This window comes from Cytobacillus sp. T106 (assembly GCF_040492155.1).
Lineage (GTDB): Bacteria > Bacillota > Bacilli > Bacillales > Cytobacillaceae > Bacillus_AB > Bacillus_AB infantis.
Genome location: NZ_JBEUMK010000009.1, coordinates 114,342 through 170,990 on the forward strand (window position 1 = coordinate 114,342; position 56,649 = coordinate 170,990).

Annotated in this window: 63 protein-coding genes and 2 pseudogenes (2 of these 65 running past the window's edge); 27 read left to right on the plus strand and 38 right to left on the minus strand. The window is 43.6% G+C overall.

Annotated features, from left to right (window positions below; translation table 11 throughout):
* From ABU165_RS16450 to ABU165_RS16465, 4 genes are all read left to right on the plus strand, one after another.
* On the plus strand, positions 1–785 hold the end of the coding sequence (locus ABU165_RS16450) for a DNA topoisomerase III (protein WP_022543364.1). It extends 1,312 nt beyond the left edge of the window; the window shows 785 of its 2,097 coding nt (coding positions 1,313–2,097); its start codon lies beyond the left edge, outside the window; it ends in the stop codon at positions 783–785.
* Between the two features lie 472 nt (positions 786–1,257).
* Positions 1,258–2,574 (plus strand): short-chain fatty acid transporter, encoded by a 1,317-nt coding sequence (locus ABU165_RS16455; protein ID WP_318060488.1) that lies wholly within the window; start codon positions 1,258–1,260, stop codon positions 2,572–2,574.
* Positions 2,575–2,680: 106 nt separating this feature from the next.
* Positions 2,681–3,961 (plus strand): MDR family MFS transporter, encoded by a 1,281-nt coding sequence (locus tag ABU165_RS16460; protein ID WP_318060489.1) that lies wholly within the window; start codon positions 2,681–2,683, stop codon positions 3,959–3,961.
* A 189-nt stretch (positions 3,962–4,150) separates the two neighbouring features.
* On the plus strand, positions 4,151–5,383 hold the full coding sequence (locus ABU165_RS16465) for an aminopeptidase (RefSeq protein WP_009792177.1): 1,233 nt from the start codon (positions 4,151–4,153) through the stop codon (positions 5,381–5,383).
* Positions 5,384–5,539: 156 nt separating this feature from the next.
* On the opposite strand, the gene ABU165_RS16470 is transcribed toward ABU165_RS16465, so the two are convergent.
* The gene (locus tag ABU165_RS16470) at positions 5,540–6,721 is read right to left on the minus strand and encodes a DUF4309 domain-containing protein (RefSeq protein ID WP_094769793.1); all 1,182 of its coding nucleotides are present in this window, start codon (positions 6,719–6,721) and stop codon (positions 5,540–5,542) included.
* A gap of 351 nt (positions 6,722–7,072) precedes the next feature.
* On the opposite strand from ABU165_RS16470, the gene ABU165_RS16475 reads away from it, so the two are divergent.
* Positions 7,073–7,348, plus strand: a complete 276-nt coding sequence (locus ABU165_RS16475; RefSeq protein ID WP_129613995.1) for an acylphosphatase — start codon at positions 7,073–7,075, stop codon at positions 7,346–7,348.
* A 46-nt stretch (positions 7,349–7,394) separates the two neighbouring features.
* On the opposite strand, the gene panF is transcribed toward ABU165_RS16475, so the two are convergent.
* The 4 genes from panF to queF all read right to left on the minus strand — a co-directional run bounded on the left by panF (position 7,395) and on the right by queF (position 10,597).
* Positions 7,395–8,843 (minus strand): sodium/pantothenate symporter, encoded by a 1,449-nt coding sequence (gene panF, locus ABU165_RS16480; protein ID WP_009792182.1) that lies wholly within the window; start codon positions 8,841–8,843, stop codon positions 7,395–7,397.
* Positions 8,840–9,130: a YhdT family protein gene (locus ABU165_RS16485; RefSeq protein WP_094769790.1), complete on the minus strand. Its 291-nt coding sequence runs from the start codon at positions 9,128–9,130 to the stop codon at positions 8,840–8,842. Before ABU165_RS16485 ends, panF begins: the two co-directional genes overlap by 4 nt.
* A gap of 324 nt (positions 9,131–9,454) precedes the next feature.
* Entirely contained in the window at positions 9,455–10,084 is a 630-nt protein-coding gene (locus tag ABU165_RS16490) for a queuosine precursor transporter (RefSeq protein ID WP_224950961.1), read from the minus strand.
* Positions 10,085–10,099: 15 nt separating this feature from the next.
* Complete coding sequence (gene queF / locus ABU165_RS16495) at positions 10,100–10,597, minus strand: preQ(1) synthase (protein WP_009792185.1); 498 nt, start codon at positions 10,595–10,597, stop codon at positions 10,100–10,102.
* Between the two features lie 335 nt (positions 10,598–10,932).
* On the opposite strand from queF, the gene mscL reads away from it, so the two are divergent.
* The 3 genes from mscL to ABU165_RS16510 all read left to right on the plus strand — a co-directional run bounded on the left by mscL (position 10,933) and on the right by ABU165_RS16510 (position 12,762).
* Positions 10,933–11,322, plus strand: a complete 390-nt coding sequence (gene mscL / locus ABU165_RS16500; RefSeq protein WP_009792187.1) for a large conductance mechanosensitive channel protein MscL — start codon at positions 10,933–10,935, stop codon at positions 11,320–11,322.
* Positions 11,323–11,378: 56 nt separating this feature from the next.
* Entirely contained in the window at positions 11,379–12,017 is a 639-nt protein-coding gene (locus tag ABU165_RS16505) for a Bax inhibitor-1/YccA family protein (protein WP_009792188.1), read from the plus strand.
* A 325-nt stretch (positions 12,018–12,342) separates the two neighbouring features.
* Positions 12,343–12,762: an AhpC/TSA family protein gene (locus ABU165_RS16510; RefSeq protein WP_318060490.1), complete on the plus strand. Its 420-nt coding sequence runs from the start codon at positions 12,343–12,345 to the stop codon at positions 12,760–12,762.
* A 221-nt stretch (positions 12,763–12,983) separates the two neighbouring features.
* Here the strand turns inward: ABU165_RS16510 and ABU165_RS16515 are convergent, their stop codons facing one another.
* From ABU165_RS16515 to ABU165_RS16535, 5 genes and pseudogenes are all read right to left on the minus strand, one after another.
* Positions 12,984–13,109, minus strand: a complete 126-nt coding sequence (locus ABU165_RS16515; protein WP_262380675.1) for a hypothetical protein — start codon at positions 13,107–13,109, stop codon at positions 12,984–12,986.
* Between the two features lie 258 nt (positions 13,110–13,367).
* Positions 13,368–13,967 (minus strand): cupin domain-containing protein, encoded by a 600-nt coding sequence (locus tag ABU165_RS16520; RefSeq protein WP_353762673.1) that lies wholly within the window; start codon positions 13,965–13,967, stop codon positions 13,368–13,370.
* 110 nt (positions 13,968–14,077) lie between these two features.
* Positions 14,078–14,480 (minus strand): annotated as a pseudogene (locus ABU165_RS16525) (GNAT family N-acetyltransferase).
* Positions 14,481–14,814: 334 nt separating this feature from the next.
* On the minus strand, positions 14,815–15,102 hold the full coding sequence (locus ABU165_RS16530) for a TIGR04104 family putative zinc finger protein (protein WP_353762674.1): 288 nt from the start codon (positions 15,100–15,102) through the stop codon (positions 14,815–14,817).
* 467 nt (positions 15,103–15,569) lie between these two features.
* Entirely contained in the window at positions 15,570–16,517 is a 948-nt protein-coding gene (locus ABU165_RS16535) for an ABC transporter permease (protein ID WP_353762675.1), read from the minus strand.
* A gap of 242 nt (positions 16,518–16,759) precedes the next feature.
* Between ABU165_RS16535 and ABU165_RS16540 the strand changes: the two genes are divergently transcribed.
* Together ABU165_RS16540 and ABU165_RS16545 are read left to right on the plus strand one after the other, a co-directional pair.
* Positions 16,760–17,311 carry a recombinase family protein gene (locus ABU165_RS16540; protein WP_318060546.1) on the plus strand — a complete coding sequence of 184 codons (552 nt, stop codon included), beginning with the start codon at positions 16,760–16,762 and terminating at the stop codon, positions 17,309–17,311.
* A gap of 36 nt (positions 17,312–17,347) precedes the next feature.
* Positions 17,348–20,292, plus strand: a pseudogene (locus ABU165_RS16545) (Tn3 family transposase).
* Positions 20,293–20,471: 179 nt separating this feature from the next.
* Here the strand turns inward: ABU165_RS16545 and ABU165_RS16550 are convergent.
* The 3 genes from ABU165_RS16550 to ABU165_RS16560 all read right to left on the minus strand — a co-directional run bounded on the left by ABU165_RS16550 (position 20,472) and on the right by ABU165_RS16560 (position 22,743).
* Positions 20,472–21,011, minus strand: a complete 540-nt coding sequence (locus ABU165_RS16550; protein ID WP_318060492.1) for a nucleotidyltransferase domain-containing protein — start codon at positions 21,009–21,011, stop codon at positions 20,472–20,474.
* A 149-nt stretch (positions 21,012–21,160) separates the two neighbouring features.
* Positions 21,161–21,646, minus strand: coding sequence for a CDI toxin immunity protein (locus tag ABU165_RS16555; protein WP_318060493.1), 486 nt, complete (start codon positions 21,644–21,646; stop codon positions 21,161–21,163).
* A gap of 158 nt (positions 21,647–21,804) precedes the next feature.
* A complete protein-coding gene (locus tag ABU165_RS16560; RefSeq protein WP_318060494.1) occupies positions 21,805–22,743 on the minus strand; it encodes an MBL fold metallo-hydrolase in 939 nt (312 codons plus the stop codon).
* Between the two features lie 714 nt (positions 22,744–23,457).
* On the opposite strand from ABU165_RS16560, the gene ABU165_RS16565 reads away from it, so the two are divergent.
* Together ABU165_RS16565 and ABU165_RS16570 are read left to right on the plus strand one after the other, a co-directional pair.
* Positions 23,458–24,006: a helix-turn-helix domain-containing protein gene (locus tag ABU165_RS16565; protein WP_318060495.1), complete on the plus strand. Its 549-nt coding sequence runs from the start codon at positions 23,458–23,460 to the stop codon at positions 24,004–24,006.
* Positions 24,007–24,055: 49 nt separating this feature from the next.
* A complete protein-coding gene (locus tag ABU165_RS16570) occupies positions 24,056–24,709 on the plus strand; it encodes a cysteine hydrolase family protein (protein WP_318060496.1) in 654 nt (217 codons plus the stop codon).
* A 198-nt stretch (positions 24,710–24,907) separates the two neighbouring features.
* On the opposite strand, the gene ABU165_RS16575 is transcribed toward ABU165_RS16570, so the two are convergent.
* The 7 genes from ABU165_RS16575 to ABU165_RS16605 all read right to left on the minus strand — a co-directional run bounded on the left by ABU165_RS16575 (position 24,908) and on the right by ABU165_RS16605 (position 29,090).
* Complete coding sequence (locus ABU165_RS16575) at positions 24,908–25,288, minus strand: nuclear transport factor 2 family protein (RefSeq protein ID WP_318060497.1); 381 nt, start codon at positions 25,286–25,288, stop codon at positions 24,908–24,910.
* A 130-nt stretch (positions 25,289–25,418) separates the two neighbouring features.
* Complete coding sequence (locus ABU165_RS16580) at positions 25,419–26,201, minus strand: MBL fold metallo-hydrolase (protein WP_318060498.1); 783 nt, start codon at positions 26,199–26,201, stop codon at positions 25,419–25,421.
* A 150-nt stretch (positions 26,202–26,351) separates the two neighbouring features.
* On the minus strand, positions 26,352–26,915 hold the full coding sequence (locus tag ABU165_RS16585; RefSeq protein ID WP_318060499.1) for a hypothetical protein: 564 nt from the start codon (positions 26,913–26,915) through the stop codon (positions 26,352–26,354).
* Positions 26,916–27,091: 176 nt separating this feature from the next.
* Positions 27,092–27,325, minus strand: a complete 234-nt coding sequence (locus ABU165_RS16590) for a DUF3951 domain-containing protein (RefSeq protein ID WP_101553031.1) — start codon at positions 27,323–27,325, stop codon at positions 27,092–27,094.
* A 254-nt stretch (positions 27,326–27,579) separates the two neighbouring features.
* Entirely contained in the window at positions 27,580–28,002 is a 423-nt protein-coding gene (locus tag ABU165_RS16595) for a hypothetical protein (RefSeq protein WP_101553029.1), read from the minus strand.
* Positions 28,003–28,159: 157 nt separating this feature from the next.
* On the minus strand, positions 28,160–28,723 hold the full coding sequence (locus ABU165_RS16600) for a DMP19 family protein (RefSeq protein WP_318060500.1): 564 nt from the start codon (positions 28,721–28,723) through the stop codon (positions 28,160–28,162).
* A 112-nt stretch (positions 28,724–28,835) separates the two neighbouring features.
* Positions 28,836–29,090 (minus strand): DUF7660 family protein, encoded by a 255-nt coding sequence (locus ABU165_RS16605; protein WP_318060501.1) that lies wholly within the window; start codon positions 29,088–29,090, stop codon positions 28,836–28,838.
* Between the two features lie 924 nt (positions 29,091–30,014).
* On the opposite strand from ABU165_RS16605, the gene ABU165_RS16610 reads away from it, so the two are divergent.
* Positions 30,015–30,749: a ZIP family metal transporter gene (locus ABU165_RS16610; protein WP_094768163.1), complete on the plus strand. Its 735-nt coding sequence runs from the start codon at positions 30,015–30,017 to the stop codon at positions 30,747–30,749.
* A 342-nt stretch (positions 30,750–31,091) separates the two neighbouring features.
* Here the strand turns inward: ABU165_RS16610 and cccB are convergent, their stop codons facing one another.
* The gene (gene cccB, locus ABU165_RS16615; protein WP_022543358.1) at positions 31,092–31,421 is read right to left on the minus strand and encodes a cytochrome c551; all 330 of its coding nucleotides are present in this window, start codon (positions 31,419–31,421) and stop codon (positions 31,092–31,094) included.
* Positions 31,422–31,692: 271 nt separating this feature from the next.
* Here cccB and ABU165_RS16620 point away from each other — a divergent pair, with 271 nt between their 5' ends.
* The 5 genes from ABU165_RS16620 (at position 31,693) to ABU165_RS16640 (ending at position 35,581) form a co-directional block, all read left to right on the plus strand.
* Positions 31,693–32,448 carry a gluconate 2-dehydrogenase subunit 3 family protein gene (locus ABU165_RS16620; protein WP_101551766.1) on the plus strand — a complete coding sequence of 252 codons (756 nt, stop codon included), beginning with the start codon at positions 31,693–31,695 and terminating at the stop codon, positions 32,446–32,448.
* 19 nt (positions 32,449–32,467) lie between these two features.
* Entirely contained in the window at positions 32,468–34,177 is a 1,710-nt protein-coding gene (locus ABU165_RS16625) for a GMC family oxidoreductase (RefSeq protein ID WP_009792200.1), read from the plus strand.
* Between the two features lie 20 nt (positions 34,178–34,197).
* Positions 34,198–34,413 carry a twin-arginine translocase TatA/TatE family subunit gene (gene tatA / locus ABU165_RS16630; RefSeq protein WP_009792201.1) on the plus strand — a complete coding sequence of 72 codons (216 nt, stop codon included), beginning with the start codon at positions 34,198–34,200 and terminating at the stop codon, positions 34,411–34,413.
* 18 nt (positions 34,414–34,431) lie between these two features.
* Positions 34,432–35,163 carry a twin-arginine translocase subunit TatC gene (tatC, locus tag ABU165_RS16635; protein ID WP_318060502.1) on the plus strand — a complete coding sequence of 244 codons (732 nt, stop codon included), beginning with the start codon at positions 34,432–34,434 and terminating at the stop codon, positions 35,161–35,163.
* 73 nt (positions 35,164–35,236) lie between these two features.
* On the plus strand, positions 35,237–35,581 hold the full coding sequence (locus ABU165_RS16640) for a DUF3243 domain-containing protein (protein ID WP_101551771.1): 345 nt from the start codon (positions 35,237–35,239) through the stop codon (positions 35,579–35,581).
* Between the two features lie 401 nt (positions 35,582–35,982).
* Here the strand turns inward: ABU165_RS16640 and ABU165_RS16645 are convergent, their stop codons facing one another.
* From ABU165_RS16645 to ABU165_RS16660, 4 genes are all read right to left on the minus strand, one after another.
* On the minus strand, positions 35,983–36,855 hold the full coding sequence (locus ABU165_RS16645) for a cation diffusion facilitator family transporter (protein WP_318060503.1): 873 nt from the start codon (positions 36,853–36,855) through the stop codon (positions 35,983–35,985).
* A 252-nt stretch (positions 36,856–37,107) separates the two neighbouring features.
* A complete protein-coding gene (locus tag ABU165_RS16650; protein ID WP_101551773.1) occupies positions 37,108–37,569 on the minus strand; it encodes a GNAT family N-acetyltransferase in 462 nt (153 codons plus the stop codon).
* 36 nt (positions 37,570–37,605) lie between these two features.
* Complete coding sequence (locus ABU165_RS16655) at positions 37,606–38,085, minus strand: DUF4367 domain-containing protein (RefSeq protein WP_129613986.1); 480 nt, start codon at positions 38,083–38,085, stop codon at positions 37,606–37,608.
* A gap of 119 nt (positions 38,086–38,204) precedes the next feature.
* A complete protein-coding gene (locus ABU165_RS16660; protein WP_318060504.1) occupies positions 38,205–38,732 on the minus strand; it encodes an acyl-CoA thioesterase in 528 nt (175 codons plus the stop codon).
* A 199-nt stretch (positions 38,733–38,931) separates the two neighbouring features.
* On the opposite strand from ABU165_RS16660, the gene ABU165_RS16665 reads away from it, so the two are divergent.
* On the plus strand, positions 38,932–39,519 hold the full coding sequence (locus ABU165_RS16665) for a TetR/AcrR family transcriptional regulator (RefSeq protein ID WP_318060505.1): 588 nt from the start codon (positions 38,932–38,934) through the stop codon (positions 39,517–39,519).
* A 76-nt stretch (positions 39,520–39,595) separates the two neighbouring features.
* Positions 39,596–40,537 (plus strand): SDR family NAD(P)-dependent oxidoreductase, encoded by a 942-nt coding sequence (locus ABU165_RS16670; RefSeq protein WP_318060506.1) that lies wholly within the window; start codon positions 39,596–39,598, stop codon positions 40,535–40,537.
* A 780-nt stretch (positions 40,538–41,317) separates the two neighbouring features.
* Here the strand turns inward: ABU165_RS16670 and ABU165_RS16675 are convergent.
* Positions 41,318–42,259 carry a magnesium transporter CorA family protein gene (locus ABU165_RS16675; RefSeq protein ID WP_262383058.1) on the minus strand — a complete coding sequence of 314 codons (942 nt, stop codon included), beginning with the start codon at positions 42,257–42,259 and terminating at the stop codon, positions 41,318–41,320.
* A 191-nt stretch (positions 42,260–42,450) separates the two neighbouring features.
* Between ABU165_RS16675 and ABU165_RS16680 the strand changes: the two genes are divergently transcribed.
* Positions 42,451–42,717, plus strand: coding sequence for a hypothetical protein (locus ABU165_RS16680; protein ID WP_022543355.1), 267 nt, complete (start codon positions 42,451–42,453; stop codon positions 42,715–42,717).
* A gap of 54 nt (positions 42,718–42,771) precedes the next feature.
* A complete protein-coding gene (locus ABU165_RS16685) occupies positions 42,772–43,464 on the plus strand; it encodes a TrkA C-terminal domain-containing protein (RefSeq protein WP_094768153.1) in 693 nt (230 codons plus the stop codon).
* A gap of 3 nt (positions 43,465–43,467) precedes the next feature.
* On the opposite strand, the gene ABU165_RS16690 is transcribed toward ABU165_RS16685, so the two are convergent.
* The 3 genes from ABU165_RS16690 to ABU165_RS16700 all read right to left on the minus strand — a co-directional run bounded on the left by ABU165_RS16690 (position 43,468) and on the right by ABU165_RS16700 (position 45,898).
* Positions 43,468–44,001: an RNA polymerase sigma factor gene (locus ABU165_RS16690; protein WP_224950953.1), complete on the minus strand. Its 534-nt coding sequence runs from the start codon at positions 43,999–44,001 to the stop codon at positions 43,468–43,470.
* A gap of 82 nt (positions 44,002–44,083) precedes the next feature.
* Positions 44,084–44,521 (minus strand): DUF1284 domain-containing protein, encoded by a 438-nt coding sequence (locus ABU165_RS16695; RefSeq protein ID WP_094768151.1) that lies wholly within the window; start codon positions 44,519–44,521, stop codon positions 44,084–44,086.
* Between the two features lie 51 nt (positions 44,522–44,572).
* Positions 44,573–45,898 (minus strand): polysaccharide biosynthesis protein, encoded by a 1,326-nt coding sequence (locus ABU165_RS16700; protein ID WP_224950951.1) that lies wholly within the window; start codon positions 45,896–45,898, stop codon positions 44,573–44,575.
* A gap of 247 nt (positions 45,899–46,145) precedes the next feature.
* On the opposite strand from ABU165_RS16700, the gene ABU165_RS16705 reads away from it, so the two are divergent.
* Genes ABU165_RS16705 through cotJC form a run of 3 tightly spaced genes read left to right on the plus strand, consistent with a single transcriptional unit; the run spans position 46,146 to position 47,202 of the window.
* On the plus strand, positions 46,146–46,361 hold the full coding sequence (locus ABU165_RS16705) for a spore coat associated protein CotJA (RefSeq protein ID WP_035401830.1): 216 nt from the start codon (positions 46,146–46,148) through the stop codon (positions 46,359–46,361).
* Positions 46,354–46,620, plus strand: a complete 267-nt coding sequence (locus ABU165_RS16710) for a spore coat protein CotJB (protein WP_318060507.1) — start codon at positions 46,354–46,356, stop codon at positions 46,618–46,620. The genes ABU165_RS16705 and ABU165_RS16710 overlap by 8 nt, the downstream gene beginning before the upstream one ends.
* A 12-nt stretch (positions 46,621–46,632) precedes the next feature.
* Positions 46,633–47,202 (plus strand): spore coat protein CotJC, encoded by a 570-nt coding sequence (cotJC, locus tag ABU165_RS16715; RefSeq protein WP_009792220.1) that lies wholly within the window; start codon positions 46,633–46,635, stop codon positions 47,200–47,202.
* A gap of 45 nt (positions 47,203–47,247) precedes the next feature.
* Here the strand turns inward: cotJC and abc-f are convergent, their stop codons facing one another.
* The 3 genes from abc-f to ABU165_RS16730 all read right to left on the minus strand — a co-directional run bounded on the left by abc-f (position 47,248) and on the right by ABU165_RS16730 (position 49,609).
* Positions 47,248–49,131: a ribosomal protection-like ABC-F family protein gene (gene abc-f / locus ABU165_RS16720; RefSeq protein WP_318060508.1), complete on the minus strand. Its 1,884-nt coding sequence runs from the start codon at positions 49,129–49,131 to the stop codon at positions 47,248–47,250.
* Positions 49,132–49,313: 182 nt separating this feature from the next.
* Positions 49,314–49,448 (minus strand): RAxF-45 family protein, encoded by a 135-nt coding sequence (locus tag ABU165_RS16725; protein ID WP_009792223.1) that lies wholly within the window; start codon positions 49,446–49,448, stop codon positions 49,314–49,316.
* Positions 49,449–49,474: 26 nt separating this feature from the next.
* Positions 49,475–49,609 carry a hypothetical protein gene (locus ABU165_RS16730; protein ID WP_318060509.1) on the minus strand — a complete coding sequence of 45 codons (135 nt, stop codon included), beginning with the start codon at positions 49,607–49,609 and terminating at the stop codon, positions 49,475–49,477.
* A 108-nt stretch (positions 49,610–49,717) separates the two neighbouring features.
* Between ABU165_RS16730 and ABU165_RS16735 the strand changes: the two genes are divergently transcribed.
* On the plus strand, positions 49,718–50,437 hold the full coding sequence (locus ABU165_RS16735; RefSeq protein ID WP_318060510.1) for a tryptophan-rich sensory protein: 720 nt from the start codon (positions 49,718–49,720) through the stop codon (positions 50,435–50,437).
* Between the two features lie 575 nt (positions 50,438–51,012).
* Here the strand turns inward: ABU165_RS16735 and ABU165_RS16740 are convergent.
* The 5 genes from ABU165_RS16740 to ABU165_RS16760 all read right to left on the minus strand — a co-directional run bounded on the left by ABU165_RS16740 (position 51,013) and on the right by ABU165_RS16760 (position 54,559).
* A complete protein-coding gene (locus ABU165_RS16740; protein WP_009792227.1) occupies positions 51,013–51,645 on the minus strand; it encodes a response regulator transcription factor in 633 nt (210 codons plus the stop codon).
* Positions 51,638–52,681 (minus strand): sensor histidine kinase, encoded by a 1,044-nt coding sequence (locus tag ABU165_RS16745; RefSeq protein WP_009792228.1) that lies wholly within the window; start codon positions 52,679–52,681, stop codon positions 51,638–51,640. The genes ABU165_RS16740 and ABU165_RS16745 overlap by 8 nt, the downstream gene beginning before the upstream one ends.
* On the minus strand, positions 52,678–53,418 hold the full coding sequence (liaF, locus tag ABU165_RS16750) for a cell wall-active antibiotics response protein LiaF (RefSeq protein ID WP_009792229.1): 741 nt from the start codon (positions 53,416–53,418) through the stop codon (positions 52,678–52,680). Before liaF ends, ABU165_RS16745 begins: the two co-directional genes overlap by 4 nt.
* Before the next feature lie 124 nt (positions 53,419–53,542).
* The gene (locus ABU165_RS16755) at positions 53,543–54,190 is read right to left on the minus strand and encodes a PspA/IM30 family protein (RefSeq protein WP_009792230.1); all 648 of its coding nucleotides are present in this window, start codon (positions 54,188–54,190) and stop codon (positions 53,543–53,545) included.
* Between the two features lie 24 nt (positions 54,191–54,214).
* Positions 54,215–54,559, minus strand: a complete 345-nt coding sequence (locus tag ABU165_RS16760) for a lmo0954 family membrane protein (RefSeq protein ID WP_009792231.1) — start codon at positions 54,557–54,559, stop codon at positions 54,215–54,217.
* A gap of 211 nt (positions 54,560–54,770) precedes the next feature.
* Between ABU165_RS16760 and ABU165_RS16765 the strand changes: the two genes are divergently transcribed.
* Positions 54,771–55,271: a hypothetical protein gene (locus ABU165_RS16765; protein WP_009792232.1), complete on the plus strand. Its 501-nt coding sequence runs from the start codon at positions 54,771–54,773 to the stop codon at positions 55,269–55,271.
* A 15-nt stretch (positions 55,272–55,286) separates the two neighbouring features.
* Here the strand turns inward: ABU165_RS16765 and shc are convergent, their stop codons facing one another.
* Positions 55,287–56,649 carry the 3' portion of a squalene--hopene cyclase gene (shc, locus tag ABU165_RS16770; protein WP_318060511.1) on the minus strand. 524 nt of this gene lie beyond the right edge of the window, so only the last 1,363 of its 1,887 coding nucleotides appear in the window; the start codon falls outside the window, past its right edge — the gene reads right to left on this strand; the stop codon is at positions 55,287–55,289.

The following is a 56,649-nucleotide window of genomic DNA, read 5'->3' on the forward strand; positions in this document are numbered from 1 at the left end:
AGGAATTGAAGCTGAATCTCTCTTCCCTCTCAAAAGGCCAGACCCTGACGGTAAAATCAGTTTCTTCCGAGCAAAAACTGACTGAGCCGCCTGGTCGCTATACCGAGGCCGATATTTTATCCCAAATGGAGAAATACAGCCTCGGGACACCGGCAACAAGGGCAGAGATCATTGAACGCCTGCTTACGACCGAAGCAGTTGAACGCCAGAACGGCGGACGCCTCCACCCTACAGGGAAGGGCAAGCAGCTGATGGACCTTGTGAACGAGGATCTTAAATCACCTGAGCTCACAGCCAAATGGGAGCAGGAGCTTGAAGCGATCGCGCGCGGAAAAGCGAGCCCGAAGGAATTCCTGAAAAAGATCCGCCAGCAGACACAGCAGCTGGTATCCGAAATCAAGACGAGCGATAAATCGTACAGAGCCCATAATCTGACCGGCTCAAAATGCCCGGAATGCGGCTCCTTCCTGAAAGAGCGCAATACGAAAGACGGCAAAGTGCTCGTCTGCTCTGACATGGAATGCAGCTACCGGAAGCGCAAGGATCCGAAGCTATCCAACCGCCGCTGCCCGCAGTGCCATAAAAAAATGGAGATCCACAACGGCAAGGCCGGCACCTACTTCCAGTGCCGCCCGTGCAATGTTGTAGAGAAGGCGCAGGATAAAAAGAAAGCTGTCAACAAGCGGGAAGAACGCAAGCTTGTGCAGAAATACAGCAAAAACGAAGAATCCTTCGGAACCAGCCTCGGCGATCTGCTGAAAGCGGCCATGAAGGACGAAGATTGATAACAGGACCCCGGCCGGCAGCGGCTGGGGTCTTTTTATAGGCTGAAGGCTGAGACTGCAGGCACGTTCCCGACTCCCCTTGCTTCCCGGAACAGGCAGTTTTGGCGTCACATAAGAATTTATCATGCCCCTCCGAAGCTTTCGGAGGGGGGTTCCGAGAGATTTATAAATAAGCGGACAGGTTCCGAAAGAGGTTCCGAATGCCTCGGAAGGCTTTTGCCCGAAAGGCCATTCGTTCAGAGGGAGGCTGCGAAACTTTCGGAAGGCGCCATAGCACTAGAGAGTGCCTGGCACCTTCAAAAGACACTTTCCCTCTATTTGTCCATTTGCCGTGCCTGACATACTCTTCGCACCATCTGTTGCCTGATAAGACTTTGTTATCTCTCCCTCTCCTTCCCCCGTTCAAGACTTTTAACGAATATTTCCATCTCTTCGTCCATAGTCATCTACTAATTATGGAAGGAGTGATGAGATGCTGACAAAACTGGCAGATCGTTTTTCGAGACTGGTAGAAAGGTATTTGCCGGATGCTTTTGTCATTGCTGTGCTGATGACTTTAGCTGTTTTTGCTGCCGGTTTCCTGATGAAGCCGCAGGAGCCGATGGAGCTTGTTAAGTCTTTCGGAGATGGGTTCTGGGTGTATCTGGCGTTTACGATGCAGATGGTACTGCTGCTCATGACGGGAATGGCGCTTGCTTCGGTGCCTTTTGTACAGAGACTGCTTGCGGCACTTTCTTCAAAAGCGCAAACAGCAGGCCAGGCTTATATTCTGACTTTCCTTGTGTCTGCGGCTGCTTATTATGTGAACTGGGGACTGGCGGTTGTTGTAGGTGCCATTATGGCGAGGGAAGTCGGCAGGCGAAACCAGAATGCCCATTTTCCTTTGCTAGTTGCTGCTGCCTATGCGCCGACCGTACTGTATACAGCCGGCCTGTCCAGCTCTATCGGGCTGACTGTAGCGACGAAGGACCACTTTCTTGAAGATTTGACTGGGGTAATCCCGACGTCAGAAACTATTTTTCACCCTGGCACCATCGCGATTTTTCTCGTGCTGCTGGCAACGATTCCGCTCTTCATTTATTTCATGGCCCCTAAAAAAGGGATTCTACCTTATAAGCCGGCAGACGAGGCAAAGACTGAAAAAAGCAGGATAGCTCCTGAAGAAAGCACCCCTGCTTCCTCTCTTGAAAAAACAAGAATATTAGGAAGTCTGATTGGAATCATCGGGCTCGGATATCTGGTTTATGAATTTTGGAATGGCCGGGACATTGACTTGAATCTGATCAATATTGCCTTTTTATCACTCGGGCTCCTTTTCCATGGCTCCCTTACCAGTTATGCTGCTGCCTTCAAGGATGCTGCAGGGGCTATATCGCCCATCATTCTGCAGTTCCCATTTTATGCAGGGATCATAAGCATGCTCGGCAGTTCCGGAATCGCCGAATCTATGATTAACGGCATGGCTTCCATAGCAGGCAAGGATACCTTTGACATTTTCACCTACTGGTCAGCAGGCCTTGTGAATATTCTTGCCCCTTCAGGCGGTGGCCAATGGGCGCTTCAGGGTCCACTGCAGGTTCCGGCAGGGCTCCAGCTCGGAGTTGACCCCGCAGTCACTGCTATGGCTGTCGGCTGGGGAGATGCCTGGACTAATTTGATCCAGCCTTTCTGGGCACTCCCGATCCTGAGCGTGGTCGGCCTGCATATCCGCCATATTATGGGCTATTGCATCCTCCTCGCCATCTGGGTTGGAGCTGTTACAACCATCATGCTGTTCTTTGTCTATTAAAGTCCTCACCCTCTCTTCAAAAGAAAATTCAGCACTCATGCACCTGTCATTTTTTTCAAAAAGGTAGTATGATAGCGATATTGACCAGAGAAGTGAGGATTTCAGCATGAGAATCAGAGATTGGGATTTTAATCTGAAGGTGCGCCTGTTCGGCGAATCTTTGATGAATATTACGTTTTGGATGTTTTTTCCGTTTTTGACGATTTATTTTGCGGAGGCGTTCGGCAAGGATAAGGCCGGCCTTCTGCTTATTTTATCGCAGGTGTTTTCTGTATTGGCGAACCTGATGGGCGGCTATTGCGCCGACCGTTTCGGCAGGAAGACGATGATGGTGCTGTCGGCCTTCGGGCAGGGGATCTGCTTTATCCTGTTTGCCATTGCCAGCTCCCCTGCCATCGAATCCTATTGGCTCGGCTTTATCTGCTTCACCTTTGTCGGAGTGTTCGGCGCCTTCTACTGGCCGGCAAGCCAGGCGATGGTGGCCGACGTGGTCGAGGAAAAGCACCGCAGCGATGTGTTTGCGATCTTTTATACTTCCATCAATATTGCGGTGGTTGTCGGGCCGATCCTTGGGGCGCTCTTTTATGTGCAGTACCGCTCACAGCTCCTCTTGATCGCGGGCATTGTCTGCATCCTGCTCGCATTGGTTCTGGCGAAATGGACGCGCGAAACGGTTCCGGAGAATACAGCTGTCGCAGGGGAAAATGATAAATGGTACAGCTTCCTTGGGGCCCAGGTGAAGGATTACGGCATCATTTTCAGGGACAGGACCTTCCTGCTTTTTATCATCGCAGGCGTCCTTGCTGCCCAGACATTCATGCAGCTGGACCTGCTGATCCCTGTTTATACGAAAGAGGCCGTCGACAACCAGTCCCTCTTCAGCATCGGAAACTGGTCGTTCACTGTCCACGGCGAGCAGGCCTTTGGCGTCCTGCTCTCGGAAAATGGATTCCTGGTGGCATTGTTCACAGTCGCTGTCACTAGATATGCAGCCAAATTTAAAGAGCGGAATGTATTTGTCACCTCTTCCCTTTTCTACGCTGCCAGCATTATTATGTTCGGGCAGACGCAGTGGATCTGGGGCCTGATCATTGCCATGGCCATCTTTACTTTAGGAGAGCTGATGGCGGTCGGGCTTCAGCAGAGCTTTGTGTCGCGCATCGCCCCGGAGCATATGAGGGGCCAGTATTTTGCAGCAGCCAGCCTTCGTTTTACCGTCGGGAAGACCATCGCTCCCATATCGATTCCACTGACCGTCTGGATCGGCTATGACTGGACCTTTGCCATTCTCGCGGTGCTTGCAGTGATAAGCGCATTTCTTTATTGGCTCATGTTTGCCTTATATGAAAAGCAGGAAAAACACCCTGCCAGACAAAACTCGATTTAAGGCCGGCGATAAGCCGGCTTTTTCATTTTTAAAATAACCTGATGGGAGGTATCCCGGTGCTCCCATTGCAGGTTCGTATTAGGGGGCCTTGCATTTTTCCCGTGAAAAAGGAATCAGGCCAAACTGTTTCTTTTTCACGCAGAAACCGATAAAATGTAGAAGAAGATTCTGAAAAAGGAGATACATAATATGAGCCAATTCCTGCAAAATCTCGAAAAATATGCCGAGCTGGCAGTCAAGGTCGGCGTCAATGTCCAGGAGGGCCAGACGCTTGTAATCAACGCAGCACTTGATGCAGCAGAGTTTGTACGCCTTGCCGTTAAAAAAGCCTATGAAACAGGAGCAGCCAATGTGGTGGTCAACTGGTCTGATGATACAGTGACACGCCTGAAGTATGATCTAGCGCCTGAGGAATCTTTTACAGAGTATCCTGAGTTCCGCGCCAAGGAAATGGAAGACCTCGCAGAGAAGGGCGCTGCGTTCATGTCAATCGTATCTGCAAGCCCTGACCTGCTCAAAGGGGTCAAATCCGAGCGGATCGCCAATTTCCAAAAAGCAGCCGGGAAAGCGCTGAGCAAATACCGCCGCTACGCACAGTCTGATAAGGTAAGCTGGACGGTCATCGCTGTCCCATCTGAAGGCTGGGCAGACAAAGTATTCGCAGACGATCCTAAGGAAAGCCGCGTGGAAAAACTTTGGGATGCGATTTTTAAAGCAACGCGCGCAGACCTTGAAGATCCTGTGCAGGCATGGAAGGATCATGACGCTTCCCTGCATGAAAAAGTCGATTACCTGAACAGCAAAGGCTTCAAAAAGCTGCATTATACAGCGCCAGGCACTGATTTGACCATCGAGCTTCCTGAGAAGCATCTGTGGGTCGGGGCAGGCAGCGTAAATGAAAAAGGCCATGAATTCATGGCTAATATGCCGACTGAGGAAGTCTTTACCGTTCCGCTTAAAACCGGTGTCAATGGGCATGTTTCCAGCACAAAGCCACTCAGCTATGGCGGCAATATCATTGATAACTTCACGATTACCTTTGAAAACGGGCGCATTGTGGATGTGAAGGCTGAAGAAGGCGAAGAGATCCTGAAGCAGCTTGTTGAGACAGATGAAGGCTCCCATTACCTTGGAGAAGTAGCCCTTGTGCCGTTCAACTCGCCGATCTCACAGTCCAATCTGCTTTTCTACAACACTTTGTTTGACGAAAATGCCTCTAATCACCTGGCAATCGGAAGCGCTTATGCATTCTGCATCGAGGGCGGCAAAAAAATGTCCTCTGAAGAGCTTGCTGAAAATGGCCTGAACGAAAGCCTTACACATGTCGACTTCATGATCGGCTCAGCCGAAATGGATATTGACGGCATCAAGGAAGACGGACAGTCAGAGCCTGTTTTCCGCAAAGGCGACTGGGCATTTTAATTGATATAACAAAAGGAAGCTGCGGGCCATTTAGGCCTGCAGCTTTTGCTGTTAACGACGTTCAAATTGACAGGCCCCTCCAGCTGATCCACCCCAACAATCACGTTCTTGGTTGCCCTGTATCAACCATCTGGACGGCCTCGTACTGTTCATCCTTTAAAGCTTCCTAAGCTGAACAGACTTTATTTTTCCTGACTGGTCTGCATACACATCAATATTGTATTTTCCGGCAGCATAGATCGCCAGCACCTCTGTTCCTCTCCTGCTCTCCCTGAACGGCTCGCCGAACATTTTCTTGATATCTGCAAGCGTTGACTGCAGGCGGATTCCGGGAATTGAAACGACAGCTACCTCTTGTGTGGCTTCATCATAAAAATACGTTACTTCCGGATATTTCAGGTACGCATATTTGCCTTTTTTCCCTGCCTCGATAGAAGGGGGGCTCGCCTTTTTGACATCATTGATATTCGTGCCGATCGGATATTGGCTCCCGGTCAGTATGCCTTGGGAGGCTTTATCGATAATGCCCTTTTCAAGCTGAATGTTGTAGAACGGATGATAGTTTTCTTCGGCCGCACTCCAGATTTCAAACCATTTTTCCCCTTCGCCCAGGCCGTCCTTCATGTCAGAATCATCGTAGACCGTCTCGCTGACCTGTTTGATTTCCAGCTTTTCCTTGTCGAATGCCCATGTTGAAAAAACCCATCCTTCATTGTCATCAATAGAATTGACTGTCTGGATGTATTCCTGTTTGATTGCTTTGATTTCAGGTCCGAGTATGGACCTGATTCCCTCACCGGACTGGACGATTTTCAGCTCTCCATTCTGGATGCTGTACAGCTCTGCCGAGAACCGGCTGTCCCCCTCAGGCTGGACGATGGCAAGCAGGGTCTTATCACCAAGCTTAAGCGGATACGCCCCTTTTACTTCTTCATTGAAAACAAGCGGCAGGGATGAAAGAATATCCTGCTTAAAGGCAGACTTTGCCCCTTTTTTGGCCATATAGACTGAATAATTCCCTTCATGCACCGTGTCCTGCTTATCTCCTAAAACGCCTGCTTGTTCAAGCTTGACGGTTGTTTCATTTTCCGCATAAATATAGACTTCATAAGCCAGGCCTTCATCGGCCGCTTCAATGCGGTAAAGGGACTTTTCCTTAAGCCATGAAGTATCCTTTTTATCCTTGCCTTCTGTCTGGATCGTCAGGATAGCAGAATCGTCTTTCTGTTTCTCTGTTTTGTGCGAAATTTCCTCTGCAAGTGATGTGTGGATCTGATTGCTGCACGCGGCGGTTAACATTGACAGCACCATTAGCATTGCATATATATATTTATTCATCTTATCTCCCACTCATTTTAGCTCGATTTTGATGCCGGCTGACGCTTTTTCCCTGTCATGGCCGGTCACATTTCTAAAGTTTAACAAAGACATTTATATTCTACAAATCTGTTTTAACTGGTTTTTAAACAGTTTGTAATCTAATTGTAACATAAAACCGGAAACTTTTTTAACCCCTTCTTTTACAGGCAGGTATTTCCATCTTATTTCTTTTTAAAGACTATCTATACCATTCGTTATGCCGGAAAATTTTATGGGGGCCGTCCTTTATTTTTTCTGTCTTCTTGAATATTGCATTAGCCCCTCTTTTGTGGGACGATGTAGGTAATTATGGTGCCGGAGGAGAAGAAGATGATCCATTTGAACATTATAGTTTCCGGAAAGGTGCAGGGAGTGGGATTCCGCTTTTTCGCACAGAGAAAAGCTGTTCAATACGGCATCAATGGCTGGGTGCGCAACCGGGATGACGGTTCTGTGGAGATCCGGGCAATGGGGGACAAGAAGCAGTTGGATTCTTTTATGAGGGATTTAAAGAGAGGGAACCCCTTCTCGGCGATCGATCAGATGCAAGTGGATGAACTGGATGGCCAGGGCGAGCTGTCTTCTTCCTTTAAGATAAAATATTAGTTCATACACAAAAAGACGGGACCTGCAAAAGCTGTCCCGTTTTTTTTCAGGCTGTCTGCCCCATATCTTTCTGTGCTGTCCCGGCCGTCAGCATGCTGATGAGCATGTAAGCGGCAAATGACAGGATGATCGGCATGATGACTGTGTTCATGCCAAAGGCATTCGGATAGTATGTATAAAAAAGGATATACGAGACTACCCCGGTGATCATGGAGGCAATGGCTCCATGCTTATTTCCCCTGCTCCAGTACAGGCCAAGGACGACCGGCCATATGAAGGCAGCCTCAAGCCCTCCAAAGGAAAACAGATTGAGCCAGATGATCAGATCCGGCGGACTGAGCGCCATCAGGCAGACCAGGATCCCGAGGACCGCTGTAACGCCGAGGCTCAGCTTCTTAACCGTCCCTTCACTTGCATCAGGCTTGATATAATTCAGATACACATCCTTCACGACAGCCGAGCTGACGAGGAGGAGCAGAGAATCGACAGTCGACATGATCGCTGCCATCGGAGCGGCCAATACCACCCCTGCCAGCCACGGAGGCAGAACCTCCATCGCAATGAGCGGCATCACCTTGTCCCCCACCTCAATACCAGGCAGGATCGGACGCGCGAACACGCCGATCAAATGCATGCCAAGCATGATAAAGCCGACCACAAAGGTGCCGATGATGATCGCCCTGTGCATGGCCCTGGAGTTTTTGTAGCTCATTGCCCTGACAGTCACCTGCGGCAGGCCGACCACCCCGACGCCGACAAGAATCCAAAAGGAAGAAACATAGAGCGGGGACAGTCCGCCATCAAAGCCATACGGCGAAACAAGCCCAGGGTTTTCCGTCCTTAGGTCGGTGATGATATTCCCAATCCCTCCGCCCGCAATAATGACAGCGATCAGAAGGATCAGGGTCCCAACAAACATGATGACTCCCTGGACCGCATCTGTTACCGCCACGGCCCTGAAGCCGCCAATGATGACATACACAAGGACTGATGCGGCGAAAATAAACAAGGCAGTCCCATATGAAAGGCCTGTCAGCGATTCGATCAGACGGGCGCCGCCGACCCACTGGGCCGCCATGGAAGCGAACAGGAAGATGATGATGCTCAGTGCTGAGAGCAGCACCACCCACTTGCTCTGATATCTTTCTTTTAAAAAGTCGATCAGTGTGACAGCCTTATATTGCCTGGCGACAATCGCAAATTTTTTCCCGAGCACCATCAGCACAAAATAGCCTGTCACCAGCTGGGACATCGCAAGCAGCACCCAGCCGAGCCCCTGGGTGTAGGCGACACCGGGTCCGCCGATGAAGCTGCTGGCGCTGCCGTAAGTGGCAATCATCGTCATGGCGAGGATGAATCCTCCCAGCTCCCTTCCGCCAAGGAAGTATTCCTGCAGAAAAGAATCTGTCGAGCGGACATGCCTGCTCGCCCAAAAGCCTACCAGGAAAATCGCCACCAGGAACACAAGAAGCGGGATAATGACACCTATATTCATTCCGCCTTCCCCCCTTCTTCACTGTCATCGAAAGGGACTTCTTTAAACAGAAACTTCACGGCTGCCCAAACAAGGACAAACACAACCGCAAATCCCGCCACACAGCTATAGAAAAACCAGGCAGGCAGCCCCATGATATATGTATACTCTTCGACAGGACCTGAGCCCATCCCGTAAGCAAAGCCAAACCACCACAGAAAATTAAAAAGGACAAGACCGATACCGATCCAGGCTTCCCTCTTCGCCACCTTAAAACGGGGATCCTTCCCCCCGGCTTTATTATCCAAGTCCTTCCCTCCTTATCCCATTATCCTTCACAAAAAAATTAAGAATTATTTCCACCTTGATTGTAAACCAAAAACACCGAACCAGAAACAAAAACTTGGTTTCCGTGCCAGGCACCGCTGGTGGACACTTTTGCCCCAATTATCTTTTTGCGGTGCCAGGTACCTTCAGTGGACACTTTGGCTATGTTTGTCTTTTCATGGTACCTGGCACCATCGGTGGACACTTTGGCCACATTGTCTTTTCATGGTACCTGGCACCATCATGCAGCAGCATCAAAAAACAGCCCCCTGCTAGAGGCTGTTTTCATGACGCAGATTCTGCTGTCAGCCTGCGAACTCGGCAGGCTGCTTTTTTTCTTTCCTGGCCATGCCGACCAGCAGGTAAACCAGCGGTGTATCAATCAGCGCGACAAGGAACTTAAAGGCATATTGTGTTCCGATCATCGCAAGGAGCGCCCCTGCAGGCATGGTGCCGTAAAAAGCGATCAGAATGAACACAGAGGTATCGATCAGCTGGCTTGAGACTGTGGACAGATTATTGCGGATCCACAGTTTCCTGCTGCCATGCTTTTCCTTCAGCTTATGGAAGACATACACATCCAGGTTTTGGCTGACCAGATAAGAAATAAGGCTTGCAATGGTGATGCGGAAGCTTCCGCTTAAAATTGTTTCAAATTCAGCCTGCGCTCCAAAGAATGGCGCTGATGGCAGATGGATCGCTGCAAAAATGAAAACGGCTGACAGGAGCTGTGTTACGAATCCGGCGAGCACGGTCTTCCTGGCAGCTTCTTTTCCATAAACTTCACCGATGATATCAGTAATTGGATACGTAAAAACATAAACAATCACAGCCGCCGGCAGAACAGCCCAGGATCCCAGGCTGAACAGTTTGACGGCAAGAATATTGGATAATATGAGCAGGCCGGCAAATGCGGCATTCAAATATAATAGCAAAACGTCTGTCTCCTTTTAACGGTTGTCGATGGTTTCAGGGTACAGATCGTGATTCATCATCCTGTACTCTGCCATCTTTTCATATTTTGTGCCCGGCTTTCCGTAATTGGTATACGGATCGATGGAAATGCCGCCGCGCGGAGTGAATTTGCCCCATACCTCGATATAGCGCGGATCCATCAGCTCAATCAGATCATTCATGATGATGTTCATGCAGTCTTCATGAAAGTCGCCATGATTGCGGAAGCTGAACAGATACAGCTTCAGTGACTTGCTTTCAACCATCCTCTGATCAGGAATATAGCTGATATAGATGGTCGCAAAGTCCGGCTGGCCCGTTTTCGGGCACAGGCTTGTGAACTCAGGGCAGTTGAATTTCACGAAATAGTCGCGGTTCGGGTGCTTATTATCAAAAGCCTCCAGGATGGACGGCGAGTATTCAAACAAATATTGTGTCCCCTGATTGCCAAGCAAAGTAACATCCTTCAATTCTTCATCTTTTCTTCCAGACATAGAAAAAAGCCTCCTCATATGGTACTGCGCATACAAGAGAGGCTCCTCGATATATAAAAATCAGCCCGAAAAAAATAAAAACCATATCCCCGCGGATATGGCTGATCAATTTTATCAGAACCATAGTTTTTTATAGAGGGTTTGTTGCTATGAACCTCTCCTGCATGATGCAGGAATGTCGTATATTTTTTTGTCCTCTGTAACTATAGTGAAAAAGCCGGATTCTGTCAATACCATGCGCGGGAAGCTTTTCTCTCCTTAACAACCGGCTCTTTTATAAGTATAATAACTTTTATCGCTATACACCTTGGACAAAAAAGAAAGGAATGACCTGTATGCTGAAGGAATTCAAGAAATTTGCCATCAAAGGCAATGTGGTCGATCTGGCAGTCGGTGTGATCATCGGCGGAGCCTTTGGAAAAATCGTCACCTCGCTCGTCAATGATATTGTCATGCCATTTCTCGGACTGCTCACCGGAGGGGTTGATTTTTCCGAGCGGTCTGTAAAAATCGAGGACGCTACCATCAAATATGGTGCATTCATCCAATCTATCATTGATTTTGTCATCATCGCCTTTTCCATCTTCCTCTTTGTCAGGTTCATCAACAGGCTGAAGAGCAGGCATGAACAGGAAAAGCAGGTAGAAGAAGCACCGACCGTCGATGCGAAGGAAGAACTGCTGAAAGAAATCCGTGATCTATTAAAAGAAGAAAAAATGAATTGAAACCTTACCCGATTTTCTGCGTATAAAAGGTAATCAATTCATATGAGGTGAAACATATGTATGCACAAACTGCCAACACCGGCTATCTTCCATCTGTTTTAAGAGCCTTTGCCCTGTCACTGGCATTTGCCTTTCTCGGGACGATGGCTGGCGTCTATATCCCTCCGGCGCTGTTTCTGCCGCTCGTCATCCTTGAGCTGGCCATGCTGATCGGAGCGTTCTTCTTAAGAAAGAAAAAAGCAATTTCCTACACTTTTCTGTACAGCTTCACCTTTATTTCGGGGATTACAACCTACCCGATCATTGCGCATTATATTGCGACATCAGGTGCCAATACCGTCCTGATGGCCGTCGGAACAACAGCTGTTGTATTTGGCGGACTTGCTTTTTATGCAACCACAACCAAGCGTGACCTCTCATTTCTCGGCGGCATGCTGATGGCAGCCCTGCTGGCTCTGATCTGCATCTCCATTTTCCATATGATCTGGCCGTTAAGCTCCACAGCACTGCTAGCTTTTTCCTTTATCGGCGTGCTAGTCTTCAGCGGCTATGTCCTGTTCGACTTTAACCGCATGAAGCAGTACGGAGTAAGCGCTGAGGAAGTGCCGCTCATGGCGCTGAATCTGTATCTTGATTTTATTAATCTGTTTATCAATATTCTTAGGATCTTCGGCATTCTGGCCAGTGATGACTAAGAAAATAATGCGCCTTGATTCTGTAAATGAATCGGGCGCTTTTTTCCGGCAGAGAGTCCCGAAGTCCGGCAGATTCAGAAACTTTGGCATTTTCCTTCAAGCACATCACCCGATCCCCTTTTTTTGCCCATTCCCCCCTCTTCCGTTATGATAGAGCTAATTCTATTAAATTTGTTCTGAAAGAGGGATGGGTATGGATTACAAATTAGAGATCCCCGGTTCGCAGGATACGATCACTTTGGGTGAAGCAATCAGCGGACAGGATACGATGCTCGTTTTTGTCCGCCACCTTGGCTGACCAGTCTGCAGGGAATATCTCGCGCAGTTGCGTGAGCGCATAGCAGAAATTGAAGATAAAAAGTTTCACGTGAAAATTGTGGCGCCTTCCAAAGGGGCGTTCATTGAACAATTCCTGGAGCATTTCGGGCCGTTTCCGTTTCCGATTTACGGTGATCCATCCCGGGCAGCGTATAAAGGAATGGGCCATCAGACGATGCCTAAGTGGAAGCTTCTTGCAAAGGCCGGGTTCGGATTTGTCACCGGCCAGGTGAAAGGCTTTATCCCGGATGAAGAAAAACAGAAGCAATTTGTGATGAAATCGATGAAGACGCAGGATGTTTATATCCAGGGCGGTACATGGCTATATTCTTCACAGGGTGAATTGCTCTGGAAGCATATTGATCCTTCACCTGAAAAACATGCCAGCATTGATGAAGTTTTAGCGGTTATTGATAGCCGGGGCTGAGAGCTTCAAAATGACGCTCTCCACATTTGTACGGGTTTACTTATGAGGTACAAAACGTTAAATCGAAATCACATAAATTTCACAACACAAATCACAGTATATTTGCAGTCAAAAAAGGCTTAGAGTATTTCCAACTCTAAGCCTTTTTTGTAATAACTTGTTACACTAAAGCACCTGTTTGTTTAAGTACAATTGTTCACAATGAATAGATAATTAGTCTTTTATCCTAACCATTGTTTATTGTAAGCTATTATTCCAATTATCGCTCCAACTCCTGAACCAAAAAGTCCACCGGCTATTGCCCATACTACTTTTGAGACTTTTTGATTTTTATTACTTAATTCCACTATCAATTCCTCCCCATTTAGAATGACTTATTTATTTTACGAGATGTGCATATATATTTACGGAAAATCAAGGGGGTGAGTTTCGAAAAAATGGTATTTTCCATTTTACTAACCTGCCCCTTTTGTGAAATAAGAATGGCCGCCTAAATTGACAGTTGTTCAGGGAAGTAGCACCTTTACAGTGGAATTATTCACAAAGTACTAACTGACATTGGTACATATCATGAATTATGTTATTAAAGTATAGGTAGTGTGATCTTATATTTTACGTTCTGAAAATCTCAAAAACCTCTTAGGAGTTAAACTTTCGATTACTACAGCTTCATCTTCAAAAGTATACAAAACGTTATTGGCTAGGTCTAAAAATACCTTAAAGACATCCTCTTTTTCTTCATAATATTTTCCACTAATTTCTATGGTGTTGTAAGTAGTAAAATTAGAAGCGATATTTACTTTGTTATCTAAACAAATGAAATGGCGTTCTTGAATTGGTATTCTTACTATCTGTGAACTATCTATGCTTGGGTAAACGGTTAAATTCTCTTCAGGCGTCGCAAAAACAAGGAAACGAACATTATTCTCTGATAAATTTTTATAACCGTGAATTACGTTTGACCACCCTGTAACTAATTCCCCTGCTTTTACTGTAATACATTCGTCCAAGTCTATGTAATAACTTAGGGAACCCTGAAGAACATAAGCACTATCTTCTCCTTGCGGGTGAATATGAGGAGGTATCTCTTCATCGTGTTTTGAAAGGTTGAAGTAAAGGATCCTGGTATTTTTATCTTTACTTTCACATATTTTTGTTACTATTCCATCATACTTTTTCTCATCTCTAAGCTCCAATATATGCAACATAATCCCTCCTGTGATTTTTGAAAAAGAAGGAAAGCTTCCCTTTTGGAACATATATTCAACAAAAAGAACGTCAACCCTTTTTGGATTAACGCTCTTAAAGAAGAATACTAATAAGCCAATCTCTTCAGCAGAAAATATTGTTGAAATTCTTTTACAGGGTGTTCTTCAACTATCCCAACCACCTCATAACCAAACTTTTGATAAAACTTTGGTGCTTGGAAACTAAAAGTATCTAGTTGAATTAATCTGCATTTATTAGTTACAGCAATTTCCTCGATGCTTTGTAATAACTTCTCTCCATAACCTTTCCCCCTTAGAGTTTCATCCACCCATAAGAAATCTATATGTAGATGGTACCAAAATATTGTCCCTGTTATCCCGCCCAGAATATTGTCTTACTTTTTTCACTGGATGCTTTACTTTATCAGGAATATTTCTCAGATTATGCTCGATTACTTTCTTTCTTATATATTCACTATCCTGTTGGCTCCACTGCTGCACTATCTTCATGCTTTCCCCTCCCCCAACTTAGCAATAAGTATATATTTGTTATACTCTGCAGCTAGCTCTTCTTTCACTAAACTGCCCCGTTTGTTCCATAAGAAATTAAACAGAAAGCCAAGACCCTCATTAGTTCAATAAGATATTTGTTATTTGTTAGGCTTGGAAACAAAATATGAGCTAGTACCCATTAGGCCACCACCGAGTATCGCAAGTGTCGTGCCGACTATTACCCAAAGCGTGGAAAAAAAGAGGATAAATATATTCCTAACATTAATATGATTAAGCCAACACAAAGCAAGATATGAACTTTTCTCACACTCGTCACCCCTGTTTTAATTATTCACTTAGACTCTTTATAAGTAACAAGAAAAGGAGCCAACAAAGAACCAGCTATTAAAATAAAAATAGCTATGCCAAGTGTCGCAAGGATGTTCCTAAAGGGGGATAGAAAATGACCGAAGGTGAGCATTGGAAGAATAGTTAAAGAGACGAAAATTAACCTGCTTGGTATTGTTATCTTATGTGTTGTATCGCATTCGTTACATTGAATAGGTTTATAACTCCCCCAGAGGGATTTATAGATTTTACTCCAACTAAAATGTGCATTGCATTTCTCGCATTTTTGCAAAACTAATCACCTCGATAAGCTAGATATTAAATATCATGCAGTATTTTCCTTCAACAAACCTGCCCCGTTTGTTATAGGGGTAAAGCCAACATTTCGGAAATTTTGTACGCTAAACAAATTTCAACCTAAAAAGTCGGATTCCAGCACGCTAAGGAACCGACTTTTTATTTGGCTTGTTAAGCTGAAGCCTCCGTTAGTTGGATACCACGCTATTCTTTAAAGGCACTTCCTGAGACATTGACTCTCTTTGATACAAAGAAATATACAAATACATAAACAAATAAACTTCCAATTACAAGATTGAATAAGTTAGCAGTAGAAGTATGCATGAACATTGCGAAATATAGAATGAAAAATTGTGCATATAGTATGACCAAGACAAACTTTAAGAAAGAATCTTTTATCTGAGATTTTGAAATAGGATAAAGTAATACACTTTGTTTCATTTCATGTTGTAAAGGAATTACTTAAAATCCAGTCATAAATAAAATGAGAAGATTAAAGATCCAACCACTTGATGGCATAGCATAATTAACAAATATGCCAATTACAGTTAGTCTTAAATAAAGATAAAAGTAATCATTATATCTTACAAACAAGTGTGAGTATAAATATACGAATGTACTACTTTGACTATATGGGATACACCTTTTCAGAATCATAGTAAGCAAACGCCTTTTCCGAAACGAACGTTTAAGATTAGGGACATCCATGAAAATATTAATAAATTTAAAGTTACTTAATAAGGCACTTTCTTCTTCAACTATTAGCCACTGCCAATTCAGATTTCTTTTTTTTCCTATAAAATAAATTAAATAGACGAAATTTATACTCATTAAAACAAGCTCAAAAATCCAGTCATTATTAAACAAAAAGTAACTCATTAAAAATATTGAAAAAAACCTATTTAGCCTATGTAACACAAATTGTACATTGTTCTTTAACCATTGTTCAGTCCACTTCATTAAAATGTTATAAGCAGCAATCCCCACTATAAAAATAAGAAAGAGAAGATTTATATTAGTTGTGTGCAAAAATAGGGATAAAAAAACAGTTATGAAACTTACCAATTTAATAACATCAATAACAAAACTATATATAAGTGATTTAATAAAATACGGCTTTAATCCCCATTCTAATGGCAACAAAAAGATTATATCTGCCCTTTTAACAAAAGTACGGACTTTTGTCTGTTTTAAAATGAAGGTTACAAATAGTGATAAGATTACTTCAACAGATATTTGAGGAGGTATCCACTGAAGAAATAAATGAAAATAATAAATAAAGATACTACTAATGATCAGAAAAAAATAAACAACATTCGCACCAATTATTGAATAGTACCTGATCATTTTTCTATAAAATTCCTGAACCCTTAAACCCCATAATGTTTTTCTATCCATTAATACACCCATACCTTTATTGAATAATATCCCAATCTTTTATTAAAGTTAACATAAATATCCATTTCCCTTTCTACATAAAGATACCACAAACGACCGTTTATGGTACCAATAAATATGTTAAAAAAAACAACCTATTTCTATTAATTTATAGAACCAAAACTCATTCCTAAAATCAAAGTAACATTTTTAATATCTAATACCGTTTTTGGTGCTAATATAGGGTTATAAACTACTTTTGCAGGTGATGAATGGTGATATTTGGTTATGCACGTGTAAGTACGGAGGAACAAAACTTAGATATGCAAGTTGATGCCCTTACAAAATTTGGAGCAGAAAAAATTTATAAAGAAAAATTGACCGGAGCTAGAAAAGATAGACCCCAACTAGAAGAACTTCTTAAAGTCTTACGCAGTGGCGACAAAATTGTTGTATATAAACTTGATCGTATTTCGCGTTCTACAAAACATCTAATTGAACTTAGTGAATTATTCAATGATATGGACGTAGATTTTGTCTCTATTAATGACAGTATTGATACTTCAACTGCAATGGGGAAGTTTTTCTTTCGTACAATGGCAAATATTGCAGAGTTAGAACGAGATATTATTAGTGAGAGGACAAAATCAGGGCTTCAAGCAGCAAGATCCAGAGGAAGGAAAGGTGGCAGACCATCGAAGAAAAGGGACAAAGTTGAAATTGCGATAAAAATGTATAAAAGTAAGGATTATACAATCAACGAAATTACAGAAGCAACGGGACTCAGCAAAACTTCACTGTATAGATATTTAGACAAAGTAAATTAGACTCATACAAAAAATATTTATAAGGATTGATTTAACTTGAGTGTGAAAGAACTGCTGACACCAGAACAGCGAAAGGAAATTTTAAACCTTAATAATTAATCGGAATATGAATTTACTTCTTATTACAGTCTATCGGACTATGATATTGATGTTATAAATCGTCATAGAAGAGATCATAATCGATTGGGGTTCGCACTTCAATTATGCATTCTTAGAAACCCCGGCTGCACGTTAATTAATATATTAGAAATACCCGATAACCTTATTAAATATGTAGCTAATCAAATTAATGTAGATCCTGAGGTTTACTCTTCATATGCTCAACGTGATACAACAAGGCGTGAGCATTTAGAAGAAATACGTCAAGTATATGGATATAGAAACTTTAATAACAGTGATTATCGGACAATTTCTAATGTTCTTTTAAAGTCCGCATTGGAAAATGGAAATTCAATGTATCTAGTACGTACTGCAATCGATTTATTAAGAAAGGAAAAAATAATCCTTCCTGCAATACCAACAATTGAGAGGATGGTTTGGCTAACAAGAACGCGTGCAGAGAAAAAATTATATGCCATACAAATAATCTTTCTGAAAGACATAAGCGTGAACTAGAAAAGTTGATCGATCTAACGGTAAATAATAATAAAACCCAATTAGCTTGGCTTCGGGAAATTCCAGGACAGTCGTCAACAGATTCTTTTTTAAAGGTCATAAAAAGATTAAAGTACATTAAAGAAATAAATATTGCAGCCGATACGGCATTAATACACCCCAATAGACTTTTACAATTGGCACGAATTTGGGCTAGGTATGAACCCCATTCTTTTAGAAGATTTAAAGAAGATAAAAGATATGCATTATTAGGTGCTCACTTAATCACTCTTTCCCAAGACTTAACTGACCATGCCATTGAAATTCATGATAGACAAATGATGGTGTTACAAGCAAAAGGCAGAAAAACTCAAGAGGAGATGCAAAAACAAAATGGAAAGTCAGTAAATGAAAAAGTTGTGCATTACGCAGATATAGGAACGGCTTTAATTAATGCCAAAGATGAAGGAATCGATCCCTATGTGGCACTAGAGCAAGTTATGCCTTGGGAGAAAATTGTAGAATCGATTGAAGAAGCTAAATTATTATCAAGACCAATGGATTATGATTATCTCGATTTAATAAAAACTCGATATAACTATTTAAGGAAATATACTCCAAGCCTGTTGGATTCTTTAGAGTTCAAATCTACTAAATCAGCAGAACCTTTAATGAAAGCACTAGATACCATACGAGAATTAAATGATTCTGGAAAAAGGAAAATCCCTGATGGCTCACCTTTAAGTTTTGTTCCTAAACGTTGGCAAAAACATGTTTTTGATGATGAAGGTAACATTAACCGTCAATATTATGAAATGGCTGCCTTAACTGAACTCAAAAACTATATCCGTTCTGGTGATGTTTGGGTTGAAGGTAGTCGATTACATAAGGATTTTGAAGAATATTTAGTGTCAAAAGATGATTGGGGAAAAGCAAAGATTAAAGGGACTAATATAGCTGTTAATGTAAGTTTTGAACAGTATATACAGGAAAGATGTGAGACTTTAAATACTAAACTTCAATGGATTTCCAAAAATATTGATAAAGTTGAAAGTATCAACATTGAAAAACAAAAGATATATGTTGAGAGACTTCAAGCTGATACTCCTGAAGAAGCTAGAAATTTCAGCTTATCGCTTTATAATATGCTTCCAAGAGTTAAACTCACTGATTTATTAATGGAGGTAGCTGAATGGACTGGATTTGAGGAATCATTTGTTCACGCTTCCTCAAATCAATCACCTAAAGGTGAAGAAAAGTCTATTGTGATGGCTTCGTTAATGGCGATGGGGACAAATATTGGATTAACTAAAATGGCCGAAGCAACTCCTGATATTTCATATCGCCAAATGGCCAATGTTATGCAATGGAGATTACATGAAGACGCTATGACTCGTGCTCAAGCTACACTGGTAAATTATCAGCACCGTCTATCATTAGCTTCATATTGGGGAGATGGGACAGCATCATCTTCAGACGGTATGCGTGTCCCTGTCGGAGTATCATCATTACATGCAGATTCAAATCCTCATTATGGAACTGGAAAAGGTACAACAATTTATCGTTTTACAAGTGATCAGTTTTCTTCCTTTTATGCAAAAGTTATTAATACAAATGCAAGGGATGCTGTACATGTGATAGATGGATTATTACATCATGAATCTGACCTTACAATTGAAGAGCATTACACTGATACAGCCGGATACACGGATCAAGTTTTCGGATTGAGTCATTTGTTAGGATTTCGTTTTGCGCCAAGGCTAAGAGATATAAGTGACGCTAAATTATATACCATTTCTTCTTCTAATGATTTTCCAAACATAAAAGGTATACTTCGAGGTAAGATTAACACAAACGTTATTAAAGAGAATTTTGATGATATATTAAGGCTGGCACATTCAATTCGAGAAGGAAAAGTTTCTGGTTCATTAATTATGGGGAAATTAGGTTCTTATGCAAGACAAAATAAAATAGCTACAGCCCTTCGAGAGGTTGGAAGAATTGAAAAGACTATTTTTATTCTTGACTATATAACAAATGAAACATTAAGAAGAAGGATACATCGTGGACTAAATAAAGGAGAAGCCATGAATGGATTGGCTAGAGCTTTATTTTTTGGTAAACGTGGTGAATTCAGAGAACGCGGCATACAAGATCAACTTCAAAGAGCTAGCGCATTAAATATATTAATCAATGCAATAAGCGTATGGAATACTGTGTATTTAAGTGAAGTAACAAAGGAATTTAGGAAAAAAAATGTCCTAAAAGAAGAATTACTTCCACACATTTCACCTTTAGGATGGGAACATATTAATTTCCTTGGAGAATATAAATTTGATTCAAATAGATTACCAGCTAATTCATTAAGACCCTTAAATAAAAACTAATCCATAATATAAGCCATATCCCTTAGCGTATAGGTATTTGGCTTTTTTTATGTCGAATTTTGCTTAACGTACAAAATTTCCGAAATGTTGGCTGTACCCCTTATATAAGAAAAGCTGCCTGGTTTGGCAGCTAATCTATAACATAAGCACCCTTTACTTTAAGTACATTTTTTCACAATCTAAAACAATGTTTCATCTATTATTTGGCGTAAAATCCTTTTGCTTTCTGAGTCTTTTTGTCGTGGTGTCCGACCGATTTGTTCATAGACCATTTTTTCTTCCAAAAGTTGTTTTGGATGCAATACGTGAGCTGATATTCCGTTCAAAAAAAGTGTTTGTGGAAGCAGAGAGTCTGGTCTCCATATCCATTCAGGTAAGCCATTCATTATAAGCTCTCCATCAGCTAAACGGGTTATATAGCAAAATGAAATTTCTACATTTTCCTTGCGAAAATCAGACTGCCTATCACGAAATTCTTCTTTAACAGATGTCTTCTCATATCCAGATTTTACAAGTTCATCTTCTAAATGTTCCCGATTTTTTATCCACGTTACTAAATCAATATCGTCATGTGGACGAGTCATCCTTCCAAGTAAAAAATCAATTGCCCATCCACCACGCAACCAAAATTCAATTCCATTTATCTCAGAAATGGTACTTATTTCAGCCAATACTTTAAATTGCGACTCAGTTTGTCCATTGAAGATTCGATTTGTCATTTAATCCTCCCACTCTTTTTCTGCCCACTTATGGTCTGACTAAGAACATTTCTTATTCAACAAATCTGCCCCGTTTATAGATTAAGAAAAACCGCCAGGCCATGACAGCAGATATCAAACACAATCATCACCAATATTACAATAAAACATCACATCCACCCTATGCCAACTTCATCATCATGACAAAATTCAATGACATATCTTAGTGAAGGGCAATAAATCCATTGGTCTGGTCCTATATACATAACACCTTCAATACATTCAAGTATGGTTAACAAAGTTGTCTTAACAACAGGATATTGATATTCCCCAACCATCAAGTAAACAGGAACTGTCGTATCCATTGATTGATTCAATAAAATAGTAGGGATGCTTGAAGTTTCTTTTGTTGGAATAATAAGTTTATTGTTTACCTTTTCCCAATCAATTCTTCCCCAAGATGCAATTGGAAAACAGTCCGTCATATCTCTTTCAATCTTGTCACTTTGGATTTCATCTAATATTTCAACATTATTCTTTCCGGGAAACAGTGCTAACATCTCCACAATTCTCTTCTCTCTTTGCTCTTTTTCCTCCTTTTGCTTTCTTGCTTGGATTAAAAACTCTAATCGTTTTTTTCTATCTTCTCTCCCCACAGGATAATGCTCCTTTACACCGATTGTCTGTAATTTGTATTAAGTTTCTTTTTTGCCTGCCCCGTTTGTCATATAAGAAAAGCTGCCTGGATTGGCAGCTGATCTATAACATAAGCACCCTATTGTTTAAGTGCATTTCTTCAAAATATTAGACAGTTTTACTTGAGTTCATTGAATATAGTATTTAAATTTCTCTTATATCCATCAATACCTGTCCAAGTTGAATATTCTTCAGGTGTTTCTAAAGCTAAAATTTGTTCAAATTGTTGCCCTCTCTCCAAAGCCAGACTTACCCTATCATTAAGGTGCTGCAAATAGTTTAACATTACATCTATTTGTCTATTTGTTACTAAGTTACCGTGACCTGGAACGATTCTTTGAATATCCAACTTAGAGATTTTTATTAAGTTATCAATAAATTCTTGAGAATTGTAAATAGGAGGATGTAGATTCTCTAATACGATGTCACCCATAAATGCGATTTTCTCTTCAGGTAAATATAGAAATGCGTCACTAGGAGTATGTCCTCCCCCATAACAATAAAACTCAACATTTCGAGTATTACCGTGAATAACAAACTTATTTTCAAAAGTCACATTAGGAAGTACAATATGAAGTTCAGGAATTGACTCGTAGACTTTTGTCATTTCCTTTAATTGATTTTTAATGCTAATTTGTAAAACTGGATTACGCTCAAGCTCCAGTCTCTCCTCCAATTGATTTAAATATTGTTTCATTTCTTCCATCTCTTTGTGTGGATCAAGAATAATATTTTTATGTTCGTGCAAATCCCTTGTTTTTAGTGTTGAGATGATTGTAACGTCTTCGAAAATTTGATTTCCAAAAGTGTGATCTCCGTGATAATGGCTGTTAAAAACAAATTTAATTTCTTTTTGTGTAATGTCTTCTGCTGCTTTTCGTAATTCTCTTGCAGCATTGGGGGTAGTAAAGGTATCAAAAACAACCACTTCATTACCAATATCAATAAATCCCGAATTCCCCATTGCACCTTCACCTTTTCGGGCAATCGCTGCATATACACCTTCAGAAAGTTCTTCCAGCGAGAAATAAGAGGTTTTAATTTTACTGTTTGGCATTCTTTGTCACCTCTAAATGTTTATTTGTGGAATATGTAAAGCAATTACATAATAATTCTCACTTTCTTAGATATTTCCTTCTTTAGCTAAACTGCCCTTTTTATAAAAATTAAAAAGCTGTATCATTTGGTAGCTGATCTGGAATTATAAGCACCCTTTAACTGGACAGTAGAAGTATCAAGCTAAGCTCGTTTATTCCTTTCTTTTGGCAACGATATAAGCCTCTACAAATCCAATGATAGCAACAAAAGAGTAACCTATTTTTGTGTCCATCAAATTACTTTGTAGTGCCAAATAACTAAAGATAAGACCTATCGTCACTAGCAGCGAACAAATGATTTTTTTCTCGTACTCATAAACGATTTCCTCTCCATATACCTACTTAAGTTTATCAAACCCTTGATAATAATTAGTAAGCCAAAGGCTCACTTTATAGTGTTAATTAACCTGCCCCGTTTGTTATATAAGAAAAGCTGCCTGGTTTGGCAGCTGATCTATAGCATAAGCACCCGGTAGTTTAAGTACTTTTCTTCACAAACTTTCCTTTTACCAACAAAAAAACGCCCCTAGTCGACCCTCGTTTTAGTTAAATAATCACCAAAGATAATCCCGTTATCCCCTATTATGGTATATCCTGATTGAAAACCTATTGACTTTTATGTTATCAAAATGAGAATATAATCATAAAGATAATGTTAGGGAGTGATTATCCACATGGATATTAGTATTAAGGAAATAATGGACTGCATAGTTAACCCTGTTAAAAGTCAAATCATTCTTTCTATCCAAAAAAAAGGTGAATGTACAGCAAAAGATTTATTATCGACACACAACGATATCCCACAAGCTACGCTCTATCGCACATTAAATCGTTTGGTGGATAGTGGAATTTTAAAGATTGTTGCAGAAAATAAAGTCCGCGCTGTAACGGAGAAGGTTTACGCATTGAATGAGAGCTTTTTGAATGTCAACCAATCTATCATTGAGCAAAACAATGGTGAAGCATACTTTAAAATGTTTACGAACTTTATCATTGTATTGATGAAAGAGTTTCAAAATTACGCTGAAAAACCCTCTATAAATATTGTTAAGGATGTGTCGGGTTTCAGCGCAGTACCTATCTATGCAACTGGTGAAGAAATGTTAGAGATCGGAAATAAGTTAAAAGAAATAATTGCTCCTTATCAAACAAGAAACACATCGGTCAAGGAACAAAATATGCGTATTCTTGCAACTATTATTACACCCCCAAACGATAAATAAATGAGAGGTGATTGGTATGAAAACAAACAATAAAAGGAGAAATCTTCGTATGTCAATCATTAGTATTATAGGAATAATGGTACTTTGTATAGGGATTATAGCCTTACGGTTGGTATATTTGTCCAGTGCCACAAAGGGCGATTCAATCGCCAAATATGATAGCCCCAAAAGCGCACTTCTGGTATTAGATATCCAAAATGACACCTTGGGAATATCCGAATACGGCAACACTAAACCGTTAATGGCTAACATCAATTCAGCTATCGAATACGCAAATGGAGCTAACATGGAGATTATTTACACAAAGCAAGAGTTTACTGAAAACCCTTTGAATTCATTGATTTCTGGTGGTATGTATCAGGCAGATAGTGATGGAGCTGACTTATATAATAAATTATCCGTTCAATCGGATAACGTTTTTAGCAAGCTCCGCACTGATGCTTTTTCTGAGGAACATTTTGAAAATCATCTCATAAAAAATGAAATTAATACCCTTTACATTGTTGGTGCAGATGCCAGTTCTTGTGTTTACAAGACAGCTTTGGGCGGAATAAACAGGGGTTATCGAGTAGTTATTTTGGAGGATTCCATATTTTCGGTAAAAAGAGATATGCTGAATACAATGCTTGAGAAATATCAGACTAAAGGTATCGAGATAACTAATATTAAGGACTTTATTCAAACACAAGCAATCGATTTATGATAGTTCAAGGAGATTCATTCCTATCAACTTAGAAACAGCTGTACTACTCATTTATTGGACAATGGATCTCCTAATACATAATAATAACCTCTAGTCACGTTGATTGCTAATTGAACTAAACTGCCCCTTTTATGGTATAAGAAAAGCTGCCTGGTGTGGCAGCTGATCTGGAATATAAGCACCCGTCAGCACAATTTTTCAATTGGTGCCTTTTAAAACATCTCTTAATTGTAATGGAGATTTTGTGCCTTGATGGAAATATAATTGCCATCTACCATCTATAAGTTTCCATATGGAACTACGAAGTGTATTCCGATTTCTAGTTTTATCCACTACAAAATAAGTGGATAAAACTACGTCTGACGATAACGGATATATCTCGTGATTATGGAGTGACATTTCAGTTAGCACAACACCAGATTCCAGACATTCCTTTTTATCAAACATATAACCAGAACTACCTATTTCAAAGAAATCATCTGCAAGTAATTTATCTAGCTCTTCACGGTTTGTACGAACTTCAAGTCCTGTGTGTCTTTCTTCCAATTCTTTTATAAGTTTCTTTAAGTTCACATCCATATCTCCATCCCCCATATATTTTTTACTTTAATTTCGACCGGAATCTTCAACAAATCTGCCCCTATATAGTCGAATAATACGGCCACCTTGTCTGCCAGATACTTAGTAACCCGGCCCTTATTATATACTGTCAAAAATGCACACTGAAGCCATTGAATTTATGTATGCCCGTTCCGAATTTATCAAGCTGATTTCCCCTGAGATATTCTACTGCAGCTTTTACTTCCTTTAGAATATCTGGTTTCAACCCTAAAGTGTTATGTGATCCAAAAATCATAGAAACATTTGATATACCGGCTATTCTGTCTAATGAGTTCACTAAATCAACAGGGCTTGTTGAAGGGTAAAAAGCATATATTGGAGTTTCATCATATAGTAGATCTCCAGTAAATAAGTACCCATACCTTTCATCAAGAATGGTTATATGACCAGGAGAATGCCCAGGGGTATGATAGATGAACAACCTTCTATCACCCAATTCAATAACATCTCCATCACTTAGCATACCTGTCGGTTCCCCCTGAAATGGCTGGTATGTATCAGGATTAAATGTATTAGGTGTAGGGATGGTTATATCTCTACTAATATCCTTTCTTATTCTCTCTAAAGACAATCCTTTAATTCCATTCACTAACCAATCTGTATCGCCTTCATGAACAAAGATCCTCTCGAATTCTCCATGACTTCCTATATGATCCGTATGTACATGAGTTGTAATAACGTTAATTGGCAAGGTAGTTAATTGGTCAGTAATTCGTTTTATATTATCAATTCCAAGACCTGTATCAATTAAAACTGCCTCTTCACTACCCACTAACAAAAAAGAATGTACTTTTTCCCAATGGCCGTATTCACTTATTGCAAACGTTTTGTCGTCTATCTGCTGTACAGTAAACCAGAGATCACTAATCATAAAAAGCCCCCTTAGAATGTTCTGTAATTATCTTCTGCAAACCAACCTAAGTTTCCTTTTACAACTATGCCCTAATTAAACAAACCTGCCCCTTTTATCAAATAAGAAAAGCTGCCTGGTGTAGCAGCTTTACTGTAAGTAACACTGAAATCAAATATCACAGTTATCAAGGTCAATTTGGTACTCTTTTGGAATGTAATTTAACATTTTTATTGTACTATTGATTCTATTATCATTAGTTATTACAGTGAATCCAACTTCATGTATATCAACGAACGTTGCTACCTTTTTCCAATCAAGATTAGGGAACTCTGTTGGATGAATCCATTCCACATTTGGCCATAAATCATCATAATGGATACCATTACCTTCAAACAAAAACGAGCCAACCCCATTACAAGCAGACCACTCACAATATCCCGTTATTAGTTTTAATTGAGCATTTGTTTCTACTTTGAGAGTCATCCATTCACTTTTTTTATTTATTTGATATTCAATATTAAGCAGTTTCATTTGTCCTATTTCCTCATCATCTATGAACATCATTGGTAAAACCAAGTATAAAGGAAATTTAAGTGTAGCTTTTATGAAATTGTTAGTAAAACCTTCAAAATCTCTTAACATAACTCCAATACTTAACACTGTGAAATCTTTCTTATTAAACTTAATCGAGTTAATCAAGCTTATATGACTATTTTGAATGAAGACTGACATTTATAATCACTTCCTATCGTTAACATCTTTCATAATAGAACTGTTAGTACTCAATAATCCTGCCCCTTTTGTTATATAAGATAAGCCGCCTGAATCGGCAGCTGTTCTGGAATATAAGCACTTGTTTGTTGAAGAGTAACTAAACAGTTTGAGGTTTAGTTTAAATTTTGTTCACTTTAGGAATTTGTTTTCATTTTATTCTTATTCTTATCGTCTCCTTGATCTTCATCTACTACAACAATTCTTTGTTCTTCGTGAAATTCAACTTGAGATTGTCCAGTAATTTCATCAAGTGGAGTGTAAAAAGGAGTTAAAGTTTTCTTCTTAACAAACGCTTTATAAAAGAGAATTAGGACGAAAGAAAATAAAATAGCTGGTAACCCTGCAACCATAAGAAGCATTAAAACCATCCATATCCCCCTTTCTTTCATTCCTCTTAAGACTTACGAATAAAAACCGATATAGTTTCAATGATTCTAACTTATATGTTTTAAAACAAATCTTGACGAAGCATTGCTGGAGAAGTCCAATGAGGACATTTCAGAAATGAAGAATGAATTTATATATATTAAATAATCCTGCCCCGTTTATTGAAAAATAAAAGGTGCCTCAATTTATCCTGGACAAATAGAATCCTTTAATTGATCTAGTGAATCGTATATAGCTAAGTATATTGATGGAAATTCGTCCCACTCGGCATTACTGATTTGATGAATGCGATATCTTTTTTGTTAACGTTGGGTGCAAAAAACTCATTCCCCCAATGTTCGGAATGAAAAATGGTAGTGGCATTATTCATTAAAAAAATTGAGAACCACTTTATCTTCCCCTCTACATTTACATTATTAATTAATAAATAATCTACAACATCCGGTGTTAAATTTCCCTTGAATAAAGTAAGGTTGTACTCCTTCGATATTTCGAATGATCCTTTTAATATAGTTTGCATTTCTTTCACAATACCCTTTTCCTCATTCCAACAATGAATTTCAATAGTATTTGATTGCACTAAGAAATACTTCATCAAAGGTACCCAGTAATCAGCTTTTTCATAAACAGGTAAACTAAAATACAGTTGGTAATTCATCTAATCCCTCATTTAGTTTAAGAAAATTCCGATTTTTATTTTTCCACTTCTTCAATAACTGATATTATAAGTAATTTATTCAATTTCTTGTTCAGCTAACCTGCATCGTTAGTCGAAGAAGCAAGAAGTTCTAGACGCTTTACCTTTGATTTTTAGTCTATAGTTCTAATTCTAGAATCAAGAATTTCTTCTCTCTACTCACATACTCCGTAAGAAGGTCAAACACATTTCTTTCTTCATGAGATATGTATAGATTATCGGCCAAACTCGAAATCTCTTCTGCCATATTCTCATAATCGGGACCATGTAGTTTCGAAAAACTATTAATATTGTACAATCCTTGATTATTTACGTTCTTTCTTAAATCACTTGTTGATATATAATATTTTTTCAATACCGATTCTATCTTATCTAGGATTTTGTAGTCCTCTATCGCTTGGATTTTTTCAAAGGTTTTAATTGTATCTTTAAAATATAAACCAGTTGAATTTTCTAAAAAACCTAATATCCCTTGCATTGTAACTTCAGTGTCAAAATCAATTAATAAAATAATATCTCTAATAATAACGGGAAGATTGTAGAATGTATCTGGATCTCTAATGTTCAAGTTATCGTTGCTATATAAATTTGTTGCAATTATCTCTACTATTTCTTCAGAAGACTTTGTTTTAATATCATTTAAGGAGATAAGACTCTTTAAAAACATATGTCGCTCAATCATTTATCCTCCTAATTAAGAAAACACTAGATTTTTACTCTTCAACTATCCTGCTCCGTTTGTTGATGAATTTCCGTAAAAATCCTTCTTGGTCAACAAACCCGGTAGTTGAATATCATTCATACATTCTTGAAGCAAATAGTATGTCAGCAATGGTCTTCCAAGACGGTTGCTCAGGAACAGGTTGATTTGTATTCAAATAATAGCCGTCCATATCCTTAACCCAATCTTCCATAGCTTCTAAATAATCTTCAAGTGTTATATTCTCCCACTCTGCCCTATTAGTTTGTAAATCCGTTCTCAAGTGTTTTATAAATTTGATTAAATCTTCTCGACTCTTTACTTTGTCTACTTTTTCATATAATTCCATCTATAAACCACCTTTTAATATTAAATTTCTTCATAAGGTTAGGCTTACCCTTCTTCAACTAAACTGCCCCTTTTGTGGAATAGAAAAACTACCAATTTTCCCGGATAATCATATATGTACAATCAATAATTATTTCCAGTTGATGTTTGTTCAAATACCTTCCAATGCCCGTTCATAACCGAGGAATGATAGTTCATCACTATAAAATTTTTAATTTCGTCATTACCATCTTTAGCCTGAATGAAATAGGTATCTGAACCCCGATAGTCCAACTTAATTACTTTAAGGCCTTGAAAGGTTTTATCTTCAGAAATAAATTGTGTAAGAACCTTTTCTTCATTTAACTCGTTATAAAGGTTATAGGGGCCAAGAATAGATAGTATTAGTATGAGAAAGAAGACAACGCCTAAAAATATTAGTAGCTTTTTTATATCAATCTCTCCTTTATAATAACAGTGCTTGTTTCACTAACCCGCCCCGTTAGCATAAGTAAATCTTTTCATAAACTCTGATATATATTTCTAATATTACTTTAACATATATTCCCAATAACCTTCGTAATTGCAACATAATGCACTCACTAAAATTTTCGCACAAAACTCATTACATACTATGATTTGATATGTGAATTGGGAAAAAGTGAATGACTTAAACTCGCAAATATATTGGTATATCAATAAAAACCCACTGTGAATGATATTGTGAATTCATGTGGGTTTTCCTATGTGTTATATCATGTTTGCACTCCTGGACTAAACCCGTTATCACATTTGGAGGGCGTTATTTTTTTTGCCCAAAAGCAAAATTTGTGCATGCCCGAATTAAAATACTTTATTTGCCTTATGGTTGGCTGTATACTTAACACAAATTATCTGTGTTAAACGTCTGCATATTTTCAGTCTGGCAAAGATCAGGGGGCTTATCATGCAAGAGGCAATTATCGGCAGCATTCTTTCTGCCATGGCAACAGGGGCCGGAGCGATTCCGATCCTTTTTTTCAAAAGCGTCACACACAAGTGGCGGGATGTGCTATTGGCCTATACGGCAGGCATCATGATGGCGGCGTCCACCTTCAGTTTGATACCGCAGGCGCTTGAATCCTCCAATATGATTGTTCTGACCATCGGTCTCCTCCTGGGGACGTTTGTGCTGAACTTTCTGGAAAAGCATACACCGCATATCGATCTGGAGCATACCAAGCTGAATATGAAACTGGAGCAAAAGGCCGTGCTGATTGTCGCAGCCATTACACTCCACAATCTGCCCGAGGGCCTGTCGGTCGGTGTCAGCTATGCATCTGACGGCGGTGAGCTTGGTCCGCTGATCGCATTTGCCATCGGCCTGCAGAATGCGCCGGAAGGATTTCTGGTCGCTCTTTTTCTCGTCAATCAGAATATTTCCAGATGGAAGGCTTTGGCCGTTGCCACACTGACCGGGATGGTAGAGATCGTGACAGCCATTATCGGATACTTCCTTTCCCGCAATATTGAGGGACTTGTTCCTTATGGGCTGAGCTTTGCAGCCGGCGCGATGCTGTTCATCATCTACAAGGAATTAATACCGGAAAGCCATGGGGATGGAAACGAACGGTTCTCGACCTATTCCTTCATCCTTGGCCTTGTGACCATGCTCGTCATGATCAACAGCTTCGGCAGCTAGAATTATTTCCAGATATTTCTGCGGTTTAAATGTTTTAACCTTGTACACCCGGGTATATGTATAATGCAAAGCCAATAACAAACAGAAGGGACTGGTAAACGATGAAAAGGTTAACAGCGACTTCACCGTTAGACATTGGCGATGCAAAAGGCACGGATTTTGCAAGGAGGACAAAAGGCACTACAGTATATAACCGATATACTTAGAACCGATTTCCCCCATGTACTTTGAAGTGCTGAGAAAAAAGGCAGGCTGGATGGCCTGCCTTTTTTATTTTTGTAAAAAAACAACCAGAAAAGCTGGCCTCCCTCCCGGAATGCCAGCTTTTTTTATGATATTTTATTATTTTTTTTCTGCCAGCCAAGCTGCAACATTGTCAGCCTTCTCGCCTTCAATCAGGTTAGCCGGCATTCCGCCGCCGCCTTCTTCAATCTTAGTGCGGATTTCTTCTTCACTTAAATCACTTCCAACATTCTCCAGGGCAGGACCAGCTCCGCCGCTGAGATCACCGCCATGGCAGGATGCGCAGCTCTGCTGGAAGGTTTCCTCTGCAGCTGCCGTATCTACCTCACCGCCGCCTCCATTGCTTTCGCCGCCGCTGCTTTCTTCCCCGCCGCCGCAGGCTGCCAAGCTGAGTACAAGACCGGAAACAACCATCGCTCTTTTTAACATTCTATCTCCCTCTTTCTTTCTGCTGATTACATATAACAGTTCCACTTTGACTTTTAAGCTAAACCTGAATTTTTAAGGTGACATCCTTGGCTTAAAAACCCGCGGCACTTCTTTCTCCAAAAATGTAATTGTTATCCCAGTTATTTAGGACTAAAGTATCAATTCAAAAAAGAATCCTGCATTCTATGTTTAGTAGAAAAACAAGAGTGGAAGCTTGATAGAGTATTTTCTTTCCTATTTAATATATTTTTTTCAAGAAGGAGGAACAATTATGGCTGACCAATCGACTGGTTCAAAAATGTCGAGACGTAAATTCATACGCAATTCCAGCTATGTTGCAGGTGGATTGGTTGGTGGCGGGCTGCTCGGGGGACTGATCGGATCCAGGATGAACGGTTCTGAACAGGCGTCCAGCTCCAACTCTGAAGGACACAGCTCGTCCAATTCACATCAGCAGGCACCGCTTTATTTTACAAACCCGCAGAAATTCGAAGTGCTGCAGCAGGCAGTCGAGCGCATTTATCCACAGGACGAAACCGGTCCTGGCGCAATCGAACTCGGGGTGCCCTTTTTCATCGACCATCAGCTGGCAGGTGCGTGGGGCAATAATGCACGGGAGTATATGCAGGGCCCATTTTTCCCAGGCTCCAATTTCCAGGGCTATCAATCGCCTCTTAAGAGGAATGAAATGTTTGATACCGGGATTGACCGGATTGAATCCTACAGCCAGGAGAAGTTCACGAAGGGCTTCGCCGATCTGGAAGGAGATCAGCAGGATGAGATTCTGAAAGATTTTGAGGCTGATAAAGTTAAAATACGCGGCGTGTCTTCCAAGACCTTTTTCAATCAGCTCAGGGCCGCAACGATAGAAGGAGTCTATGCGGATCCGGCTTACAGCGGAAACATCGGCATGGAAGGCTGGAAGATGAAGGACTTCCCGGGGCATCAGATGAGCTACATAGACAAAATCGAATCAGACGAATTTATGGAAATCGAACCAAAAGCACTTCATTCTTATACAAACTAGATAGAAATCGGGGGATATCATGGCAAAAACTTTACCAAAGACAGATGTAGTGGTAGTCGGAGTAGGATGGGCAGGCGGCATCATTTCCGCCGAGCTCGCTAAACAGGGCATGAAGGTTGTCGGGCTTGAACGCGGTAAGGAAAGGGGCGTCAAGGACTATTATGTTGTCCACGATGAGCTGCGCTACGCGATCCGCTACGAATTGATGCAGGATTTATCAAAAGAAACACTCACTTTCCGAAACACTGCAAAGGAACGGGCTTTGCCGATGCGCCAGCTTGGATCGTTCCTGCTTGGGGAGGGGCTTGGCGGTTCAGGTGTGCACTGGAATGGCCATACCTTCCGTTTCCTGCCTTATGATTTTGAAATCAAGTCACAAACGGTGGCAAAGTACGGCGAAAACAAAATAAAGGGCCTCCAGGTACAGGACTGGGGCATCACCTATGATGAACTTGAACCATATTACGATACTTTTGAAAAAACAGCCGGCATCGGCGGCGAGGAAAATCCGTTCGGCGGCAAAAGGTCCAATCCCTATCCAAACCCGCCAATGAAGGAAACGCCTCTCACCAAGCGCTTCAAGGATGCGGCTAAGAACCTGGGAATGAAGCCTTACCACATGCCTTCTGCCAACATGAGCCAGGCTTATGAGAACCAATATGGCGCCAAAATGGCAGCCTGCCAGTACTGTGCTTTCTGCGAGCGCTTCGGCTGTGAATATGGCGCAAAAGCGGATCCAACAGTTTCAGTCATCCCTTATGCAAAGGATACTGGAAACTTCGAGCTCCGCACCTATTCCAATGTAACCGAGGTCCTTCATGACGGAACGAAGGCAACCGGAGTCAGATATGTCGATGTGCTGACAAAGGAAGAATTCATCCAGCCAGCAGACATCGTCGTTCTGACAAGCTATGTCATGAATAATGCACGCCTGCTGCTGTCTTCAAACCTTGGCAGACCTTATAATCCGGAAACCGGACAGGGCGTCATCGGGAAAAATTACTGCTATCAGATTCTGCCGGGCTCAACCGGATTCTTTGATGAAGAGCAGTTCAATACATTCATGGGAGCAGGTGCACTCGGTGCCTCTGTCGATGATTATAACGGAGACAATTTCGACCATTCTGAAGTCGACTTTATCCATGGGGGCTCCATTTCCCTGAATCAATCAGGAAAGCGCCCGATCCAGACAAATCCGGTGCCGCAGGATACGCCAAGATGGGGTAAAGAATTCAAGCAGCAGTCTGTTAAATATTATACACGCCACCTGAATATCGGGACCCAGGGTGCATCCATGCCGACACAGTACAATTATCTTGATCTTGATCCATCCTACAAAGATGCATTCGGGCTTCCGCTATTGAGGCTGACGTATGACTTCACCCAGCAGGACAAGAATTTGTATAACTATATCGGCAAGATCACCGACAATATCATGAAGGAAATGGGCGCAAACCTGGTCAATGACCGCAGTCCGCTTGAGCATTATGATATCGTCCCTTACCAGACCACACATAACACTGGCGGTGTCATCATGGGGGCTGAACCGGAAACGTCAGCAGTGAACAATTATCTGCAGATGTGGGATGCAGAGAACGTCTTTGTAGTCGGAGCATCTGCATTTGCCCATAATGGCGGCTACAATCCTACCGGGACTGTCGGCGCATTTGCCTACCGTGCCGCAGAAGGCATCATCAAATACAGCAAACAAGGCGGAGCCCTTGTATAAATGAAAAGGAGTGAAAAGAAATGGGATTCACTAATATCGGCATTCCCGGCTTAATCATCATTCTCGTCATCACCCTGATCATCTTTGGACCGAAAAAACTGCCTGAAATCGGTTCAGCCTTCGGGAAGACTTTATCCGAGTTCAAGAAATCAGCCAACAGCCTGATGAATGATGACGATGAAGAAGACACAGCAAAAAAAGCGGATCTGTCCAAGGATAAGAACCAGCAGATCTAACAGCAGGGAGGGATTACAATGAAAACCGATGAGCAAACACTTGTTGAACATATAACCGATCTCAGGAAAGCAATCATCCGGTCACTGATCTTTTTTCTAGCCTGCTTTATCTTGTCGTTCGTGTTCATTAACAAGCTGCTCCCCCTCCTTTCCCAGGAATATAAGCTGGTCATGCTGGGGCCGCTGGATGTGGTGAGGCTGTACACCGGGATTGCCGGCTGCATCAGCCTCGGCCTCTCCCTCCCTTTCATCGCTTACCAGCTGTGGATCTTTGTGAAGCCGGCATTGACTGAGAAAGAAAGCAAAACCACAGTCATGTACCTTCCTGCCATCTTTTTAAGCTTCGCCGGAGGCATTGCATTCGGGTTTTACATCATCTTCCCTACCGTCTACCGGTTTCTGATCAATTTGGGCAATCATCATTTTGATATGATGATCACAGCGAGGGAATATTTTTCATTCATGATGATGTCCACCATTCCATTCGGCTTCCTGTTCGAGGTACCGCTGATGCTGATGTTCCTGACAACCATCAATATCGTCACACCAAAGCAGTTAAGCTCGATGCGCAAGTATGCCTATATCGTACTTGCAGTCGTTTCTGCCTTGATCACACCGCCTGATCTGTTTTCGCAGATGATCGTCCTCATTCCGCTGATCGGATTATATGAAGTCGGCATCCTGCTGTCAAAGCTGTCATTCCGCAAAATCCTCAGGCAGGAAGCAGCACTGCAGGCAACAGAGGTTTAAAGCCTGCTAGTTTAAAAGACGAATGGGCGAGGTATTGAAGAATCATAGACTTCATCACACGGAGGGATCAGGAATGTCAGAACAAAACCATATGGTAAATGAGAATGGCGAACTGAACGAGAATAATATTGAGGATACTGTCAGCAGAATCTCAGAAGACAAGGCAGCGGATATCTTAAGCAGCTTTGACGAGTTCCGAGGCTACCTGGCGGAGCGGATCGAGCTTGGCAAGAAGATCGGTTTAAATGAAGAGCAGCTTGCCGCTACAGCAAAAAAGATCGCAGAGTATCTTGCTCAAAATGTCGACCCGCAAAACCGCGAAGAAAAGCTGCTGAAGGAATTATGGAAAGCCGGAAATGAGGAAGAAAAAGAGAAACTGTCACATCTGCTTTTGAAATTTGCGGATGGGGCTGCTTGATAGACCAGGAAATTGTTAGGACTGCTTAATAGATTAGGATAATATTTTGGATGGGGCTGCTTACTAGAAATGAATAAGGGACCCTTTTTGGTTCATTGACAGACAAAAGGAGGTGCGGAAGAGATTTTCCGGACCTCCTTTTTTAAGTCTGTTTGGATTAATTATTGGAAGTTGTAGCTTTTGCCCAACAATGTTCAAAGAGCCTGTTGATTGGAGTGCAAGGCACGTAGACTCCTGCGGGAAATAGCGGAAGAGTTGAGACCCCACAGGAGCTTGCTCCGAGGAGGCTCAACTCCGCCCCGCGGAAAGCGAAGTGCCTGGAACGGAAATCAACAGCCCCATCAAACCAGGATCCCCCTTAACGATAAAAAAGAGACAGTCTAAACTGCCCCTTCCTTCCCTTAATTAGGCTCCACATGAACATGGACATCGTAAACCCCGTGATCCTTCATCAGCACTTTTTCCACATGTGTGGCGATATCATGCGCTTCCCTGATATCCAGGGTTGAATTGACCAGGATGACTACATCCAATACTTCATTATTGCCGTAATTCCTTCCCTTGATTGCTTTAATGCCCTTTACACCGGGCACCTTCAGGATTTCGTCGCTGTATGTGAGGAGCAAATTTTCATCAAATCCGTCGGACAGGTCATGTGAGGCCTGTATGAATATATCCCAGGCAGTCTTGCAGATCAGCAGCCCGACAATGATGGCTGTTACGGTATCAAGCCAAGGCATCTTCAATTGCGAACCAAAAATCCCGATGGCCGTACCGATACTCACCCAGGCATCGGATAAATTATCCTTCGCCGCAGCCATGACCGCTTTGCTTTTTATTTTATCAGCCAGCCGCTTATTATACCGGTAGACAAAATACATGGCTAGCGCTGAAAAGATGCCTGTATAGGCCGCGATGATATCAGGCGGCGTTTCCTTCCCCCCATCAAAAATGGAAGCTGCTCCTTCTATTAACACCTGCAGTCCGACAGCAGCCATGATGAACGAAGCAACCATGGAGGCGATCGTCTCGCTCTTCCAATGGCCATAGCCATGATTCTGGTCAGGCGGCCGCTGCGATATCTTCAGTCCGATCAATACGGCGATAGATGCGATAATATCCGTTGTATTATTTAAACCGTCTGCCTTCAGGGCAGCCGAGTCACTTATATATCCTACTGCGAGCTTAAGGACCGAAAGGCATATGTAAGCGATGATGCTTATGATGGCCCCGCGCTCCCCAAGCTTCAGATCCTTATACTTTTGTTCTTCCATCCCGGACCTCCTTTTTAGCACTTGACTATAATAGCAGGCAGGAATCGGGTGGGTCTAGAGCAATCTTATTGTGTCCCCTTAACTAATTAAGAAGCAAGCAAGTAAGTTGGCTGGAGGAAAATTAACTGCGTGCAGAAAAAAAGCCGCCCAGTATACTGGGAGCTCCAGAAAACACACAAAGCCTTGCAGCCGCCTTGTGTGAGGTTAGTGTCTCTATCCTAACATCATCTTTACAAAAACATCTCGGAATTTTTAGAGCAGCAGCTCCAATTCTCCTTTATTTCCAGTGAAGCCAGCTTTTCTGTAGAGCGGCTCGCCGTCCTGGGAAGCATGGAGCCAAACCCTCTTGACTCCCCTGGCCCTGCATTCATCCAAACATTCCTGCAAAAGCCTCTTCCCAATGCCAAGTCCGCGGAATTCCGGCAGTGTATACATGTTCAGAATATAAGCTTCCACTCCTTTGATGTTCCCCGGATAAGGAGGCCTACGGAAAATAGCAATCCCGCTGGAGGCTGCCATTTTTCCTTCTCTCTCCGCGAGATAAGAGATAAATTCCCCGTTAGCTAAAGCTACTTGAAGATAATCCCTTGTTGCCTCGGAGAGTATGTCTTCCTCTTTAGGCGATGCCAGCTCACCCAGCTCTTTTAAGAGAAGAATCCTTAAATTTAAGATACTCTCAATATGCTCAGTTGAAGCCTTTATGATAACTTCCAATTCAACCCCTCCGCTTTCCCAGCTTCCTAAATTATCTTAATTAAAAGACTCTGCCATCTTGATCATCTGGGTTCGGCTGACTTCGCCAGGCGTCAATAATGGGATATATGTAATTTGATAGTGGATGCCTTCATCCTCCCAGTACAGAATCCTTTTATCGCCATCATCTGGAATAAATAAGCCTTCCAGGTCTCCGATTCGGACCTCTTCCTGCTTTAAACCTTCCTGGTACTCAAATTCTTCTTTTTTAATGACCAGCTCCACGGTGTTTTTGTTTTTATTCATAAAAGTCAATTCCACCTGACCAACACCGTCTGAATAGGTTTCCCATACTTTCATGTCAGGGAAAGGCATTCTTTCTGGCAGCTTGATTGCCATCGGCAGCTTATCCCGTTTTAGCTGCTTCGTTTCCTGAGTGTAGTCGTATGCATGCATATTTCCCCTTGCATACGTCCAGCCGCCGCCCGCTGCTGCCAATAAAAGAACAACAAGAACTAAAATTCCCCGTTTATTCAAGCTCCTATTCTCTCCTTCAATATAGACTTTTCCTATATTCTACCATTTCCTTTCTTCCTTTTGCTCTAATCTTGGCAAAAAAAAGAAGCAGCTCTTCCAGCTGCTCCTTCGTGTGCCGGTCATCCCCTGTCCCGCTGCCAGGGAAGGTCTGCACCATATTTATTTGCTCGCGCTTCGCTGTCTTTCCGGCGTTTTTTGCGGATTTCGAGGCGCTCCTTGGCTGATTCATGAAGACTTTTCTCTTCTTCTGTTTCCGGGACAACCTGCGGCACTGCAGTCGGCTTGCCCTGATCATCTATTGCGACAAAAGTCAGGAATGAGACGGCGCAGACATTCCTCTCTCCTGTGATCAGGTCCTCGGCAATGACCTTGATGAAGATTTCCATTGAAGATCTTCCTGTATAAGTGACGAAAGATTCCAGACAGACGGAATTGCTTTCATAGATCGGATGGAGGAAATCGACAGAGTCAGTAGAAGCTGTCAGCACATTCATCCTGGCATGGCGCATAGCCGAGATGGCTGCAACATCATCAATATAGGCCATCAGCCTGCCGCCAAATAAAGTTCCATAATTATTTGTATCCGGCGGGAGCACAATGCTCGTTTTTACGACAAAAGACTCCCGGCAAAATTTTTTATTTTCCATGATAGTACCCCTTTGCAAAAATAAACTTATGTATCCATCTTATCAGATTCCCTCTTTAGCGGCCCGGGAATCCTTTTCTTGTGTGAAGTTTTAATAAAAACTGGCTGCTTTTTATTAATATGGTTGAAAATTCCTTTTTGAATGCATATAATTTAATTAACCACTGTTCAATAAAATATATTCAGCAAAGGTGATCATCATGTCTCCAAGAAAATCTGCCCAGTCTGAGCTGACAAAAGAAGCAATCCTGGACGCCGCAAGAGAACTATTTGTATCACAAGGCTACAGCTCCGCCTCTATGAGGAAGGTGGCCCAGGCCCTGGACTGCAGCCATGGCGCCCTTTATTATCATTTTAAAAATAAAGCTGAGCTTTTCTACGGCATAGCGGAGCAAGGGTTTGAAAAATTAAATGCTCTGCTGAAGGAAATCATGGGCCGCACGGGGTTGTCCAATGAAGAAAAGCTGTTTGAAATCCTTCTCGGCTATATCCGTTTCGGATTGACCCATCAAAAGCATTACGAAGTGATGTTTCTGATCCGTGATGAAGAACTGGACTGCTATATGCAGGAAGCTCCTTATGAAAGCTACCGGCACTTTGCCGAAGCGGTTGCCGCCCTTCTTTCAAAGCCGCCTGCAGCCCAGCAAATCTGGTCCGCTTTTATCAGTCTGCACGGATTTGTCACCCACTTCAGCCGCTCAGAGGCTGAGTTTGAGGAAACACAAAATCTTGCCCGCACACATGCGTGCTTTATCATTGGCGGATTAGAGGCTACGGCTAAATCATAAAAAGAAATGGAATCCATTTCTTTTTTTTAAACGAGCAATTGAACACTGGTCAATAAATGAAAGGGAGAGAATTATTATGAAAACTGCATTAGTATTAGGCGCTGCCGGCGGAATGGGCTATTCCCTCACGGAAGCGCTGCTTAATAAGGGCTTTCATGTCATTGCTGCTTCAAGATCGCTTGAAAATCTGGAAAAACTGCGCAGAATTCCGGGGATGCTGCCTGATATCATCGCATGCGATGCCATGGACAGGGCTCAGGTAAAGAAGGCCGTTTCCCAGGCAGACCTTATTTTTCACAGCATCAATATCCCTTATCAGGAATGGGGCAGCCTATCTATCATCATGACCAACATCCTCGAAGAATGCCGCATCCAGAACAAGCCTTTCATCTACACAGATAATATCTATGCTTACGGCAGGCAAGCATCCCCTGTCAATGAAAGTGCGGTTAAGAATCCGCATACGAAAAAAGGCAGAATCCGCCTGGAGCTGCTTGAACAGATCCGGAAGTCAGGCACCCGCTACATCATCGCCCATTTCCCTGACTTCTATGGCCCTGACACAAGCAATACCCTGCTTGACTATACGTTTAAGCAGGCCATGGCCAAGAACAAGGCAGGCTTTCTCGGCAAAACTGATCTGGAACGGGAATTCATTTTTATTAAAGATGCCGCGGAAGCACTGGCAGAGCTTGCGCTGCATGAGGAGGCATACGGGGAGGACTGGAATATTCCGGGATCCGGCACCATTACCGGCAAGGAGATCGAAGCGGTATTGGCCGGATACTTCGGCAGGCCGATCAAGCTGTGGCCCATCTCACGCTGGATGATCCAGTCCATCGGCCTCTTTGACCCCTTCATGAGGGAATACGCCGAAATGATGTATCTGAACGAAACGCCCGTTATTCTGGATGGCTCCAAATATGAACGCCTGATTGCTCCTATTCCAAGGACTCCTTATAGCGAGGGCATAACCGCGGCACTGCGGCAGCTCGAGTCCCAGCCCGCTGCACGATAATAATGAGATGGCTGCTCTTGGCTGGCAGACTATTGGTTTTGCTGGGTGAACTGAGAACTTCTGATGATAGATCATGAGATTTAGAGGGTTCAGGTGTGGATTTGAAGCTCTCTACTTTAGAAAATGTGGCTTCAGAGGGTTCTAGTCCAGCGAACTAAGACCCCCTATTCTCGAAAATGTGATTCAGAAGGTTCTAGTCGAGCGAACTAAGACCCCCTATCCTCGAAAATGTGATTCAGGGGGTTCTAGTCGAGCGGACTAAGACCCTCTATTCTCCAAAATGTGATTCAGAGGGTTCTAGTCAACCGAACTAAGACCCTCTATCCTCCAAAATGTGATTCAGAAGGTTCTAGTCGAGCGGACTAAGACCCTCTATTCTCAAAAATGTGGCTTCAGAGGGTTCTAGTCCAGCGAACTAAGACCCTCTATCCTCCAAAATGTGATTCAGGGGGTTCTAGTCGACCGGACTAACACCCTCTATTCTTAAAAAAGAGATTCAGAGGGTTCTAGTCCAGCGAACTAAGACCCTCTATCCTCCAAAATGTGATTCAGAGGGTTCTAGGCGAGCCAACTATGACCCTCTATCCTCAAAAAAGAGATTCAGAGGGTTTTAGTCGGGCCAACTAAAGACCCCCTATCCTCCAAAAAGACATTCAGAGCCCCCAACGACTTCATCAAAGACCCTCTATTTCCCAAAAGAAATCACGTCCATAAAAAAAATCCCTCCAGGCAGACATTTTCCTACTGTCTGCCTGAAAGGGATCACACCAAAGGCGCATCTTATTTAAAAAACGAATTCTTTTTCCTGCCTTTAAGAATATCGCCCATCCAGCCTTTGCTGCGCAGAATCATATAGATGCCGATGGTGGAGACAATCATGAGGACGATGGCGAATAGATAACCCCATTTCCACTCCAGCTCCGGCATAAGCTTAAAGTTCATTCCCCAGATTGCCCCGAGAGCGGTTATTGGTGTAAAGAGGGTTGTAAGCACGGTGAGTGTCTTCATGATTTCATTTCCCCTGTGGGCAGAGACAACTTCTTCGATACTGACTAGTGTCGCGATTTCCTGCTGGTATTCCCTGATCAGCATCAGGGCCCGGTCCGTCCTCTTGGCGGTCCGCTGATATTGCCTTCCTTCTGCTGCAAAATCGCCAAATGCCTCTTCTGCCGCAATTTTCAGTTCCTGGAAAGGCACCGTCAGGTTTTTCCAGACAAGAAGCTCATGGCGGGATTCATAGATTTCCTCAAAGGTGCTGAGGCTGTTTCTTTGCTTGACCTTCCAGAGAAGATCGTTCAGTTTTTTCTCATAACCATCTATCTTCGTTAAATTGGAGTCCAGTATCTGCCCCAAAAAGACAAAAAAACCTTCAATAGCGTTATCCGCATCGTCCATCTGCTTCAGGAGCAAATCCTCACGGACAGATTCAATCGCATCAAATTTAAAATTAACGGTAATTAAGAAATCACGAGTTAGAAAGAAATGAAAAAAATTGTAATCCTTCTGGTCCTCCAGCGTCTGCTGGTAGATCAGGGAGCCGCGGATATGCTCCCTGCCAGGGATCAGTGTATCCATTTGGAGGCAGTTCGTATCATTATCGCTCGACGAGTCCCTCCACTCCTTGATCGCTTTTTCAAAATGTACCTCATTCAAACTCAATGATTCATCTATTGTATGAAAATTATGCCAAGCCCATTTATTATCATTCAATTTATACTTCATATTATCCCCCGCCTTTCTTTTCCTGTTTCCCTGCTCAAAGGCTTCCTTAAACCAATTTAGCAAGGAAGCAGATAAAGGTTTTGCCAGTTTCTCCAAATACTGATGCTGCGGGCCGGGTTTGAGCAGGGTTCAAAAGGGTACATATAAAGCAAGTCAAATTTAAATCATTTTTTAAGGAGGAGCTTTTAACCATGAATACTCGTCCATTGAATTCGTATATCCTTGCCGGAGTCGGCATCAGCAGTATCCTCTTGCTGGCTTTGAAGAGCAGAAAGAGAATCCAGACATTTACAGTGAATGTTACAAACAAAGTACTACCTTCGAAAGCGAAGAACCACCGGGTGGTACCTGTTGAAAAAGGCGGGCATCCAGATCCATATGATGTCCAGGATAATAAAATGGTGGATGAAGGATCCATGTACGCTGTAAATTACTACAACGAGAAAGAGCAGGCCTGAAGCGATTTTTATCCTTCAGGCTTATTTTTGTCCAAGAGAAATTAGGGGGATATTATGGCCTATCTGTTCATTTTCATCTATATCATTATTATTCTGGCGGTAATCGAAATCAGTGCCCTGCTCTTTATTTATACAGGGCTTGATAAGCAGATCGCCCGCTTTCAGGTTATATCCATGATGACCGGGACCGGGTTCACGACCGGGGAATCTGAGCTGATCCTCGAGCACCCATTGAGGAGGAAGATCTGCGCCTTCCTGATATTATTCGGTGCGTTCTCCCTTGCCGTCATCATTTCTTCCATCAGCAGCATTCTGTCAGAGGAGTTCCTCACAAAGGAGGTTGGCTATATTGCAGCCGGTCTTATCTTGATTATCCTTATATTAAAAATGCCGTCAGTCAAAAACAAATTCATTGACTGGCTGAAACACGATGTGGAAGAGCATTACGACTTTACTGATCTGCCCATTAAAGATGTCCTTTTGACAAATGAAGAGGATTATATTTTAAAATATCCGGTACTGGAGGATTCTCCGTTCGCCGGCAAAAAACTGAGTGAGATCATAGATCCCGAGAAGGATGATGTGGTTGTCCTGTATGTCAGCAGAGGCGAAATTACGATCCGGAAGGAATGCCTGTCCACTGAAATACAGGAGGGTGATGATATAGTCGTTTACGGGGATGAAAAAACCATCAAAAAAACCTTCGGGGACGATTCAGAAGGAAAAGAGGTCAAAAAAGAGGGCTGACATCTACTCGCTGCCCAGCCTGGCTTTAAGCCTTTCTTTCCCTCTTTTCATTCTTGTTTTGACAGTGGACATCGGCGCATCCACTTCAGCGCTGATTTCCATCAATGTCCGGTTATGATAGTAGAATAGCAGAAGCGGATCCCGGTACATATCCGGCAGTGAGCTTATCGTTTCCACCATTTCCTCACGTTCGGATTTATGGAGGAATTCCTCCTCGGGCTCCGGGCTTTTTTCTGCTTCCATGGGATATTTATAAGCTTCTTCTTCCCAGAATCTCTTTTCCTTTTTCTCTTTTCTCCAGAAGTCTCTGCACTTATTGATGGCAATCCTGTACAGCCAGCTCCTGAATTTAGCTTCTTCCTTGAAGGCCGGAAAAGCGAGGAAGGCAGATATCAGAACCTCCTGATAAAGGTCTTCTGTCTGCTCTTTATGGCGAATCAGCGAATAAATATATTTATAGATAAATAGTCCGTTTTCCTTGATCAGCTGGTCAAAACGGCTGTGGCCGTTTGTGTTTTCATGATATTGGGGCAGCATGCTTTCTTCTCCTTTCCCCATTTGCGTTTTCATTTAATAAACGCATAAAAGGAATGCCTCCCCTACAGTTTTCAAAAAAAAATTATGTCATTGACTCATGCCTGTACTTTTCCCTCAAGCGGGAGATTCCCTCCTTGCATACTCCATAGGGAAGCCATGAGCAGCCTTCACATAAATAATCCAGGTCATCCGGATGGACCTTGGCAGCTGTCAGGCTGAGCAGCAGATGCTTATCATATTCCCTGTTTTCCTCTATGCCAAGATGCTCGATCACCTTTGCATCCATGGACAGCACATGGGTGTTAGACCCTTCGCTTGCCTCGCAAATCACCTTTCCCTTATGCGGGCATGCCTGGCAGGCGTGGTCGAAATCAGCCACTGCCTTTATCCGGAATTGCTTGCGGTCATTGCGGATATCCTCCACAATTTCTGCCATATTTTCAACGAATCCCTGACTGTAGCCCATCCCGCGAAAACCGTGGACACATAATAAATGGTGGCCTCTGAGCGTTCGATCCATAAGCTTCTCTCCCTTCCACCTATCAATTCTCCATTGTGCTGGAAAATCCTTTTAGAGAATCCCCGGCCTGTCAGCCTTAAGAGTCCAGAAGGTGATGCCGATTCTTTTGCATATGGTCAGGTAATGCATGAATGTCAGCAGCATAATCCCTGTATTCATGCCGATGATAATGCCGTCCATCCCAAGCCTCCCGCCGAGGAAATACATGATCGAAAACGAAACGAGCGTGGACCAGACAGTATGGATAAAAGCATCCTTCATCAGACCGAGTCCGATCAGGTAAGCCTGCATGGGAATGACAAAATAATGGAGCAGGAAATAAGGGCACAGCAGCATCAGATATACAGCGGCATCCGAGGAATGGAAAAATGTTTCTGTCAGCGGCTCCGCAAAGAAATAGATGGCAGCAGCTGCAGGAATGCCATAGATGGCCGTAATCAGCATCACCTGCTTCAGCAGCCCGATGAGCACACCCGTTTCGCTGCGTGCCTGGGCCTTGGACACTGCCGGAATCAGCATGATCAAAAAGGAATGGGCAATAAAAGCAGGAAAAAAGCCGATGGCCATGGCGATTCCCGTCAGCATCCCAAATTGCCCGAGTGCCATCTCCTGGCTGAGGCCGGCCTGCACAAGTGCAGCTTTTATCAAAAATGGCTGTATGGCATGTGTAATAGAATGGAATACACGCAAAGCAGTCGTCGGGATGGACACAGCCATCAGATTCTTCCTCACCGCCGCCCCCTTCAGGCTTTCCGAAGGACGTCCCTTCAGCTGATGATACTGAATAAAAAACACATGCAGCAGATACAGGAAAATGACGATTTCACTGCCGATGAACGTACAGATGGCGATCAGCATCGCTGTTTCTGTATTAAAGTCAAAGAGCTGATACAGAAAAACAAGCAGCAGCAGCTGGACCAGCTTCCGCAGCAGGCTGGTGTAGGCAATTTTCCCCATCTCGTTCTTCCCCATAAAAAATCCGCGGGCAATCGATGAAAAAGAAATGATCGGAATCAGGAGGATGACCAGCCATCTGAGCAGCGGAGAGAAGTGCTGGAAAACCGGGACAAAAGGCAGAATGGCGATCGCGGCAAGAAATAGCACCGAGGAAAAAACGATGGTCAGCCTGATGGCATGCCCCAGCATGCTCCGATGATATTTTTCTTCTTTTTCCGCGACGAATTTAGAAACGGAAATAGGCAGCTCAAAACTGGCAAGCAGCATTACAAGGAATATCGTTGGAAGAATCGACATATACATCCCAAGCCCCTGTTCGCCCAATTCCCGTGCCAGCACCATATTGACCAGAAATTCTATGCACTCCCCCAAAAAAGAGGCAATTACCAACACGAGTGTTCCCTTTAAAAACGAATTCATTGTTCAGATTCTCCTTGTCTCTCGATCTTTGGCCGGCAGCCATACTTTTAAAAGATATGAGACAAGTCTATGAATTATTATCCTCATGCAGGATTACGCTGGTGATTCCGCTTTTTAACAGGAAGGAGCCTGCCTTCCCGTTCGCATCAGTTATATCCTCCCATTTTCCGCATAAGATGAAATGACGAGTTTTATCCTGAAGGAGGTTAAAGGCTTGAACTATCAGAATGAAGTGCATTTTACCCCCATGAAAGCCTATAGTCCCTACCACAGCCCTTATGATCCCTGCCCGCCTTTGAAAATCAAATACTACAGTACACCGCCTCAATTATATATGCATTTTCAGCCGCCGAATCTTGAGCAATTCCCGCCCCACGAAGCCCTGATGAGGGGAACGCTCTGGAAGCCTCTCTATGATTATTATGATAATCCATATAAGAAAGGAATCCACGGCCATGGCTAAACAGATGGGCAGTGACTATTACCAGCTGATGCATGAGATTCAGGCTGCCGATTTCGTGCTTGTGGAGCTGACATTATACCTCGATACCCATCCCGGCGACAGGCAGGCTCTGCAGCAGTTCCAGCAGTTCTCCGACTATTCACGGAAACTGAAGAAGCGATACGAAAAAGAATTCGGGCCGCTCCTGCAATTCGGGGTCAGCAACAACCCCGGCGAAACCTGGAAATGGAGCCAGGGACCCTGGCCCTGGCAAGTATAAGGAGGATCCTTCATGTGGGTTTATGAGAAAAAACTGCAATATCCAGTGAAAGTAAGCACATGCAATCCGACATTGGCGAAGTACTTAATCGAGCAGTACGGCGGAGCAGACGGCGAGCTGGCGGCTGCCCTCCGCTACTTGAATCAGCGCTATACCATCCCGGAAAAAGTGATCGGACTCCTCACAGACATCGGAACAGAGGAATTCGCCCATCTTGAGATGATCGCTACTATGATTTACAAGCTGACCAAGGACGCCACCCCTGAACAGCTGAAGGAAGCGGGCCTTGGCGAGCATTATGTTAATCACGACAGTGCACTGTTTTATCATAATGCGGCCGGTGTCCCATGGACCGCCTCCTACATACAGGCGAAAGGGGACCCGATTGCCGACCTGTACGAGGATATCGCGGCAGAGGAAAAAGCGCGGGCAACCTATCAATGGCTGATCGACATCTCTGACGACCCTGATCTGAATGACAGCCTCCGCTTCCTGAGGGAAAGGGAAATCGTCCACAGCATGCGCTTCCGTGAAGCGGTGGAGATCCTGAAGGATGAGCGTGATAAAAAGAAGATATTCTAATAGATCCAAAATGAAGAAGCCGGATCCTCATCCGGCTTCTGTCTGTTATGAAAGGCATTCTTCCAGCTTCCTATACAATTCTTCTCTTCTTTGTTCCAGCTCTTCTTTCTCCCTGAACATATTTTGCAGGGCAGACAAATCCTTTTCAGCCTCCAGTCTGCCGTCCAGTGCAGAGATTTCCGCTTCTATCAGCATAATGTCTTTTTCGGTCTGCTCAGGATTCTCACTGCTCACCTTTTGGACTGCACGATGCACTGCCGGCTTCTTTTTTACAGGCTTTTCTTCTGTAAAGGCCGCCTGCTTTTTTTCTGCCTTCTTCCCCTTAGCCCAATCATAGCTGCCAGCAAAGGTAAGCAGCTGCCGGTTTTCAATCCAGCTGATCCTGGTGAACAGCTTATTCAGGAAATAGCGGTCATGCGAGACTGCGAGAATGGTCCCTTTATAGTCCTGCAGCGCCTCCTCCAGCACCTCCCGGGATTCAATGTCGAGATGGTTTGTCGGTTCATCCAGAATCAGAAAGTTGATATCCTGGTACATCAGCTGGGCGAGCCGCAGGCGCATTTTTTCACCGCCGCTCAATTTGGACACCCTGCGGAAGACCGCATGGCCGTAGAACAGGAAGCCTGCCAGGATATTACGCGCCTCCCCTTCTGCCACAGAAACCTCATTCCGGAATGCTTCAAGGACGGTTTCATCTTCCGAGCCAGGCTGGATATGCTGCGAAAGATAGCCTATTTTCACATTGCTCCCAATCCGCACCTCCCCTGCATCTGCCGGCACCTCGCCGAGGATCATTTTTAAGAGTGTCGACTTTCCGCTGCCGTTGCTGCCGACAATCGCTGTCCTTTCCTGAAACTGGATATGGAGATGGGCATCTTCAAAAAGCGTCTGACTGCCAAAATGCTTGGAAGCCCCTTTCACCACCACTACATCCTTGCCGCTCCGCTGGGCAGAATCAAGTTCCATATTCATTTTCTTCCGGTTCAGGATGGGACGGTCGAGCTTTTCCATCCGTTCAAGCGCTCTTTCCATGCTTCTCGCCCTTTTGTGCAGCCCCTCATTCGGCGGGTTGGCCTGATTGGCCCATTCACGCAGGCGTTTGATGGTTTCCTTCATTTTCTTGATTTTCTTCTGCTGCTCTTCGTACTGCTGGAATTCCCTCAAAAGCCTTTCTTCTTTTTCTTTTACAAATCCGCTGTAGCCGGTCTGATAAGAAGTGAGCTCCCCATCTTCAAGATCAAAAATCCTGTTGGCGATTTCATCCAGAAAATAGCGGTCGTGGGATACAACAATCACCGTTCCATCGTATTCTTTTAAAAATACCCCCAGCCACTCTACCGCATCGATATCCAGATGATTAGTCGGCTCATCGAGCAGGAGGAAATCAGGATTTTGCAGCAGGGTGAAGCCAAGTGAGACTTTTGTTTTTTCCCCGCCGCTCAAGGACGAAAAGCTTTTGTTCAGTAAATCCTCAATCTTCAGGCCTGATGCCACCCTGGCCAGACTTGCCTCCATTTCATAGCCGCCGCCGTGGGCAAATTGCTCCTGAAGCACGCCATAATCTGCGATATACCGCTCCAGCCTGCTAGCATCTTTTTCCTCGGCCATTGCCTGCTCGCACTCTTTCATCTTCCTCTCAACCACTGTCAGTTCCTTGAATGCCTGAAGGAGTACATCCCTGCCTGAAAAATGCTCAGGATATTCAGGGATCTGCGAGAGATAGCCAATCCTCGTGCCTTTTTTCCAATGGACCTGGCCTTTATCAGGTGTTTCGATGCCGGCCAGCAGCTTGAATAAAGTTGTCTTGCCGCTGCCATTCCTTCCTACAAGGCCGACGCGGTCCCCTTCATGAATCTCAAAAGCCACTTCCTCAAAGATTGTTGTGCCTGCGTACATTTTTGCTATATCATTTCCGCTGCATGCGATCATTTTTCATTTCCTCCAAATTTCAGTTATTTTTTTGCATAATAAAAAGCCATGGGAAAAATTCACCCATGGCCCTGCTTTTATGACAGACCCGTCCTGATAGCAGGACAAAGCCAAAAAAAGGGGAGCATCCATAAGAAGCTCCCCTTTTGCCCGTTCATAAATAAGCGGATCAGAGATGTTTCTCACCGTTTTGTTTTCCATATGAAGCTGCTGAAAATGGACAGACTTGTCCCGTTAACAGCAGCTTCATGAAAAATTGCACGGCAGATCGACAGGTATGACATCCAGTCTCCGCGCAGCAAAACAGCGTTATTCATCTCTTCTCCACCTCCCTTTGATATAGTTAGCTATATTCTACCGTTGTCAGAATCATTTTGCAAGCCTGATTATTAGGGGTATACATTCCCTTGTGCAGCAGTAGCTGACCGGCCACACCCGGCTGGAGCATGATATTGAGGGCTTTTTCATTCTTTTGCATAGATCAGCGCTCTCCCCAGTGGTTATCTTCTCCCTCTGTGAGGAATAAGGTAAATAGGCAGCTGGTGCCTGCCACCATGCTCAATTTATAGAGAGAGGAGAAATATTGATGCTTCGTGCCATCCTGCATGTTATTTTCTTTTTACTTGTTGTGGGCGTTAATATACTGGCAAATGCGCTTCCTTTGAATGGGCAGACCACCGGGGAAATCTCGGATCGGCTCGATGTGCTGTTCACCCCTGCCGGCTATGTATTTTCAATATGGGGACTTATTTATATACTGCTGGGAATCTGGGTACTGAGGGAATTTCCAAAGGACCGGCGGAACCTTCCGCTTTACGAGAATACCAGCTTGTTCTTTATCCTCAGCTGCCTGCTGAACAGCGCGTGGATTTTTGCCTGGCATTATGAATTCTTCCTTGTATCAGTCCTGCTGCTGATCGGACTTCTGCTAAATTTGATCTTTCTTTATATCCGTCTGCAGGCTGCCAGCCCATCCTTCTTCGACAGGCTGCCCTTCTCCGTTTATCTCGGCTGGGTCAGCGTCGCAGTGATTGCGAATATCAGCTATTATCTCGAGTATATCGGCTGGGGCGGCTTCGGCCTGCCGGATGCCGCCTGGACGATCATCATGCTCTCCGTGGCTTCAGCCCTAGCCATCATATTCCGGATCAAAAACAGCGCCCCCGTATACCCGCTCGTCTTTGTCTGGGCCTTCATCGGCATCGCCGTCAGAAACTGGGATGAACATGCTGCAGTATCTTACACAGCGCTGGGATTGGCAGCGGTTATATTGGTTTTTGCAGTCATTCCTTTTAAGAGGGATTGATGAAAACTCCTGCCCGGTGGTGGGCAGGAGTTATTGAACTAAAATAAGACTAGTATACAAGGGATCGAAGAATTGCCCCAAAATTATAGAGCCCTGTTGATTGCAGCGAAAGGCACGTAGACTCCTGCGGGAGATAGCGGCAGAGCTGAGACCCCGCAGCGAACAAGCGTGAGGAGGCTCAGCGCCGCCCCGCGGAAAGCGAAGTGCCTGCAGCGGAAATCAACAGCCCCCATTCAGAAAGATATTTCATGAAGAGATTAGAGGACTTCCTCAAAATTCCGAAGACCTGTTGATTGCAGCGAAAGGCACGAAGACTCCTCATAAAATGCATGCGCATTTTTCTCGTGCGGTGCAATTGCGAAGAAGAGGATTCAACGTCCTGCGGGAAGTAGCGGCAGAGCTGAGACCCCGCAGCGCGCAAGCGTGAGGAGGCTCAGCGCCGCCCCGCGGAAAGCGAAGTGCCTGGAACGGAAATCAACAGCCCCATTTATAAGCAAAAGAAGACTGTAAATAAACTCGATGATTTGTTCAAGTTTATCTACAGTCTTCAGCTTTTTAAAAAACAGAATCCCCGGTTAGTTCGCCAGCGAATGCTTAAACGCATAAATCACAGCCTGTGTCCGGTCCTGGACCTGAAGCTTGCTGAGGATATTGCTGACATGCGTCTTCACTGTCTTTAAGGCAATAAAAAGCTCATCCGCAATTTCCTGGTTCGTCTTCCCTTCTGTCATCAGCAGCAGGATTTCCATTTCCCTGCTCGTGAGCTCTTCATGGGGAAGCACAGTCTGCTTCTGCCGCATCTTCACCATCATTTTTCCTGTGACCTCAGGCTCAAGCACCGATTGGCCATGGAAGGTCGCACGGACTGCATCGGCAATCTCGCTTGCCTTGGACGTTTTCAGCATATAGCTGGAAGCACCTGCTTCAAGTGCAGGATAGACCTTTTCATCATCCAGGAAGCTTGTGACGATAATCACCTTCGCTTCCGGCCACGCTTCAATGATTCCACGTGTTGCCTCGATTCCGTCCATTTCCTTCATAACCAGGTCCATCAGGATAATATCCGGCCGGAGCTCAAGGGCCAGATCAATCGCTGTCCGGCCGTTGTCAGCTTCCCCGATCACCTCGATATCCGGCTGGGCGGAAAGATAGGAAGATACACCGATCCTAACCATTTCATGGTCATCAACAAATAATACTTTAATCATTCTCTTCACCCTCACTCTTCATCATAGGCACCTTCACTTCGAGGCGCGTTCCTTTATTTTTGAGGCTGATGATTTTCAGGGAGCCGCCGATCTCCACAGCCCGTTCATACATATTCTGCATCCCATAAGAGCCTGCCTTCGTTTCCTCGACGTCAAATCCGATCCCATCATCGGCAATCCGCATGATGATCAGCCCGTCCCTCTGGATCAGCAGCACTTCAAGCTGGGTCGACTTGGCATGGCGCAGCGTATTGGAGACAGATTCCTGGAGGATCCGGAACAGATGGTCCTCGACTCCTTTATCCATCAAAAACTCTTCAACCTTCCACTGGATTTTCATGGTGACTTTCTGGGAGAGCTCAAGCAGCAGCTCTTCTATGCCCTCCTGCAGTGTTTTTCCCTTCAGGGCGGCCGGACGCAAGTGGAGGAGCAGGGCGCGCATCTCAAGCTGTGATTGATGGATCATCGCTTCGACCATTTTCAGCTGCTTGGTTTCCCTGTCTTCCTGGCTCCGTGTTTCATTGATGGCAGACATCAGCATGGAGGCCGCGAACAGCTGCTGGCTCACAGAGTCATGAAGCTCGCGCGCCAGCCGGTTGCGCTCCTGGGAAATGATTTCCTGGATCCGGCTTTCCAGATCCTCTGCCTTTTCTGTTGCAAGCTTCTGCGAAATCTTTGCTTGCTCCGAAATCTGCCGCTGGATTTTGCCTACCCTCATCCATAGGGGCTGGAGCTCTGAAGGGGTGTTATCATCATGAAGGCTGATGGCCCTGCCTTCCTCCAGCTGGTAAAGCCAGTCGTCAACCGTCTGGAGCTGTTTTTTCCTGTAGATGCCGGATACAAGCCCAGAGAGAATGCCGATTGCCGCACAGATGCTTGCTGCAAACAGGAGAAAGGGAATATCCATGATCTCCCGTTCCCAAAGCCCGCTCCAATCGGCCAGCGGAAAGACGGTAAAATAGGAAACGCCAAGAAAGATGGACACAAGGAGAGCAACCGACAGTCCTAACGCAATCTGCCGCTGGATTGTCTTCATACACGCTTCACCTCGATATCCCCAACAAGGAGCGAAGTAAAGATCTTAATCTTCTGCTCTGCTTCTTCGTAGCCTGGTGTTTTGAACTGCAGTGTCTGATTGAACATCTGCGGCTCTCGTTTATCAAAAATACCGGCAGATCCGGCAATCACAGAATGATACACATTCACTTCGAGATCATACGGAACAAGGATCTGTATATTACCGATAAAATTGCGGATGAATATGACCGTCTCCCCTTTGGGGAGCACCGTATAGCTCAAATCGATGATCGTATCGCCGATGCCGGCCTGGATATTGATGTCGCTCCATTCATATACATGCTCAGGCGTTTTCTGCCGCCCGAATAGAATGTTTTCAAAAAGCGGGCGCCCTTTGATGATCTCTTCACTCGGCTTTGAATCAAAAGGATCTGCTTCCTTGATGACCGGCCTGATGCGGTCGGCGTCCCGCTTGGACTGCGCATATTGGATGACAAAATGGATCAGGATGGCCAGCAGGAAAAATTTGAAGGTCATCATATTGAAGACACTGATGACAAAGAAGGCAAGTCCTGCCCAGAAGAGGATTTTTCCGGAGCTGTGGGGAAGGCGTTTCCTTCCGAAATACACCATTCCAATCGAAACCAGAAGGGAGAAAATCAGCCCGTGATTAAAAAAAGATACCTCCAGAAAAAGGACAAGGGCACCAAGCAATAGAATCCAGCTGATATATTCGCTTTTGATTTTTTTAAGCATTGATCATTTCCTCCCTTCATGATGACTGGCGCATGATGTACGCGATTCTCTATTGTAAGCTGTTTCAGCATAATGGCGAAAAAAGGCGCAGGAACTCTACGCCTCTTTAGAATACCAGTTTGTTTTATGAAATAGAATGAGTTTCTTTCTTTTTCATATCTTTTTCAAGCTGGGCGATTTTTGAATCGATTGTGCTCTGATAGTAGGCATCGTTCACCTTCTGCTCAAGCCGGTCAAGATATGACTCGATATTTTCAAACCTGGATTCAGCTTTGCCTGATTGGGAGCTGCTGTCAATCACCTGGTCCATCTTGCGGTTGGCCCTGGTCACATTTTCCCTTCCCATGAGCTCAAGGCGGCGGATATGCATATCCTTCAGCTTATGCTTCATCTCTTCATATTTTCTTTCCAGCTCAACCAGCTGCTGGGAAGCCTGCTCGAGAGCCTGCTTCAGCCTTACAGCCCGCTCTTCATATTGAAGCTGTTCCTGGACTGCAAATTGGGATAATTCTGTCTCCCCTGCCTCTGAAGCAACTTCTGCCTGGCGCTTGCGCTTTTCAGCCAATTCAGCCGCTCCCTTATATTCTTTTGCAAATTCCTCTTTCAGAGAATACTGGCGCTCAAGGAGCTTGCGGACTTTCTCTGTTTCCTGCTCGCATTGGCGCAGGTACTGGTTAAGAAGTGATACCGGATTCTTCTGCTCTTTCTGGTCCATTGCCTCGTGCAGATCTGCCATGATGGTATTTTTCAGTCTGGTAAATAAGTTTGCCATAATAATCTCCCTTTCGTTTTCAGATTAATATTGATTGATTTTTGACCATTCTTTTTCAAAGTTAGTGAATGGATCCTGGTCTTCTTTGACAAATGTTTTCTTGTCATTCCACTTTTTATAGATCACATAAAGGATGTAAGCAGCGGCAATTCCGAGGATGGCCGGAATATTGGAGGCAGCTGCCGTGAGGGCGAACACCCCGACAATGCCCCAGCCGATTTTTGCCCCTGTTGAATCAGCCTTCAGGAACTGCTTGAATACGAAGTATAGAATCAGCAATGAGATGGCCAGGCCGATCATCGGCCCCAAATTGGATAGAAGCACCAGCCCTGCGATTCCCCCTGCTAAAAGTAAGCCAAATTTTTTCATGTACGTTTCCTCCTTTCATGTTTCCATCTTACCTTTCCAGCCAAAATCCTATAACGAGCCTGAGCTTTATTTTCATATAGGACCTGGGGCTTAGGAGCTGGTCAGACTTTGTTAAAGGCGTAAATATTGGAAGGGGAAAACCTGTTATTGTGCTGGCAGGAAGGGTAGATAAAGGAGGAATTACAATTGAGACAATCAGGAGGACACCAATGTGTTTGGCTTCGATGATTTTGTAAAGTTTATGCAGGCATTTTTTATTGTTCTTCCTATCGTGACACTCATCCATGTGGCCGGACATGTTTTTTTCGCCGGAATCTTTGGAGGGAAGGGCCTTAAAGTCATTATCGGCTGCGGTAAAAGTTTATTTTCTTTTAAATACTTTGAGATAAAGCGGTTCTACTTCTGGTATAGCGGCTGTGAGTTCCAAAGCCTGAAGTACGAAAATAAAATCAGCCTCTCTTTTATATATCTTGGCGGCACACTCTTCAACATGATCAGTATCTTTCTTATCAACTACCTGATCGGCTCAGGCGTACTTGAAGCATCTTTGCTTTGGTACCAATTTATCTATTTCTCTTTTTATTTTGTGTTCTTCGCTCTATTCCCGATGGATTTCCCTGACGGCAATCCAAGTGACGGCAAAGCCTTTTACCGGATTATCAGAGACAAGAAGGTTGATTCTACTGATGATTGCCAATGGAAGGTTGAATAGATAAAGCCCCGGATTTCAGTCCGGGGCTTCACTTTTTTCTATATAATGGCTCAAGGCCAGGAGCGGCCATATACAGCGGTAGCTGTGGTAATGAATATAAAAGAAATTGGCCATCCCCTGACCCATTGGATAATCGGCAGTCCAATCCTTGCGCTTGCCTTCCCTCACCAGGAAGGCAGCCCCTTTCCTTGCTGGCGTGCTATCCGCCATGCCGGCAGCAGCAAGGGCATCAACGGCCCATGCGGTCTGGGTGAGGGTGCTTTCCTTCAGCGGGATATACTTTTTCTCCATATCGCTCCGGCAGGATTCTCCCCAGCCGCCATCTTCATTCTGGATGGACAAAAGCCAGTCGATCCCTTTTTTCATGCTTTTATCCTCTAATGTGACACCAACAGCCGCCATTCCGGTTACTGCCGCCCAGGTTCCGTATATATAGCAGATTCCCCAGCGGCCATACCAGGATCCATTCGGTTCCTGATGCTTTTTGAGCCACTTGACCGCTTTTTTGATAGGCGGAAGAGAAGCATCCGAATAGCCGGCCTTGCCAAGGAATTCAAGAGTCCTACCCGTCAGGTCGGCAGTTGAGGGATCGGTCAGGATAAACTCTGCTCCCTGGATGGGAAGCAGATGCAGCAGCTTCTTATCGACATTCCTTTCAAACGCTGGCCAGCCCCCGTCCCTGTTCTGCATTGACAGTGTCCAAAGAAGACCTTTTTTCCATATATCATCATAATGCGGCTTTTCCCGGGCAGGCTGGTGAAGGCTTCTCAGGGCGGCGGTTGTGTCATCCACATCAGGATTGATTGTATTGAAACGCGAAAATCCCCAGCCGCCCGGCTCTGCCTTTGCATTATGGACAATCCAGTCCCCAAACCGGCGATGCTGCTGGCCCGCCAGATACTGGTTGGCTTTTTGGATGGCATTCTCTTTCGGAGGGACGCCTGCTTCCTGAAGGGCATGGCTGATCAGTGCTGTATTCCAGACAGCAGCTGTTGTATATTGAATATGCGTTCGGCCGTCGGCTTTTACAGTCATCCGCTTCAAGCCGGCAACAGCATTTCTGATCGCGGGTTCCTCCGGGCCGCCTCCCAATGCCAGCAGAGCAAAAATCATATAAAATGTGCTGCTGAAATAATTATAAAGCGTCCCGTCCGTCTCTGTATGCGACTGCATATATTCCCTCGCTTTTTCTATCGACCATGCCCGGATCTGACGCGGAATGCCCACAAGCGCCTTAACCCCGGCGGCAAGAAACGAAGTTAAGCTCCTCCATTCTGCACTCCTCAGCTCCGGCCATGGATCATCATCATCCCTGACGGACAAATCGCCAAGATCCGGGCTCAAGGCCGTCTTTCTGCTGAATTTTTTATTGCCCAGA

Coding starts and splice junctions, on each gene's coding strand:
- mscL (WP_009792187.1), top strand. CDS start 10,933: ATGCTGAAGGAATTCAAGAAATTTGCCATCAAAGGCAATGTGGTCGAT.
- ABU165_RS16610 (WP_094768163.1), top strand. CDS start 30,015: ATGCAAGAGGCAATTATCGGCAGCATTCTTTCTGCCATGGCAACAGGG.
- ABU165_RS16575 (WP_318060497.1), bottom strand. CDS start 25,288: ATGGATGTGAACTTAAAGAAACTTATAAAAGAATTGGAAGAAAGACAC.
- ABU165_RS16605 (WP_318060501.1), bottom strand. CDS start 29,090: ATGGAATTATATGAAAAAGTAGACAAAGTAAAGAGTCGAGAAGATTTA.
- ABU165_RS16570 (WP_318060496.1), top strand. CDS start 24,056: ATGTCAATCATTAGTATTATAGGAATAATGGTACTTTGTATAGGGATT.
- ABU165_RS16550 (WP_318060492.1), bottom strand. CDS start 21,011: ATGACAAATCGAATCTTCAATGGACAAACTGAGTCGCAATTTAAAGTA.
- ABU165_RS16625 (WP_009792200.1), top strand. CDS start 32,468: ATGGCAAAAACTTTACCAAAGACAGATGTAGTGGTAGTCGGAGTAGGA.
- ABU165_RS16580 (WP_318060498.1), bottom strand. CDS start 26,201: ATGATTAGTGATCTCTGGTTTACTGTACAGCAGATAGACGACAAAACG.
- ABU165_RS16665 (WP_318060505.1), top strand. CDS start 38,932: ATGTCTCCAAGAAAATCTGCCCAGTCTGAGCTGACAAAAGAAGCAATC.
- ABU165_RS16755 (WP_009792230.1), bottom strand. CDS start 54,190: ATGGCAAACTTATTTACCAGACTGAAAAATACCATCATGGCAGATCTG.
- panF (WP_009792182.1), bottom strand. CDS start 8,843: ATGAATATAGGTGTCATTATCCCGCTTCTTGTGTTCCTGGTGGCGATT.
- cotJC (WP_009792220.1), top strand. CDS start 46,633: ATGTGGGTTTATGAGAAAAAACTGCAATATCCAGTGAAAGTAAGCACA.
- ABU165_RS16470 (WP_094769793.1), bottom strand. CDS start 6,721: ATGAATAAATATATATATGCAATGCTAATGGTGCTGTCAATGTTAACC.
- ABU165_RS16740 (WP_009792227.1), bottom strand. CDS start 51,645: ATGATTAAAGTATTATTTGTTGATGACCATGAAATGGTTAGGATCGGT.
- ABU165_RS16700 (WP_224950951.1), bottom strand. CDS start 45,898: ATGAATTCGTTTTTAAAGGGAACACTCGTGTTGGTAATTGCCTCTTTT.
- ABU165_RS16585 (WP_318060499.1), bottom strand. CDS start 26,915: ATGTCAGTCTTCATTCAAAATAGTCATATAAGCTTGATTAACTCGATT.
- ABU165_RS16620 (WP_101551766.1), top strand. CDS start 31,693: ATGGCTGACCAATCGACTGGTTCAAAAATGTCGAGACGTAAATTCATA.
- ABU165_RS16505 (WP_009792188.1), top strand. CDS start 11,379: ATGTATGCACAAACTGCCAACACCGGCTATCTTCCATCTGTTTTAAGA.
- ABU165_RS16595 (WP_101553029.1), bottom strand. CDS start 28,002: ATGAATTACCAACTGTATTTTAGTTTACCTGTTTATGAAAAAGCTGAT.
- ABU165_RS16710 (WP_318060507.1), top strand. CDS start 46,354: ATGGCTAAACAGATGGGCAGTGACTATTACCAGCTGATGCATGAGATT.
- ABU165_RS16730 (WP_318060509.1), bottom strand. CDS start 49,609: ATGCAAAAGAATGAAAAAGCCCTCAATATCATGCTCCAGCCGGGTGTG.
- ABU165_RS16465 (WP_009792177.1), top strand. CDS start 4,151: ATGAGCCAATTCCTGCAAAATCTCGAAAAATATGCCGAGCTGGCAGTC.
- ABU165_RS16675 (WP_262383058.1), bottom strand. CDS start 42,259: ATGAAGTATAAATTGAATGATAATAAATGGGCTTGGCATAATTTTCAT.
- ABU165_RS16745 (WP_009792228.1), bottom strand. CDS start 52,681: ATGAAGACAATCCAGCGGCAGATTGCGTTAGGACTGTCGGTTGCTCTC.
- ABU165_RS16590 (WP_101553031.1), bottom strand. CDS start 27,325: ATGGTTTTAATGCTTCTTATGGTTGCAGGGTTACCAGCTATTTTATTT.
- ABU165_RS16690 (WP_224950953.1), bottom strand. CDS start 44,001: ATGCTGCCCCAATATCATGAAAACACAAACGGCCACAGCCGTTTTGAC.
- tatA (WP_009792201.1), top strand. CDS start 34,198: ATGGGATTCACTAATATCGGCATTCCCGGCTTAATCATCATTCTCGTC.
- ABU165_RS16455 (WP_318060488.1), top strand. CDS start 1,258: ATGCTGACAAAACTGGCAGATCGTTTTTCGAGACTGGTAGAAAGGTAT.
- liaF (WP_009792229.1), bottom strand. CDS start 53,418: ATGCTTAAAAAAATCAAAAGCGAATATATCAGCTGGATTCTATTGCTT.
- ABU165_RS16560 (WP_318060494.1), bottom strand. CDS start 22,743: ATGCCAAACAGTAAAATTAAAACCTCTTATTTCTCGCTGGAAGAACTT.
- ABU165_RS16725 (WP_009792223.1), bottom strand. CDS start 49,448: ATGAATAACGCTGTTTTGCTGCGCGGAGACTGGATGTCATACCTGTCG.
- tatC (WP_318060502.1), top strand. CDS start 34,432: ATGAAAACCGATGAGCAAACACTTGTTGAACATATAACCGATCTCAGG.
- ABU165_RS16460 (WP_318060489.1), top strand. CDS start 2,681: ATGAGAATCAGAGATTGGGATTTTAATCTGAAGGTGCGCCTGTTCGGC.
- ABU165_RS16680 (WP_022543355.1), top strand. CDS start 42,451: ATGAATACTCGTCCATTGAATTCGTATATCCTTGCCGGAGTCGGCATC.
- ABU165_RS16565 (WP_318060495.1), top strand. CDS start 23,458: ATGGATATTAGTATTAAGGAAATAATGGACTGCATAGTTAACCCTGTT.
- cccB (WP_022543358.1), bottom strand. CDS start 31,421: ATGTTAAAAAGAGCGATGGTTGTTTCCGGTCTTGTACTCAGCTTGGCA.
- ABU165_RS16475 (WP_129613995.1), top strand. CDS start 7,073: ATGATCCATTTGAACATTATAGTTTCCGGAAAGGTGCAGGGAGTGGGA.
- ABU165_RS16600 (WP_318060500.1), bottom strand. CDS start 28,723: ATGATTGAGCGACATATGTTTTTAAAGAGTCTTATCTCCTTAAATGAT.
- ABU165_RS16670 (WP_318060506.1), top strand. CDS start 39,596: ATGAAAACTGCATTAGTATTAGGCGCTGCCGGCGGAATGGGCTATTCC.
- ABU165_RS16535 (WP_353762675.1), bottom strand. CDS start 16,517: ATGGGTGTATTAATGGATAGAAAAACATTATGGGGTTTAAGGGTTCAG.
- abc-f (WP_318060508.1), bottom strand. CDS start 49,131: ATGATCGCATGCAGCGGAAATGATATAGCAAAAATGTACGCAGGCACA.
- ABU165_RS16760 (WP_009792231.1), bottom strand. CDS start 54,559: ATGAAAAAATTTGGCTTACTTTTAGCAGGGGGAATCGCAGGGCTGGTG.
- ABU165_RS16640 (WP_101551771.1), top strand. CDS start 35,237: ATGTCAGAACAAAACCATATGGTAAATGAGAATGGCGAACTGAACGAG.
- ABU165_RS16685 (WP_094768153.1), top strand. CDS start 42,772: ATGGCCTATCTGTTCATTTTCATCTATATCATTATTATTCTGGCGGTA.
- queF (WP_009792185.1), bottom strand. CDS start 10,597: ATGTCTGGAAGAAAAGATGAAGAATTGAAGGATGTTACTTTGCTTGGC.
- ABU165_RS16645 (WP_318060503.1), bottom strand. CDS start 36,855: ATGGAAGAACAAAAGTATAAGGATCTGAAGCTTGGGGAGCGCGGGGCC.
- ABU165_RS16660 (WP_318060504.1), bottom strand. CDS start 38,732: ATGGAAAATAAAAAATTTTGCCGGGAGTCTTTTGTCGTAAAAACGAGC.
- ABU165_RS16735 (WP_318060510.1), top strand. CDS start 49,718: ATGCTTCGTGCCATCCTGCATGTTATTTTCTTTTTACTTGTTGTGGGC.
- ABU165_RS16695 (WP_094768151.1), bottom strand. CDS start 44,521: ATGGATCGAACGCTCAGAGGCCACCATTTATTATGTGTCCACGGTTTT.
- ABU165_RS16705 (WP_035401830.1), top strand. CDS start 46,146: ATGAAAGCCTATAGTCCCTACCACAGCCCTTATGATCCCTGCCCGCCT.